The organism is Enterobacter sp. fkY84-1 (genome assembly GCF_052974705.1).
Genome location: NZ_CP169393.1, coordinates 2,166,362 through 2,222,525 on the forward strand (window position 1 = coordinate 2,166,362; position 56,164 = coordinate 2,222,525).

General features: G+C 57.4%; 53 protein-coding genes and 2 pseudogenes (2 of these 55 cut by a window edge). 30 read left to right on the forward strand and 25 right to left on the reverse strand.

Annotation, left to right across the window (positions count from 1 at the left end):
* Positions 1-649: the 3' portion of a DUF1963 domain-containing protein gene (locus ACEPLT_RS10375; protein WP_032674717.1), read on the forward strand. 29 nt of this gene lie to the left of the window's left edge; only the last 649 of its 678 coding nucleotides appear in the window; its start codon lies off the left edge, out of view; the stop codon is at positions 647-649.
* Between the two features lie 140 nt (positions 650-789).
* Positions 790-1,266 (forward strand): WbuC family cupin fold metalloprotein, encoded by a 477-nt coding sequence (locus ACEPLT_RS10380; RefSeq protein WP_032663581.1) that lies wholly within the window; start codon positions 790-792, stop codon positions 1,264-1,266.
* A 65-nt stretch (positions 1,267-1,331) separates the two neighbouring features.
* On the opposite strand, the gene ACEPLT_RS10385 is transcribed toward ACEPLT_RS10380, so the two are convergent.
* The gene (locus ACEPLT_RS10385) at positions 1,332-1,874 is read right to left on the reverse strand and encodes a cysteine hydrolase family protein (protein ID WP_023327389.1); all 543 of its coding nucleotides are present in this window, start codon (positions 1,872-1,874) and stop codon (positions 1,332-1,334) included.
* A 400-nt stretch (positions 1,875-2,274) separates the two neighbouring features.
* Between ACEPLT_RS10385 and ACEPLT_RS10390 the strand changes: the two genes are divergently transcribed.
* Positions 2,275-2,577 (forward strand): hypothetical protein, encoded by a 303-nt coding sequence (locus tag ACEPLT_RS10390; RefSeq protein ID WP_032674718.1) that lies wholly within the window; start codon positions 2,275-2,277, stop codon positions 2,575-2,577.
* A gap of 114 nt (positions 2,578-2,691) precedes the next feature.
* On the opposite strand, the gene ACEPLT_RS10395 is transcribed toward ACEPLT_RS10390, so the two are convergent.
* From ACEPLT_RS10395 to ACEPLT_RS10420, 6 genes are all read right to left on the reverse strand, one after another.
* A complete protein-coding gene (locus ACEPLT_RS10395; protein ID WP_023292508.1) occupies positions 2,692-3,291 on the reverse strand; it encodes an NAD(P)H-dependent oxidoreductase in 600 nt (199 codons plus the stop codon).
* A gap of 74 nt (positions 3,292-3,365) precedes the next feature.
* Positions 3,366-3,959 carry a TetR/AcrR family transcriptional regulator gene (locus ACEPLT_RS10400; RefSeq protein WP_059364583.1) on the reverse strand — a complete coding sequence of 198 codons (594 nt, stop codon included), beginning with the start codon at positions 3,957-3,959 and terminating at the stop codon, positions 3,366-3,368.
* A 34-nt stretch (positions 3,960-3,993) separates the two neighbouring features.
* On the reverse strand, positions 3,994-7,083 hold the full coding sequence (locus tag ACEPLT_RS10405; RefSeq protein ID WP_232928919.1) for an efflux RND transporter permease subunit: 3,090 nt from the start codon (positions 7,081-7,083) through the stop codon (positions 3,994-3,996).
* On the reverse strand, positions 7,080-8,189 hold the full coding sequence (locus ACEPLT_RS10410; protein WP_232928922.1) for an efflux RND transporter periplasmic adaptor subunit: 1,110 nt from the start codon (positions 8,187-8,189) through the stop codon (positions 7,080-7,082). The genes ACEPLT_RS10405 and ACEPLT_RS10410 overlap by 4 nt, the downstream gene beginning before the upstream one ends.
* A gap of 74 nt (positions 8,190-8,263) precedes the next feature.
* On the reverse strand, positions 8,264-8,878 hold the full coding sequence (locus ACEPLT_RS10415) for a TetR/AcrR family transcriptional regulator (protein WP_025911302.1): 615 nt from the start codon (positions 8,876-8,878) through the stop codon (positions 8,264-8,266).
* Positions 8,879-9,011: 133 nt separating this feature from the next.
* Positions 9,012-9,923: a LysR family transcriptional regulator gene (locus tag ACEPLT_RS10420; RefSeq protein WP_025911300.1), complete on the reverse strand. Its 912-nt coding sequence runs from the start codon at positions 9,921-9,923 to the stop codon at positions 9,012-9,014.
* Between the two features lie 99 nt (positions 9,924-10,022).
* Between ACEPLT_RS10420 and ACEPLT_RS10425 the strand changes: the two genes are divergently transcribed.
* The 3 genes from ACEPLT_RS10425 to ACEPLT_RS10435 all read left to right on the forward strand — a co-directional run bounded on the left by ACEPLT_RS10425 (position 10,023) and on the right by ACEPLT_RS10435 (position 12,459).
* Entirely contained in the window at positions 10,023-11,138 is a 1,116-nt protein-coding gene (locus ACEPLT_RS10425) for an alkene reductase (protein WP_032674721.1), read from the forward strand.
* Positions 11,135-11,854: an SDR family oxidoreductase gene (locus ACEPLT_RS10430; RefSeq protein ID WP_032674722.1), complete on the forward strand. Its 720-nt coding sequence runs from the start codon at positions 11,135-11,137 to the stop codon at positions 11,852-11,854. The genes ACEPLT_RS10425 and ACEPLT_RS10430 overlap by 4 nt, the downstream gene beginning before the upstream one ends.
* Before the next feature lie 65 nt (positions 11,855-11,919).
* Positions 11,920-12,459: an ester cyclase gene (locus tag ACEPLT_RS10435; protein ID WP_032674723.1), complete on the forward strand. Its 540-nt coding sequence runs from the start codon at positions 11,920-11,922 to the stop codon at positions 12,457-12,459.
* A gap of 39 nt (positions 12,460-12,498) precedes the next feature.
* On the opposite strand, the gene ACEPLT_RS10440 is transcribed toward ACEPLT_RS10435, so the two are convergent.
* The gene (locus tag ACEPLT_RS10440) at positions 12,499-12,966 is read right to left on the reverse strand and encodes a nuclear transport factor 2 family protein (RefSeq protein ID WP_032674724.1); all 468 of its coding nucleotides are present in this window, start codon (positions 12,964-12,966) and stop codon (positions 12,499-12,501) included.
* 104 nt (positions 12,967-13,070) lie between these two features.
* Here ACEPLT_RS10440 and ACEPLT_RS10445 point away from each other — a divergent pair, with 104 nt between their 5' ends.
* Complete coding sequence (locus ACEPLT_RS10445; RefSeq protein WP_032674725.1) at positions 13,071-13,649, forward strand: TetR/AcrR family transcriptional regulator; 579 nt, start codon at positions 13,071-13,073, stop codon at positions 13,647-13,649.
* A 115-nt stretch (positions 13,650-13,764) separates the two neighbouring features.
* Here ACEPLT_RS10445 and ACEPLT_RS10450 read toward each other — a convergent pair whose 3' ends face one another.
* Positions 13,765-14,322 (reverse strand): histidine phosphatase family protein, encoded by a 558-nt coding sequence (locus ACEPLT_RS10450; protein WP_032674726.1) that lies wholly within the window; start codon positions 14,320-14,322, stop codon positions 13,765-13,767.
* Positions 14,323-14,494: 172 nt separating this feature from the next.
* Between ACEPLT_RS10450 and ACEPLT_RS10455 the strand changes: the two genes are divergently transcribed.
* The 4 genes from ACEPLT_RS10455 to ACEPLT_RS10470 are packed head-to-tail and all read left to right on the forward strand — an operon-like array spanning position 14,495 to position 16,485.
* Entirely contained in the window at positions 14,495-14,890 is a 396-nt protein-coding gene (locus ACEPLT_RS10455; RefSeq protein ID WP_023292497.1) for a DoxX family protein, read from the forward strand.
* On the forward strand, positions 14,887-15,519 hold the full coding sequence (locus ACEPLT_RS10460; RefSeq protein ID WP_032674727.1) for a TetR/AcrR family transcriptional regulator: 633 nt from the start codon (positions 14,887-14,889) through the stop codon (positions 15,517-15,519). Before ACEPLT_RS10455 ends, ACEPLT_RS10460 begins: the two co-directional genes overlap by 4 nt.
* Before the next feature lie 30 nt (positions 15,520-15,549).
* A complete protein-coding gene (locus ACEPLT_RS10465) occupies positions 15,550-15,954 on the forward strand; it encodes a VOC family protein (RefSeq protein WP_032674728.1) in 405 nt (134 codons plus the stop codon).
* An 18-nt stretch (positions 15,955-15,972) separates the two neighbouring features.
* Positions 15,973-16,485: a GNAT family N-acetyltransferase gene (locus tag ACEPLT_RS10470; protein WP_032674729.1), complete on the forward strand. Its 513-nt coding sequence runs from the start codon at positions 15,973-15,975 to the stop codon at positions 16,483-16,485.
* On the opposite strand, the gene ACEPLT_RS10475 is transcribed toward ACEPLT_RS10470, so the two are convergent.
* Together ACEPLT_RS10475 and ACEPLT_RS10480 are read right to left on the reverse strand one after the other, a co-directional pair.
* Entirely contained in the window at positions 16,466-17,254 is a 789-nt protein-coding gene (locus tag ACEPLT_RS10475) for a hypothetical protein (RefSeq protein ID WP_232928926.1), read from the reverse strand. The two genes, ACEPLT_RS10470 and ACEPLT_RS10475, sit on opposite strands and share 20 nt — an antisense overlap.
* A 1-nt stretch (position 17,255) precedes the next feature.
* Complete coding sequence (locus ACEPLT_RS10480; protein WP_008502331.1) at positions 17,256-17,453, reverse strand: hypothetical protein; 198 nt, start codon at positions 17,451-17,453, stop codon at positions 17,256-17,258.
* A gap of 256 nt (positions 17,454-17,709) precedes the next feature.
* Here ACEPLT_RS10480 and ACEPLT_RS10485 point away from each other — a divergent pair, with 256 nt between their 5' ends.
* From ACEPLT_RS10485 to ACEPLT_RS10520, 8 genes are read left to right on the forward strand one after another with little or no spacing between them, the layout of a single operon-like run.
* Positions 17,710-18,144 (forward strand): nuclear transport factor 2 family protein, encoded by a 435-nt coding sequence (locus ACEPLT_RS10485; RefSeq protein ID WP_008502330.1) that lies wholly within the window; start codon positions 17,710-17,712, stop codon positions 18,142-18,144.
* Complete coding sequence (locus ACEPLT_RS10490) at positions 18,141-18,860, forward strand: SDR family NAD(P)-dependent oxidoreductase (protein ID WP_023292494.1); 720 nt, start codon at positions 18,141-18,143, stop codon at positions 18,858-18,860. The genes ACEPLT_RS10485 and ACEPLT_RS10490 overlap by 4 nt, the downstream gene beginning before the upstream one ends.
* Positions 18,857-20,116 (forward strand): NAD(P)/FAD-dependent oxidoreductase, encoded by a 1,260-nt coding sequence (locus tag ACEPLT_RS10495; RefSeq protein WP_032674731.1) that lies wholly within the window; start codon positions 18,857-18,859, stop codon positions 20,114-20,116. The genes ACEPLT_RS10490 and ACEPLT_RS10495 overlap by 4 nt, the downstream gene beginning before the upstream one ends.
* A 1-nt stretch (position 20,117) precedes the next feature.
* Entirely contained in the window at positions 20,118-20,840 is a 723-nt protein-coding gene (locus ACEPLT_RS10500; RefSeq protein ID WP_032674733.1) for a DUF1365 domain-containing protein, read from the forward strand.
* Positions 20,837-22,057 carry an SAM-dependent methyltransferase gene (locus ACEPLT_RS10505; RefSeq protein WP_025911280.1) on the forward strand — a complete coding sequence of 407 codons (1,221 nt, stop codon included), beginning with the start codon at positions 20,837-20,839 and terminating at the stop codon, positions 22,055-22,057. The genes ACEPLT_RS10500 and ACEPLT_RS10505 overlap by 4 nt, the downstream gene beginning before the upstream one ends.
* The gene (locus ACEPLT_RS10510; protein ID WP_032674734.1) at positions 22,054-22,539 is read left to right on the forward strand and encodes a DUF2878 domain-containing protein; all 486 of its coding nucleotides are present in this window, start codon (positions 22,054-22,056) and stop codon (positions 22,537-22,539) included. Before ACEPLT_RS10505 ends, ACEPLT_RS10510 begins: the two co-directional genes overlap by 4 nt.
* Positions 22,536-23,060 (forward strand): hypothetical protein, encoded by a 525-nt coding sequence (locus ACEPLT_RS10515; protein WP_032674735.1) that lies wholly within the window; start codon positions 22,536-22,538, stop codon positions 23,058-23,060. The genes ACEPLT_RS10510 and ACEPLT_RS10515 overlap by 4 nt, the downstream gene beginning before the upstream one ends.
* Positions 23,057-23,590, forward strand: a complete 534-nt coding sequence (locus ACEPLT_RS10520; RefSeq protein ID WP_032651763.1) for a DUF3833 domain-containing protein — start codon at positions 23,057-23,059, stop codon at positions 23,588-23,590. The genes ACEPLT_RS10515 and ACEPLT_RS10520 overlap by 4 nt, the downstream gene beginning before the upstream one ends.
* On the opposite strand, the gene ACEPLT_RS10525 is transcribed toward ACEPLT_RS10520, so the two are convergent.
* On the reverse strand, positions 23,587-24,045 hold the full coding sequence (locus ACEPLT_RS10525; RefSeq protein WP_023292487.1) for a DMT family transporter: 459 nt from the start codon (positions 24,043-24,045) through the stop codon (positions 23,587-23,589). The genes ACEPLT_RS10520 and ACEPLT_RS10525 overlap by 4 nt on opposite strands.
* Positions 24,046-24,049: 4 nt before the next feature.
* Complete coding sequence (locus ACEPLT_RS10530) at positions 24,050-24,484, reverse strand: DMT family transporter (protein WP_447088376.1); 435 nt, start codon at positions 24,482-24,484, stop codon at positions 24,050-24,052.
* Positions 24,485-24,579: 95 nt separating this feature from the next.
* Here ACEPLT_RS10530 and ACEPLT_RS10535 point away from each other — a divergent pair, with 95 nt between their 5' ends.
* Complete coding sequence (locus ACEPLT_RS10535) at positions 24,580-25,542, forward strand: LysR family transcriptional regulator (RefSeq protein ID WP_023292485.1); 963 nt, start codon at positions 24,580-24,582, stop codon at positions 25,540-25,542.
* On the opposite strand, the gene ACEPLT_RS10540 is transcribed toward ACEPLT_RS10535, so the two are convergent.
* Positions 25,517-26,545, reverse strand: a complete 1,029-nt coding sequence (locus tag ACEPLT_RS10540; RefSeq protein ID WP_023327410.1) for a methionine synthase — start codon at positions 26,543-26,545, stop codon at positions 25,517-25,519. The two genes, ACEPLT_RS10535 and ACEPLT_RS10540, sit on opposite strands and share 26 nt — an antisense overlap.
* A 23-nt stretch (positions 26,546-26,568) precedes the next feature.
* Positions 26,569-27,543, reverse strand: a complete 975-nt coding sequence (locus ACEPLT_RS10545) for a DUF1852 domain-containing protein (RefSeq protein WP_025911259.1) — start codon at positions 27,541-27,543, stop codon at positions 26,569-26,571.
* A 443-nt stretch (positions 27,544-27,986) separates the two neighbouring features.
* Here ACEPLT_RS10545 and ACEPLT_RS10550 point away from each other — a divergent pair, with 443 nt between their 5' ends.
* From ACEPLT_RS10550 to ACEPLT_RS10565, 4 genes are all read left to right on the forward strand, one after another.
* Positions 27,987-28,550 (forward strand): type IV secretion protein Rhs, encoded by a 564-nt coding sequence (locus tag ACEPLT_RS10550; protein WP_084832081.1) that lies wholly within the window; start codon positions 27,987-27,989, stop codon positions 28,548-28,550.
* 14 nt (positions 28,551-28,564) lie between these two features.
* On the forward strand, positions 28,565-28,903 hold the full coding sequence (locus ACEPLT_RS10555; RefSeq protein WP_331282856.1) for a lipoprotein: 339 nt from the start codon (positions 28,565-28,567) through the stop codon (positions 28,901-28,903).
* A gap of 1 nt (position 28,904) precedes the next feature.
* Positions 28,905-29,396 carry an Hcp family type VI secretion system effector gene (locus ACEPLT_RS10560; protein ID WP_159125116.1) on the forward strand — a complete coding sequence of 164 codons (492 nt, stop codon included), beginning with the start codon at positions 28,905-28,907 and terminating at the stop codon, positions 29,394-29,396.
* Positions 29,397-29,550: 154 nt separating this feature from the next.
* Entirely contained in the window at positions 29,551-30,090 is a 540-nt protein-coding gene (locus ACEPLT_RS10565; protein WP_044596388.1) for a DUF2058 domain-containing protein, read from the forward strand.
* A 7-nt stretch (positions 30,091-30,097) separates the two neighbouring features.
* Here the strand turns inward: ACEPLT_RS10565 and ACEPLT_RS10570 are convergent, their stop codons facing one another.
* Both ACEPLT_RS10570 and azoR read right to left on the reverse strand, forming a co-directional pair.
* Entirely contained in the window at positions 30,098-30,784 is a 687-nt protein-coding gene (locus tag ACEPLT_RS10570; protein ID WP_232928928.1) for an RluA family pseudouridine synthase, read from the reverse strand.
* Between the two features lie 90 nt (positions 30,785-30,874).
* Positions 30,875-31,480 (reverse strand): FMN-dependent NADH-azoreductase, encoded by a 606-nt coding sequence (gene azoR, locus ACEPLT_RS10575; protein ID WP_008502313.1) that lies wholly within the window; start codon positions 31,478-31,480, stop codon positions 30,875-30,877.
* Between the two features lie 205 nt (positions 31,481-31,685).
* Here azoR and hrpA point away from each other — a divergent pair, with 205 nt between their 5' ends.
* The gene (gene hrpA / locus ACEPLT_RS10580; RefSeq protein WP_045416041.1) at positions 31,686-35,588 is read left to right on the forward strand and encodes an ATP-dependent RNA helicase HrpA; all 3,903 of its coding nucleotides are present in this window, start codon (positions 31,686-31,688) and stop codon (positions 35,586-35,588) included.
* A gap of 81 nt (positions 35,589-35,669) precedes the next feature.
* Here hrpA and ACEPLT_RS10585 read toward each other — a convergent pair whose 3' ends face one another.
* From ACEPLT_RS10585 to ACEPLT_RS10605, 5 genes and pseudogenes are all read right to left on the reverse strand, one after another.
* Entirely contained in the window at positions 35,670-36,329 is a 660-nt protein-coding gene (locus tag ACEPLT_RS10585; RefSeq protein WP_008502311.1) for an O-methyltransferase, read from the reverse strand.
* A gap of 84 nt (positions 36,330-36,413) precedes the next feature.
* Complete coding sequence (locus ACEPLT_RS10590; RefSeq protein WP_232928932.1) at positions 36,414-37,793, reverse strand: efflux transporter outer membrane subunit; 1,380 nt, start codon at positions 37,791-37,793, stop codon at positions 36,414-36,416.
* On the reverse strand, positions 37,790-38,872 hold the full coding sequence (locus tag ACEPLT_RS10595) for an HlyD family secretion protein (RefSeq protein ID WP_094945201.1): 1,083 nt from the start codon (positions 38,870-38,872) through the stop codon (positions 37,790-37,792). The genes ACEPLT_RS10590 and ACEPLT_RS10595 overlap by 4 nt, the downstream gene beginning before the upstream one ends.
* Before the next feature lie 22 nt (positions 38,873-38,894).
* Positions 38,895-40,547, reverse strand: coding sequence for an MFS transporter (locus ACEPLT_RS10600; protein WP_008502308.1), 1,653 nt, complete (start codon positions 40,545-40,547; stop codon positions 38,895-38,897).
* 158 nt (positions 40,548-40,705) lie between these two features.
* A pseudogene (locus ACEPLT_RS10605) lies at positions 40,706-42,024 on the reverse strand (MFS transporter).
* A gap of 327 nt (positions 42,025-42,351) precedes the next feature.
* On the opposite strand from ACEPLT_RS10605, the gene ACEPLT_RS10610 reads away from it, so the two are divergent.
* Complete coding sequence (locus ACEPLT_RS10610; protein WP_232928936.1) at positions 42,352-43,146, forward strand: YdcF family protein; 795 nt, start codon at positions 42,352-42,354, stop codon at positions 43,144-43,146.
* Between the two features lie 54 nt (positions 43,147-43,200).
* On the opposite strand, the gene gap is transcribed toward ACEPLT_RS10610, so the two are convergent.
* The gene (gap, locus tag ACEPLT_RS10615) at positions 43,201-44,202 is read right to left on the reverse strand and encodes a type I glyceraldehyde-3-phosphate dehydrogenase (RefSeq protein WP_023327422.1); all 1,002 of its coding nucleotides are present in this window, start codon (positions 44,200-44,202) and stop codon (positions 43,201-43,203) included.
* Positions 44,203-44,391: 189 nt separating this feature from the next.
* Here gap and cybB point away from each other — a divergent pair, with 189 nt between their 5' ends.
* A complete protein-coding gene (cybB, locus tag ACEPLT_RS10620; RefSeq protein WP_021242559.1) occupies positions 44,392-44,922 on the forward strand; it encodes a cytochrome b561 in 531 nt (176 codons plus the stop codon).
* Positions 44,923-45,020: 98 nt separating this feature from the next.
* Here cybB and ACEPLT_RS10625 read toward each other — a convergent pair whose 3' ends face one another.
* Positions 45,021-46,088, reverse strand: coding sequence for an oxidoreductase (locus ACEPLT_RS10625; RefSeq protein WP_032674747.1), 1,068 nt, complete (start codon positions 46,086-46,088; stop codon positions 45,021-45,023).
* 13 nt (positions 46,089-46,101) lie between these two features.
* The gene (locus ACEPLT_RS10630) at positions 46,102-46,845 is read right to left on the reverse strand and encodes a DeoR/GlpR family DNA-binding transcription regulator (protein ID WP_232928938.1); all 744 of its coding nucleotides are present in this window, start codon (positions 46,843-46,845) and stop codon (positions 46,102-46,104) included.
* Between the two features lie 738 nt (positions 46,846-47,583).
* Between ACEPLT_RS10630 and ACEPLT_RS10635 the strand changes: the two genes are divergently transcribed.
* The 3 genes and pseudogenes from ACEPLT_RS10635 to ACEPLT_RS10645 all read left to right on the forward strand — a co-directional run.
* On the forward strand, positions 47,584-48,921 hold the full coding sequence (locus ACEPLT_RS10635; RefSeq protein WP_031275257.1) for a TolC family outer membrane protein: 1,338 nt from the start codon (positions 47,584-47,586) through the stop codon (positions 48,919-48,921).
* Positions 48,922-49,042: 121 nt separating this feature from the next.
* Positions 49,043-51,553 (forward strand): annotated as a pseudogene (locus ACEPLT_RS10640) (Ig-like domain-containing protein); the annotation flags it as partial.
* 18 nt (positions 51,554-51,571) lie between these two features.
* A protein-coding gene (locus ACEPLT_RS10645) for an Ig-like domain-containing protein (RefSeq protein ID WP_447088379.1) crosses the window boundary here: on the forward strand, positions 51,572-56,164 show its 5' end (the start). The gene runs 10,884 nt beyond the window's last position; only the first 4,593 of its 15,477 coding nucleotides appear in the window; it begins with the start codon at positions 51,572-51,574; its stop codon lies beyond the right edge, outside the window.

The window sequence follows — 56,164 nt, forward strand, 5'->3', positions numbered from 1 at the left end:
AGAACTCCGGACCAGGCTAAGACCCGCATCGGTCGCGCAGGTCGGTGGGTTCCGGCCGCCTGAAGATCCCATTACGTCATGGTTTCTGAAGGGCGTTTCTCGCGCAGATGAAGGATTACCCACCTGGAAGGGCAAATCCATGTTTCCACTTCTTCAGATCAGGGTCGACGAGCTTCCTGTTATTCCTGACCAGTTGAAGGGCATAGCCCTTCTGGTGTTGTTTCACAATGTGGAACAACATCCCTTTGACGAACCGCACGGTGAAGGATGGTTAATTCGCGAGTATGCCAGCCTCGAAAGGCTTCAGCCATTGCCTGAATTGGACACGCCGTATCGGCCGTTTCCAGTTCAATGGCTGAGTGTCATTGACGATGCTCCAGGATGGGAAGATGCCTGGGATATTATTGATCTCTCTTGCGTAAATGATGATGAGCAGGCCAGTGATAGTTTTTTTGAAGATTTCAATCGCTACAGGGGAACCAAGGTAGGGGGATTTCCGACTGAGATACAACACGGTGTGGGAATCGAAGAGTTTGTTTTTCAGGTTGGGTCAGAAGAAAAAGTAAACTGGATGTGGGCGGATAACGGTATAGGTTACTTTCACCGGTCATCAGAAGGGGAATGGCGGTTTTCATGTCAGTTCTACTGATGAGCTTCCTGCCGGGGGATTGACCACTCGCCCGGCAGTGATTTGTTTCACAAATCCCATCGCGCCTCGCCCGTTCAGGATGGTATAACGTCCTGCGGCAACCGGGTTGCCGCAGACAGCCCACATACCTAAAGGTGTATATGAAACAGATTACTTTCAGTGACCTGCAGCAGCAAAGCGAGCAGGCCGCACATTCTCCTCGCTTACGCGCGCACCGTAATTTACACCCTGACCTGAGCGACCCGGTGCAGCGCCTGGCCATTGCAATGGAACCCGGTACCTATGTCCGGCCCCATCGCCATCCGCACACGTTTGAACTGCTGACGGCGCTGAGCGGTCGCTTTCTGGTGCTGAATTTTGACGACAGCGGCAACGTGACCCGGCGCGTGGTGTTAGGCGAAGAGTGTAAAGTCCTGGAGATGGATGCCGGAACCTGGCATGCCGTGCTGTCGCTGGATAGAGGCGGCGTCATTTTTGAGGTTAAACACGGGGGGTATCAGCCCGTGCCCGAGCATGATACCGCCCCATGGTCACCGGCAGAAAACGAGCCCGGCACCGAGAAGCTGATGCAATGGTACGCTCAGGCACAGGTGGGTGACGGTGGTTTTACCCTGTAATTATTCTCTTATGTGCCCGGCGCGCGGAAAGGCGAGCCGGGTAAAGAGATAAGCGCTCACCTGAGTCAACTCACCGTACTAAAAAGCCAGTCACGAGCAGTCGACAGCGTCACAAACGGGCCTGCCAGCGTGTTGTTGTGATGGGCAATAATGTCGCTGGCGGATAAACAGTCATTATCCATTGTGGTATGCGCATCTGAAATTAATACCGTCCTGAAACCCAGCTCCGGTGCGGCCCGGCAGGTCGTATCGACGCAAAACTCTGTTTTCATCCCGGCAATGACCAGCTGTTTGATGCCTCTCTGATTAAGTTCACGCAGCAATTTGGTATCCCGAAAACAGCTGGGATAGCGCTTGGTGAAAACAACGTCCTGCTCCTTCACGTCCAGTTCAGGTATCAGCTGTGTTAACGGCCCCTTTTCTGAGAAGGGGGAGTCGTCCGGCCCAATATGGCGGGCAAAAAAGACGGGCACCTGCGCGTCTCGGGCGTTGGCGATTAACAAGCGGATATTGGCCAGAACGGCATCGGCGGAGCGAGGGGAAACCGGGCCCCGAAAGAGGCCCTGCTGCATGTCGATAATCAAGAGAGCATTGTCAGATGAAACCATTTTCTTTCTCCATTCAGAGGGTGGTGAACGGAGAGAGATTTCCCCGTCCATGTCGGCGGGGATTGAGGTTCTGTTTGTCAGTCGTTCACTACAGACACGCTCGCACCGCCGAAGGGTCCGGTGGTGGTGAGGGGGGTTGTTGGCTGAACTGACGTAAACATGTTATGACCTTCGCTGATATATCTTTTAAATCATATCCGGACGAGCCGTTAAACTTTAAAAATTTGCTGCCGATAATTCTTTTCAATACCATCAATATGCATGTAAAGATGAACAAAATCATATCAGCATATTTGGTAGTTGCGTATTTGTCGGCTCGACTTATTGCACAATCCAATAGTGCGAGAGACTGGATAAAAACCGTTGTGTTTCGATAAAAAATCACAAAAAGGATGTGCGTATGTTGAAAAGATTAGTCGCGGGGCAGATGAGCTTACCGATGACTTTCTGGGGATGGGGAATTTGCGGTAATTTTCTACTGGGTCTCATTGGGCTTGCTGGAGTACAGACCGGTCACCCGGCCATGGTGCCGCTTTCCTATATACTTAAAGCCATTCTGTTCAGTTCTGTACTTTCCGGCATAACTTTCATTCTGCGTCGAAAAATCACGGTATTGGGTGGGATCGCTTTTTTTATTATTTTGATTCAGGTGATTATGAGTGTAGTGATGACGATAGGCCTTTTCTCGTTATTTTTTGAATAATCACAAGAAAGAGCGTTCCGGTTTGCCAGCAGGATCCCTGACGGTTAGTAACATCGAGAACTCGTGCCTCCTTATGGCGAAGGAGGCACGCCGTTGCTGGCTGGATAGCCGATATTATTTTAGGTTGCCGATCTCGCTCAGGAATTCGTCAACCTGCTCGGGCGTCGCCGTGTCTGCCTGGTAAAGGATATCGAGCTTAACGTTCTTCAACCCGCAGAAGCCAAATACCCCTTCGATTATCTGTGTCTGAATCGCCGTCGAATAGCCGTGTTTATCAAATCCGGTGAGATCGCTACCGCCAGTGGCAATCAGGCGGACGGGAACATCCCGTAAGTTGCCCACAATCCGGCCGTCGTCGGCCACCTTATACGCCCAGTTCAGGGTTAACACGCGATCGAACCAGCCTTTCAACAGCGCGGGAACCGACCACCAGTACACCGGGAAGACGAATACCAGCATATCCGCGCGCTCGACGCGCTGCTGCTCGCGCAGAATATCGTCGGGGAGGGCGCTCGGATCGCCGTGATACAAATCGAGATCGGCGCGGGTCATCGACGGATTAAACCCTTCAGCATGCAGATCGGCGATCTCAACCTGCGTACCTTCCTCGCGTAATTTCCCGGCAATGCGGGCTGCCAGCGTATGGGATAACGAATTGTCGATCGGGTGTGCCGTCACGATCAGCGCGTTTTTAATGGCATGTGTTGCAGACATAGCGACCTCCAGATGGGGGAGAAGTGATGCCTATATTACTATTGGTAACTTAGGTGTCAATCCGCCCCCGGCGATCATTTTGTGCTATTCGCGTAGGTCTCCAGCACCCCGGTCATGGCGCCGCAGAGCATATCTTCTGCCACATTTCGGGCGAGCACGCCGTTGCCCGCCGCGGTGCTGAGCGCCTCCGCCGCGCCAATGATGGCCGTCAGTACCGCTTCTCCCTGAACGCCTTTTAAGACGATAAAAGGAGACAGCGCGGTGCGCAGGCAGTCGGCACATTCGGCCACGCACGCTTCCCGAAACGTCTGCAGCGTGCGAGAACCGGACAGCGCCGCGGCGATTGGCCCGGTTTCAGGTCCGGCGGCAATCGCACAGTCGATATAGGCCGCGCTGAAAAAGCGGATCGTCTTCTCCAGCGTTTTGCTGTCCACCGCCAGCGTCTCGCGGAATTTTGCCAGCTGCCGATCGCTATAGTCCTGGTACAGCGCCATCAATAGCCCTTCACGATCGCCAAAGTGGTCGTAGGGGATAGGCTTGGTCACGTTAGCCCGTTCTGCCAGATAGCCAAGGGTCAACGCCTCCGTGCCTTGCTGACGCACGATTCCTCGCGCAACCTCCAGCAGCTGCACGCGGCGGTCCTCTTTTCTTAAGCGCTTAACAACCATGCTTGCCTCAGGTCAGTTATCTACTGATGGTAGTTTACACGCTTTCCGTGGCAGGCTGCACGCGTTGTTCAACCTGGCGGATCCGGAACCAGATCGCATACATCGCGGGCAGGAAGACGAGCGTTATGATCGTCCCGCCCAGCGTTCCGCCGATCAGCGTCCAGGCCAGCGTGCCCCAGAACACCGAATGCGTCAGGGGAATGAACGCCAGCACGGCCGCCATGGCGGTGAGTAAGACCGGCCTCGCTCGCTGGACCGTCGCCTCGACCACCGCCTGGAACGGATCGAGGCCGTCCTTCTGGTTATGATCGATTTGGCCGATCAGGATCAGCGTATTGCGCATCAGAATGCCGGAGAGGGCGATCAGGCCGACCAGCGCGTTGATGCCAAACGGCTGATTAAATATCAGCAGGGTCGGCACGACGCCAATCAACCCCAGCGGCGCGGTTAAGAACACCATGACCATTGCGGAGAGTGAGCGCACCTGCAAAATGATGATCAGCAGCGTCAGGGCAATCATGATCGGGAACAGCGGTAACATGGCCTGCGTGGCTTTGCCCGACTCCTCAATCGACCCCGCCATGTCAATGCGGTAGCCAACCGGCAGCGAATCAACGATCGGCTGGAGCTGCTTCATGATGGCGACCGACACGTCCGGCGGCTGAAGATTGTCGGCGATATCGCCCCGTACGGTAATTGTGGGGGTGCGATCGCGGCGGCGCAGGACCGGGTCTTCCATGCCGACCTCTATCTTGCCAATTTGAGACAGCGGCACGCGCTGTCCCGCATTGCCGACCAGGGTAAAGCCTTCGATTTTTGCCGGGTCAAGGCGGATATCACCCGCCGCGCGGGCAACGACCGCTACCGATCGAATATCTTCCCGCACGGAGGTGACAGGCACGCCTGAGAGCAGGAACTGAAGCTGCCCGGCAACGGCGCTGGAGGTTAAGCCGGTCGCCTGCAGGCGGTTCTGATCGAGAGTGAAATGGAGCACCGGAACGCGCGAGCCCCAGTCGGTGTTAACGGTTCGCATCATCGGGCTTGCCTGAAGCACGGCTTTCACCCGTTCAGCGATGTCCTGCACCTGTTTGACGTCCGGCCCCGACACGCGCCAGGCAACCGGGAAAGGCGAGTAGGGGCCAAACACCAGCTGCGTCACCCGCACGCGGGCTTCGGGCGCAAGGCCGCTGGCAACGGCCTCCCTGAGCCTGAACTTGAGCGCCTCGCGTGACGTCTCGCTGTCCGTCAGGATCACGATTTTCGCAAAAGAGGGATCGGGCAGCTCGGGGGCCATTGCCAGATAGAAACGGGGCGAGCCCTGACCAATATAGGCCGTGACGATTTTGGCTTCCGGCTGCTTGCCCAGCCACGCTTCTATTTTTGCGGTAGCGGCGCTGGTTTGTGCAATCGAGGTGCCATAAGGCATCTGCACTTCAACCAGCACTTCCGGGCGATCGGAGGTCGGGAAGAACTGTTTTTTTACCAGCCCCATACCGAGCACGGCCAGAATGAAAATGGCGACCACGGACCCGGCCACGCGCCACTTTCTGGCGATAACGCGGCCAAGCAGCTGGCGAAAGCGGTTATAGCGAGGCGTGTTATAGATGGCGGCATGGCCGCCTTCCACTTTGGGGATCGCCGGCAGGATCTTCACCCCCAGATACGGCGTGAACACCACCGCCACAAACCATGAGGCAATCAGGGCGAGGCCGACAATCCAGAACATATTGCTGGTGTATTCCCCGGCGGTCGACTGGGCAAACCCATTCGGCATAAAGCCAATCGCCGTCACCAGGGTACCGGCCAGCATCGGCGCGGCGGTGTGGCTCCAGGCGTAGGCCGAGGCTTTGATTCTGTCGTAACCTTCCTCCATCTTCACCACCATCATTTCGATGGCGATAATGGCATCGTCAACCAGCAGGCCGAGGGCGAGGATCAGGGAGCCCAGCGTGACGCGGTCAAAGTTTATTCCCGCAGCCTCCATCACCACGAAAACGACCGCCAGCGTCAGTGGCACCGCTGCCGCAACCACCACCCCCACGCGCCAGCCCATGCTGACAAAACAGACCACCATGACCACAAGCAGGGCGACGAAGAATTTGATCATAAACTCATCGACCGAGGAGCGGATATTCACGGACTGGTCGGTGACTTTGGTCAGGGTCATGCCAAGCGGCAGGCTATCATTGATTTTCGCCGTCTCCGCATCCAGCGCTTTACCCAGCGCCAGGCCGTTCCAGCCCTCACGCATGACAACGCCCAGCAGCAGGGCGGGTTCATGCTGATTGCGTATCAGCATCGTCGGGGGATCTTCGTAGCCTCGTTCAACTGTTGCCACATCAGACAGCGTGAGCGTTTTGCCCTGGGCGACTAATGGCGTATCGCGGATTTTCTGCAGTTCATCGAACGCGCCGTCCAGGCGGATAAAAATCTGCGCGCCCCGGGTCTCAATGGCGCCCGCCGCGGCCAGGGCGTTCTGGCTATTGAGGGCATTGAAAATATCCTGCGGTGAGAGGCCCATCGTCGCCAGACGATCATGGGAGAAGGCGATATAAATCCGCTCGGCCTGTTCGCCGATAATGTTCACTTTTTTCACCCCGGGAACGTGCAGAAGCTGCTGGCGCAGGCCTTCGGCATCGCGTACCAGCTGCCGCTGTGGTTCGCCTTTTGCTTTCAGGGCAAAGAGGGCAAAGGTGACATCCGAGAATTCATCATTGATCATCGGGCCAATGACGCCCGCCGGAAGACGCAGGGATTCATCACCAAGCTTCTTACGCGCCTGATAGAACTCCTCCTGCACTTCAGAAGGCGGGGTTTTGTCCTGCAGTGACAAGGTGATATACGCCATGCCGGGACGGGTATAGGTTTCGGTACGGTCATACCATTTGAGTTCCTGCAGGCGCTTTTCCAGCGGCTCCGCGACCTGATCCTGGATCTCCTGCGCGGTCGCACCCGGCCAGACGGCAATCGCCGTCATCTGCTTCACGGTGAAGGGCGGATCTTCCGCGCGTCCCAGTCCAAAAAAGGCGTAAATACCGGCAATCGTCACCAGAACGATCAGAAACAGCGTGACGGAACGCTCGCGGACGGCCAGCGCTGACAGGTTGAAGCGGCTTTGGCTCATGGCGCGTTCTCCGCCGGAGCGGCATGGCGCTGTTCTGCCAGCCTGACAACTTCACCTTCGTGCAGAAGATGGGCACCTAACGCAACGATCTTCTCCCCGGGCTTCACGCCGCCCGCGATCTGGACCGCATCTTCGCCCACGCTCAGCACCGTAACCGGCGTCCATGTGACCTTTGCCGGCTGGGCGGAAATGCGCCAGACGCCGGGCCCTTTACCCGCATCGTAGAGTGAGGCCAGCGGGACTTGCATGGCCTGACCTTCCGCTTTCGGGTCTTCAAGGCTGAGCGTGACGGTCGCCCCCAGCGGCGCGTTCGCCAGCTGGCCAGCCAGCACGTAGCGTGCTTCATACGTACGGGTTGTGGCATCCGCGGAGTCAGACAGCAGGCGCAACGTGGCGGTGACCGGGTGTTGTTCACGGCCATAAAGCGTGGCCCGTGCTTCGCTGCCGACGGCAGGGCGCAGCGTCTCCGGAAGCTGCACGAGCGCTTCGCGCTGTCCCGCTCTGGCAAGGCGGATCGCCACCTGTCCGGCGCTGACCACCTGACCGGGTTCGGCAAGCGTCTCCATCACTACGCCGTCTGAATCCGCCAGCAGGACGGCATAGCCCGTGGCGTTTTGCGCCACGTTGGCCTGCGCCCGGGCGGCGCTGAGATCCGCCCTGGCCGTATCGGCCGCCGCTTTAATCTGATCGTACTCCGCGGCGGACACCGCGCCGGACGCCACCAGACCGCGATAACGCGCCTCATCGCTGGTGGCTTTTCTCGCCCGCGCCTGGGCAGCATCCACCGCGCGCTGCTGCGCCTGAGCCTGTAATTTCAGGTCAACCGGATCCAGACGCAGTAAGGGCTGGCCCTGTTTGACGGTCTGCCCCGTATCCACCAGGCGTTCGAGGATTTTACCCTGAACCCTGAAGCCCAGGTCGCTTTGCGTTCTTGCCACCACCACGCCCGTAAAGGTGCGAGCGGCTGGATTCGCCCTCTCGACGGAGGCGGATCTGACAAGCGGTGGCCTGGTGCGCGGATCGTCACTCGCGGAAATATCGCCGCATGCCGCGAGGGCAAACGGCAGAAGACATATGGCAAGGCGGGCTGAAGTGAGCCTGAGCATGGGAAACCCTTTTGAAGTAACAGGACAGTTTCCGCATTCTGTGATTAGTGACCAATAAAGTCAATGGTCACCAATCAGGGGGCCAGGCTTCTTAAAATCAGTGAGGAGAGAAGTACCGCCGCCGTTGGGGCAGTTTCAAGGTTGTACTGCAGCTGAACGGGGTTAATGTAAGGGCACATCACCATGTAAACGGCAAAGGTGACCTCGTCCAGCGGCGTCTTCCTTTCGAACTCTCCAGCCTGTCTGCCTTCGATAATGATGGTCTCAATCAGCTTCAGGAGGCTTTCGGTATACCTTTCCGTCGAAGGCCACTTCTCCCGTGACGCGACGGCGGCGATGTCGTAGAGCTTGCGATCGTGGAAAAACAGCTCGCTGCCGGCCTCGGTGAGCGACTTAAAAAGACGGCGGAGTTTTTCGCTGGCTGACGGCGCATCCTCAATGGCGGAAAGCACGGCCGCCATGATCAGCTCCAGGCGGTTAGCGCAGATCACTTCGCCGATAGCCTGCTTGGAATCGAAGAACTTATAAATGTAGGATTTTGAAAAACCGATAGATTTCGCCAGCTCGGCGACGGTGGTTTTTTCATAGCCGTAATGACCGAAGTGCTCAAAGGCCGCTTCGACGATTTGCTCTCTGACAGAATGGTCAAGTGGACCACGTATTGATGGGGCGTTCATAGTTTTAGTCATTATGTAAGCTTAGCGTGACGGGCCAGGGTTGGCAACGAGTGACCGTTTTGTACTTTGGTTACTGTTATGCTGTCTTACGTCGTGAAGACGGGACAATCGGCCAAGTGTAGTAAGTGTATCACTGTTTTTTACGTTAATGTTTTTTAAGCCAGTCGAGAAAAAACTGGCTGAACGCCGTAACCTGAAGCGGCTGCAGCTTGCGCTGCGGGTAAACAAACTGCAGCCCGACATCTTTGCGATCGTAGCGGCTAAAGCCGGTGAAGCTGTCGGCAAACAGCACCGTGAGTCTTCCGGCGTCAACGTCGTCTTTGACGTCCCACCACGATTTCCCGGCGATGCCCGCTCCGCCCAGGGCCCACTGACGAAGCAATGCCCCGTCGTCGCACACCATGGCGGGCTCGACGCGAACAACGCTTTCCTCTCCCTCATGTTCAAAGCGCCATTCGTTCATCACCACGCCCTGAGACTCCAGCGCCAGGCACCGGTGCCGGGCTAGATCGGCAAACGTGGCGGGGATACCGTGGTCGTTAAGATACGCCCCGGAGGCAACCAGCACCCGACGGTTCGGGCGGATGTTTCTGACGACAAGGCTGCTGTCCGGCAAATTGCCGAAGCGCACGCTCATATCCAGCCGGTTAGCGACCAGATCCTCAACGTGTTCTTTTAGCGAGATGTAAAATTTGACGGCAGGATGGTGACGCGAAAATTCAATGACGGCGGGGCTGAGATACTGTCTGCCAAAGTCCGAGGGCGCGGAAAGGCGAATATTGCCGCTGAGCACGCCCTCTTTTTGCGTCAGCAGCGACTCGGCGTGATGCACCTCTTCCAGCACGCGCAGCGCGGCGTGGTAAAACTCTTCCCCTGCGCGGGTCAGGGTGAGGGATCGCGTTGAGCGATGAAACAGGCGCGCCTGGTAACGCTCCTCAATCGCCTTCAGCCTGGCGGTCATCGTGGCAGGAGAAAGCGACAGGCGACGTCCGGCGGCGGAAAGACTCCCGGCCTCGGCAACTGCCACCAGTAAGGCCATGTCTTCGAGTTTACCCATTATTCATCTTTTCCGAAAAGTGCATCTATTTTTAGCGTAATTATCAAAATCAGATGCCGACTGTAAAGTGATTTCATCCAAACCATAAGGGATGAAAACATGAAACCTGCTTCACTCTTTGAACGCTACAGGCTGGGTTCGCTGGACCTGAAAAATCGTATCGTCATGGCGCCGATGACCCGCGCGCGCTCCCTTCAGCCGGGCAACATTCCCTCTGCGCTGATGGCGGAGTATTACCGGCAGCGGGCCAGCGCGGGGTTAATCATCACCGAAGCCACGCAAATCTCGCCTCAGGGTCAGGGATACTCCTGGACGCCCGGCATCCATTCGCCGGAGCAGGTTTCAGGATGGCAGCTCACGACGGGGGCCGTACATCAGGCGGGCGGGGTCATTTTTTCTCAGCTCTGGCACGTTGGGCGAATGTCGCACGCCAGTTTTCACCAGGACGGTCAGCCCGTCGCCCCGTCAGCGCTGGCCCCGGACGCGCAGGTGTGGGTGGTGAATGAGCGTGGAGAAGGCCAGATGGTTGACTGCCCGCAGCCGAGAACGCTCTCACGCAAGGACATTCAGAACATCGTCGCGGACTATCGCCAGGCCGCTTTGAATGCCGTTCAGGCCGGGTTTGATGGCGTGGAGGTCCACGGCGGAAACGGCTATCTGATCGACCAGTTCCTGCGCCAAACCTCCAACAAACGCACGGACGAGTACGGCGGTACGGTGGCTAACCGGATCCGCTTCGCCCAGGACGTGTTAAGCGCGATTGCCGGGGCGATTGGTCACGAACGTACGGGCATTCGTCTTTCGCCGTTTATTACCCAGCGCGGGATGAACGACCCGCAGGTCTCTGAAGCCATACTCGCGCTTGCGGCCTGGTGCGAACAAAAAGGGATTGCGTTTATCCACCTGGCGGAAGCCGACTGGGACGACGCGCCGCAGATTCCTGCGCATTTCCGTCAATCGCTTCGCGAGACCTTCAGCGGCACCCTGATCGTCGCGGGCAACTATGACCTTGCCAAAGCCGAAGAAATTCTGGCGGCGGGCTATGCCGATTTGATTGCCTTCGGACGACCGTTTATTGCCAACCCGGATTTGCCTCACCGGCTGGCGCACCGCTTGCCGCTGGCCCAGGTGCGCGACCCCGCCACGCTGTTTGGCGGCACCGCTACGGGCTATACCGATTACTCAACGTACACCCAGCAGGAGGAAATATTATGACCCGTAAAACCTTAATTATCGGCGGTGCTTCCGGCATTGGTTTCGCCGTGGGCACCCTGCTTGCCGGGCGCGGCGAGGAGATTATGCTTGCGGGACGCGATAGCGCGAAACTGGACGCTGCACGGCAACGACTGGGCGCTCATGCCGCGTCTGTTAGCACTCTCGTGCTCGATATCAGCCGTGAGGAAGAGCTTTTTGCGCTCAGTGAAACGCTGGGCGAGGTCAATAATATTGTCGTCACGGCGGGTTCACAGGCGCCGGGCGGGCTGCTTTCCGGACTGGATCTCCGTGCGGCAAGACAGGCCTTTGATACAAAATTCTGGGGAAGCCTCAATGTCGCCCGCTATCTCAGCGGGAACATCGCCCCCCGCGGTACGCTGACCTTCACCAGCGGCTTTGTGGCGCGCCGCACCGTGGCGGGCGCCATCGTAAAAACCACGATGAATGCCGCCATTGAGGCCGCGACAAAAGTGCTGGCGAAGGAGCTTTCCCCGCTGCGCGTCAACGTCGTGAGTCCGGGGCTGACCGACACGGAAGCGTATGCGGGGATGGACGCCGCCGCGCGGGAAAAAATGCTCGCCGGCGCGGCGGCAACCCTGCCAGCCAAGGCTTGGGGAAGGGCGGAGGACATCGCGCAAGGGTATCTTTTCGCCATGGACAATCCCTTTGTCACGGGGTCGGTCATTGATATTGAGGGCGGGGCGTTAATTAACTGAATCCCCACCGGTTTGAACCGCAGGAAATCGTCTGCGGGTAACGTAATACTCTGTTGAGAGACATCATGAAATATACGACGTGTTTTCGTCCAGCTGTGGCGATGCTTATTCTTGCCGGTTTGTCCGGCACCACATTTTCGGCGCAGCGGGAATGGCTTCAGCCGAAACAGCTTATTGTTGATAAGAGCTTGTCCCAGGCGCAATTAAGGGCGAATGAAGCCGTTGCCAGAGAATATGCAACGTTCTGGAATACGGGAGAAGAATCCCTGGCGCGTGATGCGCTGGCGGTGAATTTCAGCGATAAAACGCCCCCGGAAGGTCGTAAGCAGGGGCCTGAAGGCGCTATTTTAGCCTCCCGGGCGTTTCGTGCCGCCGTGCCGGACTTACGCTGTGACGTTGAGCAGATGATTATTTCAGGCACTCGCGTGGTTTCGCATTTGCATTTTTACGGCACATTCACCGGGACATTCGGCAAGCTGAAAGGAAAAGGGCAGAAAATAGATTTCATCGCTACGGATATTTATGAAGTCCGCGACGGTAAAATTGCGGCAAACTGGCATATTGAGGACAACCTGACGCTGATGAAACAGCTGGGCGCACTCTAAACCCATCACTCCGGGGCGCCCCGGAGTGATGTAAAAATCCTATAAGCCCAGATCGCTCAGCGACGGATGATCGTCCGGGCGTCTGCCCAGCGGCCAGTGGAACAGTCGCTCGGATTCTTTTATCGGCATATCGTTTACGCAGGCAAAACGGCGCTTCATCAAGCCGTCTGGGGCGAATTCCCAGTTTTCGTTGCCGTACGAGCGGAACCAGTTGCCTGAATCATCGTGCCATTCATAGGCATAGCGGACCGCGATGCGGTTATCCGTAAAGGCCCACAGCTCTTTAATCAGACGATAATCCAGCTCTTTTTTCCATTTCCGCTCCAGAAACGCCCGGGCCTCTTCACGGTTGGTGGCGAACTCTGCACGGTTGCGCCATTGGGTATCCAGCGTATAGGCCAGCGCGACTTTCGCCGGGTCGCGACTGTTCCAGCCATCTTCTGCCAGCCTGACTTTTTCGATGGCGCTTTCACGGGTGAAGGGCGGTAAAGGAGGACGTGTGTTCATGGCGGTTACCTCAGTGTGATTTTAGGTAGACAGATCTGTCTACTTGGGGTAATCTATGCCTGAAAAATAACGCTGTCAACACCCTTTTTGAGACTGTCGAAAAAATGAAAACTGAACACGCAGGCAACGAAACAAAAATTAGCGTCCGGGATAAAATATTACTCACGGCGCACGATCTGTTTTATTCCACGGGCTTCAGGGCGACGGGGGTGGATACGCTGATTAAAGAGGCGAAAGTGACGAAGGTGACGTTTTATCGCCATTTCCCGAGCAAAAGTTTACTTATTCTCGCCTATTTGCACTATCGGCATGAAATATGGATTAACTGGTTTGAATCCACGCTGCGCCGACATCTCGATGAAGGCGAAATACCTGCTGATGCGATTTCTGCAACGCTCTATGAATGGTTTGTTTCGCCGGAGTTCCACGGCTGTGCGTTTATTAATGCCAGCGCCGAAGCCAAATCCGAAGATATTGAAAGCGAAATAAAAGCGATATGCCGCGATCATAAAATCGAAACAAAGAATATTATTGCGTCGCTGACGACCATCGCGGATGAGCGCGTCGTCAATGAAATCATGTTGCTCATTGACGGTGCCATTATTCATGCGCAGATGGGCATGGAGACGGATGAGGTCATCACGTCGTTGAAGAGGGCGCTGGCAGAATTAATCAAGGGCTAGCGAGGATCCCCCCTTAGTCCTCCAGACGATGGCTGACAGGTGCATTCAACATTTGCGAATAACAGTCGGCTGGCGTGCGCCGAGGATGAACAATCCTCGGCCTCAGCATGTGCCGCTATACAATGCTGTAAACCCCCGCTCCCCAGTACCCCTTACCCGGACGAGTCTGTTCTTTCCAGCCTGATGCGATCAGTTCTTTTGCAATGAACCGGTTGATGACCCCGTGCCCCATGAGCAAGACGGGGCCGTCAGAGTCCTTCGCTACATTCACCAGGATTTCTGCCGCCTTAACGGCACGTTCTTTTGCGGCGCTTACGCGCTCTGACTCGCCAGACAGGCCGCAGAGCCAAAGAACGCGAAACAGCGCTGCCCAGTAAAAAGGCGATAGCCGTAACCCCGGAATACGGAACACCGGCAGCTCTGCTTCCCGGAAAACCTCATCAATTAAGCCCGGTTCACACCCCAGCGATTTCAATGATGAAAGGGCTCGCGGGAGAGGGCTGCTGAGAAACGTCAGCGCGCGGCACGCGAGGATTTGAGCCATCTCCGAAGGTCTGTCGCGGCCCGTTGAAGAGCGGTTATAGCTGTCGATCCATCCCACCATTTCCCTGTACGACACCTTTCCCGCGCCCCTGTATTCGGGTTCGCCGTGGCGCATCAAAATAATTTCCATATGTCTTCATCGCTCACCATCCATTCACCAGAGGCAGACTAGCGCGTTCTCACACTGATTTTCACCCACCCGTTTTGGAGTGTCAGGGCGGTGATCGCACTTATCAGACTTGTCGGTCTGTTAATTAATAAGTAGACTAGCCAGTCTTTTAAATGATCAAAGAGATAATTCAGTGTCAAAAATCACGTCATCTATCACAACACTCTGTCTTTCAAGAATTTTATTGACCTTTTTCTTCTGGATGGCAGGCTTTTATGGGTTGTTCAACTTTGGAGAGATTGTGCTGGAAATGGTGGATGTGGGTCTCCCCTGGCCCGTCTTATTCGCGACAGGCACCATTCTCTGTCAGCTTGTAGGCTCTGCTCTGGTGATTTCGAATTTTGCCGGCTACGGATGGATTGGATCGGCAATGCTGATTGTGTTTACATTACTCACCATTCCGGTGGGGCATCCATTCTGGAAATTTAGCGAGCCCCAGCGCACCCAGGAGTTTCATATCGCGCTTGAACACATAACCGTTATCGGGGGGCTCATGATGAGCATGCTTTTGTCAGGTCGTAAACGATGAGAGAAAAGGTTCGGCAGAAAGGCCGCCCAAAAGATCCGTCAAAGGAGCAGGCGATACTGCAGGCCGCAAGAAGCCTGTTTCTCGAGAAAGGCCTCGATGTCACGACGGAAGAAATTGCCCGCGTTGCCGGGGTGGCAAAAGCCACGCTTTATGCCAATTTCGCGGATAAAGATCTGCTTGTTGAGGCCGTACTCCGTAAGGAATCGGATCTGACCATCAGTGACAGTGATTTTTCCGAGCGGCATCATCTGTCGTTGACCGAGGTCTTAACCGCGTTTGGCAACCGTTTTGTCCGCTTCATCAACCAGCGCGAGCTGAGGGGCTGGGACCGCTTAATTGCCTCCGCCGCTATTCGTCATCCGGAGTTACCCGCGCGTTTTTATGCGGCAGGTCCCGGCAGGGCGCAGCAGATGCTGGAGACAATTATCGGTGAAGCCGTTGAAAAGGGCTTACTGATCGCGTGCTCCCCGCGCGAAGCGGCTGACGACCTGGCCGGGTTGTGGCTCGGGATGACAAGCCTTGAGATAAAGCTTGGCGCCAGAAAAAGCTTATCTGATGAAGAAATTGCTCGTCGGGTTACGCATGCGATCGCTGTTTTTATGTGCGCGTATTCAGTGGAAAAGCGCTGAGCATAACCATTTAGAGTAAAGGTAACGGAAATGAGAACACAGAAACGATGCCTCGGCTGCGTGGCTATTGTGGTTGATGACTACGATCGTGCCATTGAGTACTACACAGACAGGCTGGGGTTTACCCTCGTAGAGGATACGCCGCAACCGGGTAAACGCTGGGTGGTCGTCTCGCCCAATCCGGAAAGCGACTGCAACATTTTGCTGGCTCGTGCGTCTAACGAGCGACAGGAAGGTTTTATCGGTAATCAATGCGGCGGCAGAGTGTTCCTGTTCCTTCAGACGGATGATTTTTGGCGCGATTACCATGCCATGAAGGCAAAAGGCGTTCATTTCTGCGAAGAACCGCGTGAGGAAGAGTACGGTACGGTGGTGGTGTTTGAAGATATGTACGGCAACCGCTGGGATCTCTATCAACATGCCCAACGCGGGTGATTACGCGGGATACCTTCCATGACGCTTCGAATTCGACAGGCCACCGGGGCCGATTCAACGCTATTAAGCGAGTTGGGATATCGTATCTATCCCGCGCATTTTCAGCATTTGTGGGTATCAGATGCGGAGATGAAGGCTTTTCTGGACGCCGAGTATGCCCCTTCCGTCATTGAGCAGAGCCTGACCGAGAGCCATGTTTCCTGGTTTGTGGCAGAAACCGATCGGCCAGTGGGATTCATGAAAGTGACCTGGGACGCCATGCTTCCGGAAACGGACAAGAGGGGCGTTCTCCTCAACAAGCTCTACCTCGATCCTGCCGAGACCGGCAAGCACTATGGTCAGGACATGTTCAATAAAATTATCGACATGGCCCGGAGCAGGGGAAAGGACTCTCTCTGGCTGGAAGTGCTTGAGCAGAACGCGGGAGCGTACCGGTTCTACCAGAAGCAGGGCATGCTCTGCATCAAGAACGTCCTTTTTGAAACTGCCTCACAGCAGAGCATACTCAAAATTATGGGGATGTCTCTTTAGAACGCGCATGCATGTCCCGCTGTGCCAGCGACAGCGCGCTGGCGCTGGCGGGATCGAACAGCGAGATGCTCTCAATCTGGTTGAGTAAAATCACCTTGCGGAATGACATGGCGCTGCGGGGTTCCGAGTCGAGCGTAATGTCATGCTCCGCATACCACCGGCTGTAATTATCCTCGATGCGCAGGTTCATCGTCTTCGCATCCCGGTACCCGCTCAACATTGGGATCAGCACGATATTGGCCGTTTTTTCATATTCCAGCGTCGCGGTGTGGATCATACCCACGTATATCCGCCTCGAGCGGAGCGTGACCTGCGCCAGCTCGCCTTGCTCCATACACTGATAGAGCAGTTGCTCGATCCCGCTCGCCTGCGCAAGCCGTTTGTAGAGCTTTTTCCGGCTCTCGCCGTCCAGCCTGGCGCTGCCTGCCCAGTTAGAGCGGTAGAGACAAAACAGGATGGCAAACGCCAGCATCACCACCACCGGCGCCTGAATGCCTAAAAAACTCCAGTTCATAAAGTCGATTTGCCAGTCGGTGTATTTCGGTGAGGCAAAGTGGAAAGCGTTGTTGGCGGCAGAAAGGGTGAGCAGCAGCAGCCAGAGCAGCCCCGTAGCAATCACCCCCTGCAGAACGAAAATACAGCCGTAAAGCGCAACGAGAAAATAGACGTCCCAGCCAAAGGAACGCTTGATTTTAAAGCGGGTCGACAGGTCGCGGCTGGTGTACCAGTACCCGCAGACCATCAGCACCATAAATATCGCCGTTCCCATATCAGGCCCTCTTCAGCGCGTTAACGTGACGCAGAAAGTCCTGCCGCACCTCGTTGCTCTTGTAGTTCACCGAGGCGTTCCCGTCCTGGTCGATAATGATGCGGTCGCCATCTTCCACGGCTTCAATAATTTCCTGCTGACTCATCACCTGCAGTAAGGATTCCGGGCTTGAGAAGAGGGAGAGAAAGAAACGTTTCATGTCAGGCATCCTTATGAATAAAAAGGATAAGCCTGGAAGATGACCGCTGAATTTGCCTTAAGGATAACCTGAAAGTGAAAGCCGGGTGGCGGCTAAGCCTTACCCGGCCTAAAAACCGACAAAAGATTGAGTTATCAAGTTGTTGATATTTATGGTTAATAAAAAATAAATTTGCACAAACTTGGACAAATAACGTTAATTGTGTAAGTTTTAAGTATGCGATTACGCCACGTTGTTTACAGCCAGGATGTGACCCATGAGCACTTTGCCCTCTGTCGTGAGTCGGTTTGTCGAGTACTACGCCGCACTGGATAGCCAGCCGCCGTCCGCGCTGGTCGGGCTTTACCATTCAAATGCCACGCTTGTCGATCCGTTCGGCGAGCACGACGGTATCTTTGCGCTTCAGCGCTATTTCACCCATCTGCTGGCCAACGTCGAGAACTGCCGTTTTTCTATCGACCCGCCGCTCTGCAGCGGGAACCGGTTTGTTGTCACCTGGGTGATGCACTGGTCGCATCCGCGCATTGCCGGAGGCGAACCGCTCGATCTGCCGGGGTGCTCGGTGGTGGAGACGGAAAACGATCTCATCACCCACCAGCGCGACTACTACGATGCGGGAGAGATGATCTACGAACATCTTCCTCTGCTGGGCTGGGCGGTACGCGGCGTGAAGCGGAGGGTCAAATCATGAAGACGGTACTGATTACCGGTGCTAGTTCGGGCATTGGCGCCGGGCTGGCGAAATCCTTCTCCGCTGACGGCTATCATGTGATTGCCTGCGGGCGCGATCCGGCGCGTCTGGAAGCGCTGCATCAGACCTGCCCCAATCTCACCGTTCGCCTGTTCGATATGACGGACCGGGAGGCCTGCCGACAGGCGCTGACCGGCAGCTACGCCGATCTGATTATTCTCTGCGCCGGTACCTGCGAATACCTCGACGGTGGCGTGGTGGATGCAGCGCTGGTGGAGCGGGTCATGAACACCAATTTCCTCGGGCCGGTGAACTGCCTTGAGGCGCTGCAGCCGCAGCTGGTTCGCGGCAACCGCGTGGTGCTGGTGAGCTCGATGGCCCACTGGCTGCCTTTCCCTCGCGCAGAGGCCTACGGTGCGTCCAAAGCGGCGCTGAGCTGGTTTGCCGAAAGCCTGCGCCTGGACTGGGAGCCAAAAGGGATTACCGTCACGGTTGTCTCTCCGGGCTTCGTCGATACGCCCCTGACGCGGAAAAACGATTTTGCCATGCCGGGTCGGGTGACCGTCGATGAGGCGGTGAAGGCGATCCGTATCGGGCTGGCGGCCGGGAAAATGCACATCGCGTTTCCTGCCGGATTTGGCTTCATTTTGCGGCTGCTCTCAGGGCTGCCTGCTTTTCTTCAGCGCACGCTGCTGCGCAGGATGGTGCGTTCATGAACATTGCAATTATCGGCAGCGGCATTGCCGGGCTGACGTGCGCCTGGCGACTGGCCGGGCACCATCAGGTGACCCTGTTTGAAGCGGGATCCACACCGGGCGGCCATACCGCAACGGTTGACGTGACGACGCCACAAGGCACATACGCGATCGATACCGGGTTTATCGTCTACAACGACCGCACCTATCCGCGCTTTATGGGCCTGCTCAGCGAGCTGGGTATCAGCGGGCAAAAAACCCAGATGAGCTTTTCAGTACACAACCCGGAGACGGGGCTGGAATACAACGGCCACACCCTGACGTCGCTGTTTGCCCAGCGCCGAAATCTCGTCAATCCGACATTCTGGCGGCTGCTCGGTGAAATCGCCCGCTTCAATCGTCTGGCAAAACAGGCGCTGGACGGGGAAGTGGACCCGAACGCCACGCTGCAGACGTTTCTGGACCAGCACGGCTTTACGCCCTTTTTTGCGCGCCACTATATTCTGCCGATGGGGGCCGCCATCTGGTCATCCTCGCTGCAGGAGATGAAGCGTTTCCCGCTGCCGCTTTTTTTACGTTTCTTCCAAAACCACGGTCTGCTGGATATCACCCATCGCCCGCAGTGGTACGTGGTGCCGGGCGGCTCGCGAGAGTATATCCGCGCGATGCTGGACAAACTGGGCGATCGGCTGACGCTGCATCTCAATTCACCGGTGCAGCGGGTGAGCCGCCACGAGGACGGGGTCTCGCTCCAGCTTGAAAACGGCAGCCATACCTTCGACCAGGTGATATTTGCCTGCCACTCCGGCAGTGCTCTGGCGATGCTTGACGACCCGACCTCCGCAGAGCGCGAGGTGCTGGGCGATATCGGCTGGCAGCGCAACGAGGTGGTGTTGCACAGCGACCCACGCTGGCTGCCGGTGCGGCCGCGCGCCTGGGCGAGCTGGAATTACCGGCTGAGCGCGCAGGCGCAGGCCAGCGCCTGTGTGACCTACAACATGAACATTCTGCAGGGGCTGCCTGCGGGCAGTCCGCTGTTCTGCGTCACCCTGAACCCGGACGCGGCGGTGGATGAGCGCTTCGTTCTGCAACGCTTCGTTTATGAACATCCGCTGTTTAACCCGCAAAGCTGGCGGGCGCAGGCGCGGCGCGGCGAGATCAACGGTCACCGGCGGAGCTGGTTCTGCGGAGCCTACTGGTACAACGGTTTTCATGAGGACGGGGTGCGCAGCGCGCTGGACGTGGTCAATGCGATAGCGGCCGGGGAGGAGAACTGAGATGAACAGCTGCCTCTATCACGGCGTATTGCGCCACCGCCGCCTTAAGCCGAAAACCCATGAATTTCGCTACAGCGTCTTTATGGCCTGGCTGGATCTTGATGAGCTGCCGCTGCTGGCGTCCGTCGGCGTGCGCCGCAATCGCTTTGCCGCCGCCGCGTTCCACGACGCGGACTATCCGCTCGGCACGCCGCTCAAAGAGAACGTGCTCAGCAGGCTGGAGAGCCTGACCGGGGAACGGCCGGACGGGCGGGTCATGCTTCTGACGCAGTTGCGGTATTTCGGGTTTCATTTTAACCCGGTCAACTTTTACTACTGCTATGACGGGAAGGGGACTCTGCGCTGGGTACTGGCGGAGGTTCGCAACACGCCGTGGAACGAGCGTCATTATTACGCGGTCGACGGGCAACATGCCCGGCCCACGGAAAAAGCGTTTCACGTTTCCCCCTTCAACCCGATGGACATGATCTACCACTGGCGCTTCAACGATCCGGATAACACGCTGCATATGCACATTGAAAATCATCAGGAAGCGAAGGTGTTCGACGCCACGCTCGCCCTGCGCCGGGAGCCGCTGACCCGTCCGGCACTGCGCGCGCTGCTGCTGCGCATCCCGCTTATGACCCTGAAAACCGTTTTCGCCATTTACTGGCAGGCGCTGAGGCTGTGGCTCAAGCGCGTGCCGCTGTATAACCATCCCGTCAGCAGGAGTGAACGCTCATGACCGATCCCGTCTTTGCGTTAGAACCCGATATCCCGCGCAATGTCCGCCTCGCGCGATGGCTGCTGTTTCGTCTGTTAAGCGGCATCCGCGGTGGTTCGCTCACCCTGCGTGAAGGGGCGCAGACCTTCCATTTTGGCGAGCCATCCTCCACGCTGCACGCCGACGTGCAGATTCTCACGCCCGCCGTCTACTGGCGCGTCTTAACGGGCGGGAGCCTTGCCGCCGCTGAAGCCTGGATGGACGGCGAATGGGAAACCGCGCAGCTCACGCCGCTTCTGCAAATCCTGGCCCTCAACGGCGAGGTGCTTGGCCGTCTTGAGAAAGGGTTCCGGCTGCTTGGCCGACCGTTGGAGCGTTTTCGCCACTGGACGCGGCGTAACTCCCGCGCGCAGGCGCGTGAAAATATTGCCGCCCACTACGACCTGGGCAACACCTTCTATGCCCATTTTCTGGACAGGGAACTGCTTTACTCCAGCGCGCTCTTTACCGCAGACGAGCAGGATCTCACGACGGCTCAGCAGGCCAAAATGGCGCGCCTGTGCGACCAGCTGGCGCTTAGCGAGGCCGACCACCTGCTGGAAATCGGCACCGGCTGGGGGGCGATGGCGGAATACGCGGCCCGTCATTATGGCTGTCGGGTGACTACCACCACGCTGTCGCAGGAGCAATACGTCTGGGCAACCGAGCGGATCGCCCGCGCCGGGTTGCAGGATCGTGTTGAGGTGCTGCTCTGCGACTATCGCGACCTCACCGGGCAGTACGATAAGCTGGTCTCAATAGAGATGATTGAAGCCGTCGGGCAACGCTATCTGCCTACATTCTTCCGGACCTGTCAGGCGCGGCTGCGCCCGGGGGGACGAATGGCGATTCAGGCCATCACCATTCAGGACCAGCGCTATCGCGACTACAGCAAAAGCGTCGATTTTATTCAGCGCTACATTTTCCCCGGCGGCTTCCTGCCGAGCATCACCGCCATGAACGAGCTGATGACGCGCCACACCGATTTCGTGGTGCGCAATCTCTTCGACATGGGGCCGGACTACGCCCGCACGCTGGCGCACTGGCGGCAGCGCTTTGTCCACGCCTGGCAGGAGATTGAAAAGCTCGGCTTTGATGAGCGGTTCCGCCGCATGTGGCTTTATTACTTTGGCTACTGTGAAGCCGGGTTTAACGCCCGCACCATCAGCGTGGTGCAGCTGACCGCAGAGCGCGTATGAGACGATATCTTCAGGTCTTCCTGCTGGCCGTCGCGTTCGATCTCTACTGGGCGCTGGTGGTGCTCTTTCGCGAACAGGGCCTGATTATCTGGCTCGGGCTGGCGATCCTGGCGTGCCTGCTCTTGCCGTCTGTATATCGTTTTTACGCTATTGGGCTGGCCGCGGCGGGCAGTTTGCTGGATACGCTCTGGGCGCTGACGGGGCTGATCGCCTTCACGGGTGATGCCCTGATGCCGCTATGGATGGTGGCATTATGGCTGATGTTCGCCGCCGTCTGGACGCAGCTTACGCGCACCACCACGTTACCCGGCTGGCTGCTCACCCTGCTGGCCGCCGTGGGAGGGCCGGTGGCGTACCTGATTGGCGAGCGGCTGGGTGCCATCACGTTTCTGGAGCCGACCTTTATCGTCATCAGCTGGATGGCGCCGGGCTGGCTGGTGTTGATGCTGTTTTTCCACCTGCTGATGGGGAGACAAAAATGAGAGCTGCGGTTTTGTTGCTTTGTCTGACGCTGGTTGTTCCTGTTGCCCAGGCCGCCGACTGGCTGGCGTGGCGGAAGGTGGGTGACGCCACGCTCACCTGGGGGCCGTTCACCGTCTATACCTCCCAGCTGCGTACGCCGGACGGGCGTTACGGTCGGGAGAACCAGGATCAGGCGCTGATTATTACCTATGCGCGCGATATCGATCGCGATGAGCTGGTCGAGGCGACCCGCGACCAGTGGCTGGCGCAGGGGATCCTGCAACGGGAACCCCGAAGCGAAGCCTGGTTACAGATGCTCCGCTCTCTGTGGCCGGATGTCCGGCCGGGCGCACAGCTGGCGTTTGTGCTCGACGACGGGCAGGGGCAGTTCTGGTATCGCGCGTCAGCGGCGCAAAAAGCCTTTATTCCACTCGGACCGCGTCAGTCAGAAGCGTTCAGCACCCGCTTCCTGGCCATCTGGCTCGATCCTCGCACGCAATACCCTGAGCTGCGTCAGCAGTTAATCGGAGGCCAAAAATGAAACGTATCCTGATGATGGCGCTGGCATTGACGATGCTGCTGGCAGGCTGTAGCACGGAGGTGACCGAGTATCGCCAGCAGCAGCCGCGGCTGGATATCTTCCACTACTTCCAGGGCAAAACCGAAGCGTGGGGGATGGTGCAGGATCGCAGCGGCAAGCAGATCCGCCGCTTTCACGTTGAGATTGCCGGGGACGTTATCGGCGATACGCTGACGCTGAACGAGCACTTCGTTTACGACGATGGCGAGAAGCAGCAGCGGGTCTGGCATATCCGCCGCGTGGGGAGCGATCGCTACGAAGGCACGGCGGGGGACATTGAAGGGGTAGCAACGGGGCAGGCCGCCGGCAACGCGTTCAACTGGCATTACAGCATGAACGTGAAGGCCAACGGCAGCACCTGGCTACTGAACTTTGACGACTGGATGTACCTGCAGGATGAGAACCATCTGTTTAATAAAACCGAGATGAAGAAACTGGGCGTCACCGTCGCCACGGTGACGCTGTTCTTTACCCGTAAGACCTCAGCTTAGTCGCGGACGCTGCCGGTTTTGCTGCTGGAGTAGATGAAGTACAGGGCAATCCCCAGGCATACCACCGCGCTCAGACGGCTCGGTGAAAACGAAATGGCGGGATTGCCCAGCCAGCCAAAGTTATCAATCAGCATACTCATGGCGAGCTGGCCGAATATCACCGCCACCGTGGCGACGGCGGTGCCGATGCGCTGCACCGCCACGACCATAATCACGATATAGGGCACGCCAAACATCGCCCCGAGGAGCTGCCATTTCGGCACGTCCAGCAGCGTGACCGCCTGCTTAGGCTCAAAGAAGAAAATGAGCAGGGCGGTCACCAGCGCGCCGACGGAAAACGTTAGAAACGCGCTCTTGAAAACGCCCACGCTGCTGCCGAGCTGCCCATTAATTGCGGCCTGTATGCTCAGCGTCGCGCCGCCGCAGATGGCCAGAATTATCATCATCAGTGTCATGTGTTTACCCCTTTGCGACCAGTACCAGTGCGGCAATAATAAAAACCAGCGCCACGATGCGTCTTGCGTTTATCTTCCTGTGCGGCGTACCCAGCAGGCCAAAGTGGTCAATGATCAGGCTTTTAAAAACCTGACCTGCCAGAATGCCAATCATCGTCAGCGCGATGCCGATAGTCGGCGTGGCGAGCGTCAGTATGACGACGTAGATCGGACCCAGCACCCCGCCGAGGAGCTGCCAGCCGGGCTGTGCGAAAAACGACGGGCTGTTGCGCGGGCTGAAAAACAGCATCAGCAAAAACGTCAGCGCGGCGCCGACGCCAAAAATGCTGAACGTCGCCCATAAATCCCCGACTTTTCCCCCCAGGGGGCCCAGCAGTCCCGCCTCGACGGAGAGGCCCATCCCGCCAGCGATCACCAGTAAAATCAAAAACAACTGCATTCTTCTTCCTCCGTTTTCAGGCGAAGAAGATTACGTGGGTTGTGCAATGAGAAAAATGCCATAATGGTGTAAAAACCTTTGCAGGATATGCATTAATGGTTGACGCCAGCAACATCAACATCCGCGCGCTGCTGATCTTTATCGACGTGTATGAAGCGCAGAACTTCTCCGTCGTGGCGCGGCGGCAGGGGATATCGGCCTCGCAGATATCGCGCGTGATCCACCAGCTCGAGGATGCGCTCGGGCAGCAGCTTTTCTATCGCAATACGCGGGCCGTCATTCCCACGGAAAGCGGTCATCTGTTTATTCGCTACGCCCGGTCGATGGCGGAGAATCTTGAAGAGGCGCGCCGGGAGCTGGACGCACGTGCGGTGGAGCCGTCCGGTGCGATCCGCATTAACGGACCGGTGTTTTTCGGCCAGAAGCACATAGCCCCAGGACTTCCCGGCCTGTCGGCACGCTATCCTCGCCTGAGCGTAGAGCTGACGCTGACCGATGATTTTATCGACCCCCACCGGGATGCGGCAGACCTTATCTTCCGCATTGGCGTGCTGACGGACTCGTCGTTTCGCGCGCGGGTGTTTGGGCAGCAGGTGTACCATCTGGCCGCGTCGCCAGACTACGTGCGTAAACACGGTGCGCCAGAAGTGCCGGACGATCTGAACCGCCATCATTGCCTGGTGTATCGCGGATCGTCAGGGCCTAACCGCTGGCTGTTGCGCAGGGCGGGCGAGGCGTGGACACACTATCCCGTGACGCCATTGATGACCTCGAATAATGCGGAAGCGTTGCTGGCTGCGGCGCTTGGCGGGATGGGGATTGTGCTGTTTCCGGACTGGCTGGTGAGCGAGCCGCTCCAGCGCGGTGAGCTGATTCCGCTCCTGCCCGCGCTGGAGTGCGCCATCACTACGGAACAACAGGCTATCGCGGCGATCTACCCTGATGCCCGACATCCGCCCCTGAACGTCAGGGCGGTGATTGATTATTACGTCGAGCGCTTTGGTACGCCGCTGTACTGGCAGCGTAAGGGGATTACGCGCCAAGCTCCCGGCGGATAATTTCTGCGCCAGCGCTGAGAGCTTTAAGCTTGCCGTTGGCAACCTGACGGGAGAGGGGCGCCATGCCGCAGTTGGTTGACGGATAGAGCTTATCGGCGTCGACAAACTGCAGCGCTTTTCGCAGCGTATCGGCCACTTCCTCCGGCGTTTCAACCGTGTTGGTTGCCACGTCGATCGCCCCAACCATCACTTTTTTACCGCGGATCAGCTCCAGCAGATCCATCGGCACGCGGGAGTTGTGGCACTCCAGGGAGATGATGTCGATGTTAGAGGTCTGCAGCTTAGGGAAGGCCTCTTCGTACTGGCGCCACTCCGAGCCGAGCGTCTTTTTCCAGTCGGTATTGGCCTTGATGCCGTAGCCGTAGCAGATGTGGACCGCGGTTTCGCACTTCAGCCCTTCAATGGCGCGCTCCAGCGCGGCGATGCCCCAGTCGTTGACCTCATCAAAAAAGACGTTAAACGCCGGTTCATCGAACTGGATAATATCCACGCCTGCGGCCTCTAACTCTCGCGCTTCCTGGTTAAGGATTTTGGCAAATTCCCAGGCCAGCTTTTCGCGGCTTTTATAGTGCGCGTCATACAGGGTGTCGATCATGGTCATCGGCCCCGGCAGGGCCCATTTGATCGGCTTGTCCGTGAGCTGGCGCAGGTACTTTGCATCGTCGACGAAGACCGGTTTCTGACGCGCAACCGCGGAAACCACGGTCGGCACGCTGGCGTCATAGCGGTTACGAATGCGCACCGTCTGGCGGTTCTCAAAATCGACGCCGCTCAAGTGTTCAATAAAGGTGGTGACGAAGTGCTGGCGGGTCTGTTCCCCGTCGCTGACGATATCGATTCCCGCGCGGATCTGCTCATCCAGAGACAGGCGCAGCGCATCCTGCTTGCCTGCCAGCAGTTCCTGATCCTGTAACTTCCACGGTGACCAGAGCGTCTCAGGTTGCGCAAGCCAGGTCGGCTTTGGCAGGCTGCCAGCCGTTGAAGTCGGGAGCAATGTTTTCATAATAAAAGACCTTTTTTAATGTATTAAAGCGTGTAGTTATCAGACCACTGCTCAAGAATGTGTTTGTAAGGCTTAATAAAGTACTCTTCGGTAAACCGACCCTGTTCAATCGCCAGGCGGCTTCGCTCTTCCCGGTCATACACAATTTTGGTTAAGGAGTGATCCTGCTGGTTCAGATCCGGTCGGTAGCACAGCCCCGCCGCCGAGTTGGCGTTATAAATTTCCGGGCGATAGATTTTCTGGAACGTCTCCATCGTGCTGATGGTGGCGATCAGTTCGAGGTCGGTGTAATCACTCAGCAAATCCCCGGTAAAGAAGAACGCGAACGGCGCCACGCTGTGTTCCGGCATGAAGTAGCGCACGCTCAGGCCCATCTTCGCGAAGTACTGCTCCGTAAGCGATTCGCCATCCGGCTGGTACTCAACGCCCAGCACGGGGTGCTGGTTACCGGTGCGGCGATAGGTATCTTTGCTGGAGACGCTCAGGCAAATCACCGGTCCTTTTGTGAAGTTCTCTTTGTATTCCGGTGAATTCACAAAATGGCGGAAGATATTGCCGTGCAGTTCGCCAAATTTTTCCGGAATGCTGAAGTGCTGCTGGTTCTTGTTGTGCTCCAGCAACAGCACGCTGAAATCATAATCCCGCACGTAAGACGAGAAGTTATTCCCGACGATGCCAGGGATACGCTGGTTGTTTTTCTTGTCGACAATGGTGGTTTGCAGTATCTCAATGGCCGGGAACGGCTTTTCCGCGCCAATATTCAAATCGACAGAGATGATTTCAAGTTCAACCGCATAGCGATCGGCGTTTGGGTTATCCCAGCGCGCTAAGGCATTAAAGCGGTTGTTGATCATCACCAGCGTATTGCGCAGGTTTTCCTGACGCTTTTCTCCGCGCGCCAGGTTGGCGAAGTTGGTGGTCGTACGCGTATTTTCTGACGGATTGTAATTCTCATCGAAGCAACTGCGCTTAAGGGTATATGTGAAAGCTTTGCTCATTGTGGTTATGCATCCTAAGTTCATGTTGCTAAGAAGTTACCAATGCATAATTTATGCCTGAGCCCGTGGCGCAGGGGAAGTGACTTAATTTCAATGCAACATGAGGCATTTTCATGTTTAGATACGAAAAGAAGAGTAGCGCGGGTGGCGACTGTTTAAAAAGTTTTACGCATTGCTGTAAAGGCTAATACGGAAAATATGGTGTATTACACCGTAATTATGCGTCTGAAAGAAAGCAATCTATTAACCCCGCAGTTACGATTAATTGATGTTGCTTATTTAATTTTATAGAAATATTTTTGGTGTGAATTTTATATGTATTGTCAGCAATGTTGAGTTATTTGTGGTTTTATTTATTTTGCGATCTTAAACATGATTTCTTGCTATCTCATAATTATTTAAGCGTGTAGCATTTACCCGACGAGTAAAATTCTGAGGATACTATTGTGTACTATCCAAACTCCATAAGTTGGCCAGTGATTCGCGAAGGGGGACTTCGACGCCTCAGGCTTGGAGAAATAAATTTAGCGAGCTCGCTCTTTGGGTATAGTATTTACTATCATAAAGTATGGATTCACCTTGAAAGTTATCTGCCTTTTAATCTTCAAAACCCCGGCCAGGCAATGAGTCCTGATGGAGAAATGTGGTTCAGGTCTGAAAAATATGAACATGACTTTTCTATGCCTGTTAGCCACCCAGTGACTGATGCCCAACATCTTTTTATGCATGAAATGATGCATGTCTGGCAGCATCAACGTGGTATGTGGGTGCGTATGCGTGGTGCTTTCTCCTGGGCTGCTGATTATACGTACAGTCTTGATAAGACTAACTTACTGGAGTACGGACTAGAGCAACAAGCTTCGATTGTCAGTGATTACTGGTTATTAAAAAGCTATGGTTTTTGGGGTAACAGTCATCTCTTTGATTATAGAAACTATGATCCTGCTGAACCAGTAACGATATTGATTAAAAAGTATGAACGTATTTTAGAGGGGTTTCCCGGTTGAGATATATATCACTGTTGCTGTCTGCCATTTTTCTGACGGGGTGTCCGGGTAAAGGAAAAGAAGGCGCTGCGTCTGGGGAAAGACAATCTATCTACGTTTATGATGGTCTGGTATGCTTTACAGTCGATAAAAAAGATATCCTTAGTCGTTATGTACTGGCATCAAACGGCAAAGATTATTCTGAGTTATTAAAGGGAGACTTTTTAGCATTATCATATCCGAACACATGTTTTAACGTGAACTTAACTAAAGGTACTGTCTATGGGGCACATTATACGTTAAATAAAAAGAATTTTTATTATACTTTTATAATCGATAACCAAGGCAATATACTCGACTTAGGGAGAAAGTAGCATGTCATTACCCGCATACCTGTTTCTTTATGATGAAAACGGAATGCAGTTAAAAGGAGAATGTCTCGCGTTAGGTCGAGAGGGTGCGGTTGAAGTCATGAGCAGCAGCTACGGCATTAGCCAGCCAGTCGATCCTCATACCGGTAGAATGGGGGGTACCAGACAACACGAACCTTTTATCATACACAAACAGCTGGATAAACTTTCACCCCTGTTCGCAGTGTATGTTTGCGACGGGAGACGTCTGCAAAAAGCGGTCATTCGCTACTATGAGACAAACGATGCAGGGATTGAACGTGAAGTTTATCGGATATCCATGGAGAGTGTTGTCATCATGTCAGTGAATGCCAATCACACATATATACCTGGTTCAAATCATCATAACATGGTCGAGACCCTGAAGTTACGCTTCAACAGTATTGAATGGCACTACCTGGATGGCATGATTAAGTATGGTGATGCGTGGTCAAAACCAGCATCACAAAAACCGTAGTGTCACGATTTTACTGCTAATCTTTATCAATCAGGATCCTGGATGCGATATATGGCGCCCAGCCAGGATGTGTAACGTTTCATCTGCTAATGTCGCACTCTTTCCTCAATTCCCGCTATAATCCCCAAAATTTCCAACCGGTTTAGAAATAATCATGACAAAACTCACCTTACAAGAGCAGATGCTGAAAGCGGGCCTCGTCAGCAGCAAGAAAGCGGCGAAAGTGCAGCGCACGGCAAAGAAATCACGCGTTCAGGCGCGTGAGGCTCGGGAAGCGGTAGAAGAGAACAAGAAGGCGCAGATCGAGCGTGACAAGCTGCTGAGCGAGCAGCAGAAGCAGGCCGTGCTGGCGAAAGAGTTTAAGGCGCAGGTGAAGCAGCTGATCGAGATGAACCGCATCACCGTCTCAAGGGGCAACATCACCTTTAACTTCACCGACGGCAATGTGATCAAGAAAATCGAGGTCGACAAGCAAACCCAGGCTCAGCTGATCAACGGCCGCCTTGCGATTGCCCGCTTGGTCATCAACGCCAGCGGTGACTGCGAATACGCGATTATCCCGGCGGTAGTGGCCGATAAAATTGCCCAGCGCGATGCCGACAGCATCGTGTTAAACAGCGCGCTCAGTCAGGAAGAGCAGGACGAAGACGATCCGTACGCGGACTTCAAAATCCCTGACGATTTGATGTGGTAAACCACATTCAGAACGGGGCGGCGTGGCGGGCGTTAACCGGCTCGCCGCTCGCGGGATGAATAAAATTCAGCTCGCTGGCATGCAGCATCAGCCGGGGCGCGTCTTCAGCGCCCGGCACGTCAAGACCGCCATACAGATCGCAACCCAGAATCGGATGCCCCAGCTGCTGGCAGTGAATACGCAGCTGATGGGTTCGCCCGGTCTCCGGGATCAGTTTCACCCGCGTTAACGGTAATCCCGCCCCCTGATAAAACCGTTCCACGACCTGGTAGCGGGAGCGGGCGGGTTTACCGGTGGTGGTGCAGATCGACATCAGCGGGAACAGCGCCGGGTCTTTGGCAATCGGGGCGTCAATGACCCCTTCATCATTTTCCACGTGGCCGCAAAGCAGGGCGATGTAGACTTTCTCCACGCTGCGCTGGCTAAACTGCTGGCACAGTGCCGCGTTAATGGCCTTACTGCGCGCAACCACCATCAGCCCGGACGTGCCAAAATCCAGACGGTGCACCAGCGTGCAGCCCGGGAACGCCTGAACCAGACGATAGTGGACGGAATCGAGGTTTTGCGGATTTTTGCCTGAGAGGCTGAGCAGGCCGGAAGGCTTGTCGATCAGCAGCAGATGTTCATCCTGCCAGAGGATCTGAATGTCATCGTGACACGGTGGGGCAATAAAAGAATCAATGATCGCAGACATCAGGCCGCCCGGCTGGAGAGTGGGAGCGGATGATAACGAAATGCGGGAGAAAAGAAAAACCCTCCCACCGGGCGGTGGGAGGGTGAAGTCTTACGCGGCTACCAGGCTGTCGATGGCGGCTTTCGCGTCGGTCTGCGCTTTGGTCGCCACTTCCGGACCGTAAGCGATACCTTCCGCGAACACGAAGTTCACGTCAGTGATACCGATGAAGCCCAGGAACAGGCTCAGGTACGGCGCAACCAGGTCGGTTGGGGTATCTTTGTGGATACCGCCGCGGCTGGTCAGCACGATAGCGCGTTTGCCTTTTACCAGACCTTCAGGGCCGTTCTCGGTGTAACGGAAGGTTACGCCAGCACGCGCCACCAGGTCGAAGTAGTTCTTCAGCTGGGTTGGGATGTTGAAGTTGTACATTGGGGCGTTGATGACGATGACGTCATGCGCCTGCAGCTCAGCAATCAGCTCGTCGGACAGGGCCAGCGCTTCCTGCTGACGCGGGCTCAGCGGTGCATCGCTTGGGCGCAGCGCGCCAACCAGCTCGCCATCAAGCACAGGAATGGGGTTTGCAGCCAGGTCACGCACGGTGATTTCGTCAGCAGAATGCTGTTCACGCCACTGTTCAACGAAGTAATCAGACAGCTGACCAGACTGAGAGTACCCTGCCAGAATGCTGGATTTCAAAACTAATACTTTGCTCATGGGTGATTCCTGTTGTTGCATTTGATTGAAGGGGGTTGCCCCGTTGCTTGTTGACACTCTATTCACAATCCTGCCACAGAGATAGCGCAATATATCGAAGCCTATGTTCGAATTTTTTGAATAAGGCACGAAAGGCGTCAGTGTGGTACTCTATAGCAATCATTAAAAAGAGAGTTTATCAGGGCGTGTACTGCCCTTTAACGCTATGACAGAACAACAAAAATTCACCTTCCCGATGCTCCTGCAACAGCTCGATTCTCTGACGCTGCGTGATAAACAGCGCTTCGCCCGCCGTCTGCACGGCGTCAAGAAGGTTAAAAATCCTGATGCTCAACAGGCCATTTACCAGGAGATGGCGAAAGAGATTGAACAGGCGGCAGGGAAGGTTGTGCTGCGCGAAGCTGCGCGCCCGGCAATTACCTACCCGGAAAACCTGCCCGTCAGCCAGAAGAAACAGGACATTCTTGAGGCCGTACGCGACCACCAGGTGGTGATTGTCGCGGGTGAAACCGGTTCGGGGAAAACCACCCAGCTGCCGAAAATCTGTATGGAGCTGGGCCGCGGGATAAAAGGCCTGATTGGCCACACCCAGCCGCGTCGACTGGCGGCGCGTACCGTCGCGAACCGTATTGCCGAAGAGCTGCAGACGGAGCCGGGCGGCTGCATCGGCTACAAGGTGCGGTTCAGCGACCACGTGAGCGACAACACCATGGTCAAGCTGATGACGGACGGTATTCTGCTGGCGGAAATTCAGCAGGATCGCCTGCTGATGCAGTACGACACCATCATCATCGATGAAGCGCACGAGCGCAGCCTGAACATCGACTTCCTGCTCGGCTACCTGAAAGAGCTGCTGCCGCGTCGCCCGGATCTGAAAGTGATCATCACCTCCGCGACCATCGACCCGGAACGCTTCTCGAAGCACTTCAACAATGCGCCGATTATTGAGGTGTCTGGGCGGACGTATCCGGTTGAAGTGCGCTATCGCCCGATTGTGGAAGAGGCGGATGATACCGAGCGCGACCAGCTGCAGGCCATCTTCGACGCCGTTGACGAGCTGGGTAACGAAAGCGCGGGCGACATCCTGATCTTCATGAGCGGCGAACGCGAAATCCGCGATACCGCCGATGCGCTCAGCAAGCGCGACCTGCGCCACACCGAGATCCTGCCGCTGTATGCCCGCCTGTCCAACAGCGAACAGAACCGCGTCTTCCAGCCGCACAGCGGACGCCGCATCGTCCTGGCGACCAACGTGGCGGAAACCTCGCTGACCGTGCCGGGCATCAAATACGTGATCGACCCGGGTACGGCGCGCATCAGCCGCTACAGCTACCGCACCAAGGTCCAGCGGCTGCCGATTGAGCCGGTCTCTCAGGCATCGGCCAACCAGCGTAAGGGCCGCTGCGGCCGCGTGTCGGAAGGGATCTGCATTCGCCTCTATTCCGAAGACGATTTCCTGTCGCGCCCGGAGTTTACCGACCCGGAAATTCTGCGCACCAACCTGGCGTCCGTCATCCTGCAGATGACCGCCCTGGGGCTGGGCGACATCGCGGCGTTTCCCTTCGTCGAAGCGCCGGACAAACGCAACATTCAGGACGGCGTACGTCTCCTGGAAGAGCTCGGGGCGATTACCACCGACGAGCAGGCGACGGTTTATAAGCTGACGCCGCTGGGCCGCCAGCTCAGCCAGCTCCCGGTCGACCCGCGCCTGGCGCGTATGGTGCTGGAAGCGCAAAAGCACGGCTGCGTGCGCGAGGCGATGATCATTACCTCGGCGCTCTCCATTCAGGATCCGCGCGAGCGTCCGATGGACAAACAGCAGGCCTCGGACGAAAAGCACCGCCGCTTCCACGACAAAGAGTCCGATTTCCTCGCCTTCGTGAACCTGTGGAACTACCTCGGCGAGCAGCAGAAGGCGCTCTCTTCGAACCAGTTCCGCCGCCAGTGCCGGGTGGATTTCCTCAACTACCTGCGCGTGCGCGAGTGGCAGGATATCTATACCCAGCTTCGCCAGGTGGTGAAAGAGCTGGGCATTCCGGTGAACAGCGAACCGGCGGAGTACCGAGAAATCCATATCGCGCTGCTGACCGGCCTGCTGTCCCACATTGGGATGAAGGACGCCGAGAAGCAGGAGTATACCGGCGCGCGCAACGCCCGTTTCGCCATCTTCCCGGGTTCTGGCCTGTTCAAGAAGCCGCCGAAGTGGACCATGGTCGCGGAACTGGTGGAAACCAGCCGCCTGTGGGGACGTATTGCCGCCCGTATCGATCCGGAATGGGTGGAGCCGGTGGCGCAACATCTGCTTAAGCGCTCGTACAGTGAACCGCACTGGGAGCGCGCGCAGGGCGCGGTGATGGCGACCGAAAAAGTGACCGTTTACGGCCTGCCGGTGGTCGCCGCGCGCAAGGTCAACTACAGCCAGATCGATCCGGCGCTCAGCCGCGAGCTGTTTATCCGTCACGCGCTGGTGGAGGGAGACTGGCAGACGCGCCACGCCTTCTTCCGCGAAAACCTGAAGCTGCGCGCGGAAGTGGAGGAACTTGAGCACAAGTCCCGCCGCCGCGACATTCTGGTGGACGACGAGGCGCTGTTCGAGTTTTACGACCAGCGCATCAGCCACGATGTGATTTCCGCCCGCCACTTCGACAGCTGGTGGAAGAAGGCCAGCAAAGAGACGCCGGACCTGCTCAACTTCGAAAAGAGCATGCTGATAAAAGAGGGCGCCGAGTCGGTCAGCAAGCTCGACTACCCGAACTTCTGGCATCAGGGCAACCTCAAGCTGCGGCTGACCTATCAGTTCGAGCCGGGGGCAGACGCGGACGGCGTGACCGTCCACATTCCGCTGCCGCTGTTAAACCAGGTCGACGAGAGCGGGTTCGAGTGGCAAATCCCCGGCCTGCGCCGCGAGCTGGTGATTGCGCTGATCAAATCCCTGCCGAAACCGGTGCGCCGTAACTTTGTGCCTGCGCCAAACTACGCGGAAGCGTTTCTGGGCCGCGTCACGCCGCTGGAGCTGCCGCTGCTGGACGCGCTGGAGCGTGAATTCCGCCGCATGACCGGGACGACCATCGACCGCGACGACTGGAACTGGGATCAGGTGCCCGATCACCTGAAAATCACCTTCCGCGTGGTGGACGATAAAAATAAAAAGCTGCTGGAAGGGCGTTCCCTGAGCGAGCTGAAAGAGGCGCTGAAAGGCAAAGTCCAGGAGACGCTCTCTGCGGTGGCCGACGACGGCATCGAGCAGAGCGGGCTGCACATCTGGAGCTTTGGCCAGCTTCCGGAAAGCTACGAGCAGAAGCGCGGCAACTATAAGGTAAAAGCCTGGCCTGCGCTGGTGGACGAGCGCGACAGCGTGGCGATCAAGCTGTTTGATAACCCGCAGGAACAGCAGCAGATGATGTGGCGCGGGCTGCGTCGCCTGCTGCTGCTCAACATCCCGTCGCCGATCAAGTATCTGCACGAGAAGCTGCCGAACAAGGCCAAGCTGGGGCTCTACTTTAACCCGTACGGCAAAGTGCTGGATCTGATTGACGACTGCATCTCCTGCGGCGTGGACAAACTCATTCACGAGGCGGGCGGCCCGGTCTGGACGGAAGAGGGCTTTGCTCAGCTGCATGAAAAGGTGCGCGCGGAGCTGAACGACACCGTGGTGGAGATTGCCAAACAGGTCGAGCAGATCCTCACCACCGTGTTCAATATCAACAAGCGTCTGAAAGGGCGCGTGGATATGACCATGGCGCTGGGTCTGTCGGACGTGAAGGCGCAGATGGCGGGGCTGGTTTACCGCGGCTTTGTCACCGGCAACGGCTTCAACCGTCTCGGCGATACGCTGCGCTATTTGCAGGCGATTGAAAAACGGCTGGAGAAAATGGCTATCGACCCGCACCGCGACCGTGCGCAGATGCTGAAAGTGGAGAGCGTGCAGCAGGCGTGGCAGCAGTGGCTGAACAAGCTGCCGCCAGCGCGCCGCGACGATGAAGACGTGCAGGCGATCCGCTGGATGATCGAGGAGCTGCGCGTCAGCTTCTTTGCCCAGCAGCTCGGTACGCCGTATCCGATTTCGGATAAGCGTATCCTTCAGGCGATGGAGCAGATTTCCGGTTAAACCCTTGCCCGGTGGCGCTGCGCTTACCGGGCCTACGGGAGAACTGGTAGGCCGGGTAAGGCGTAGCCGCCACCCGGCTGGTTATCGTTCTACAATCGCCAGCGTAAACCCATCCCATCCCTTAATCCCCACCGTTTGCAGCGCGGTGGCGGTTAAGCGCGGGTTATCGCCCATCATCTCAATAAAACGCCGCACGCCCAGCACGCGCGCGTCGTCGCTTTGGCCGTTAATGACTTCGCCATCACGGACCACGTTATCGCCGATAATTACCGTACCGGGGCGGGAGTAGTGCAGCGCCCATTCCAGATAGCCGGGATTGTTCGGCTTATCGGCATCAATAAAGATCAGGTCGAACGGCGGAACCTCACCGAAATTCTCCAGCGAGCTCAGCGCCGGGCCTTCAATTAATTCAATGCGTTCGTTTAACCCCGCAAGCTGAATATTCTCGCGCGCAACGCGGGCATGCGTGGGATCGGCCTCAAGCGTAATCAGCTTACCGTCCGGCGGCAGCGCGCGCGCCATCCAGATTGAGCTGTAGGCGCCCAGCGTCCCGATCTCAAGAATGCGTCTTGCCTGCGTCATGCGCACGAACAGCGCCAGCAGCTGCCCCTGATTGGCCGCGACATCATGTTCAGGCAGCCCGGCGCGTTTGTTGTTTTCCAGCACCTGATTCAGTACGTCATCGTCAGGAATAAGTGACGAAATCATGAAATTATCAACTGCAGACCACTGTTGTTGCATAGATTGTCTCCTGAGGGGGAATCGCCGGGCGGCGGCTGCGCCTTACCCGGCCTACGTCACGAAATCCAGGCCCGTTAAGCGCCTTCAGACATTGGCCCAGCCGCCGCCCAGCGCTTTATACAAATCAATCTGCGCCAGCAGCAGGTTATTTTTCACCTGCACGACGCTGGTCTGGACCGAGAACAGCGTGCGCTGCGCGTCCAGCACGTCCAGATAGGAGGAGTAGCCGTTGCGATAGCGATTCTGCGCAATGCGCAGCGTCTCCTGGGCCACATCCTGCTGGGCAAGCAGCTCCGTCAGCTGTTCCTGATAGCGACTTATCGCATCAAGGCTGTTGTTCACTTCGGCAAATGCGTTACGCACGGTTTTTTCATAGGCGTACAGCGCCTGGTTACGCTGGGACTGAGAAATATCCACCTGCGCATTCAGCGCCTGGCGGTTCAGCAGCGGGGCGAGAATACTGCCTCCGACGCTCCAGAGCTGAAGCGGGTTGTCCAGCAGGCCGGAAAGGGTGCGATCCTGAACCGATCCTGTCGCGGTCAGGTTGATCGACGGCAGCAGGCTGGCGCGCGACGCCGCGAGCGAGGCATCCGCCGCCACCAGCTGGCGTTCGGCCTGAACGATATCCGGGCGGCGGTTCAGCAGCGTAGAAGGCAGCTGCGACGGCAGCGTTAGCGGCGTCAGTGCTGCAAAGGTTTCGCTACGCGCCACGTCGCCCGGGTTGCTTCCCAGCAGCAGGCTGAGGGCATTCTCCTGCTGTGCAATCTGGTGCTGCAGCACGGGCACCTGCGCCCGCGTTGAGCGAAGTTCGGAATCCGACTGCATCAGCTCCAGGCGCGAGCTGTAGCCCGTCTCAAACTGACGCTTCGCAAGGTTAAACGCCTCTTCGCGCGATTTCAGCGTGGACTCGGTCACCCGCAGCTGCTCGTCAAGCGAGAGCAGGGTGACATACCCGGATGCCACAGACGAGGCGACGGTCAAATCCGCGGCCGCGGCGGCGGCTTTTTGCGCCGCCAGCGAGGCTTCGGCAGCGCGCGAGGTGCTGCGGTTGACGCCCCAGATATCCACGTCATAGCTCGCCGTCAGGCTCCCTCTGTACAGCGTGCCGTAAACCGGCAGCCCGGTCGCCGCGGATTGTGAACGGGCGCGCGTCCCGGTTAAGCCCGCGTCGAGGGAGGGAAACAGGCTGCCGTCGGCCGCATAGACCCGCGCCTGATACTCGTTTATCCGTTCGCGGGCGATCAGCACGTCGCTGTTATGCTGTAGCGCCTGATCCACATAGCGGTTCAGGTGGTTGTCATGGAAATTACGCCACCAGAGCTGCTCCGCCGGGCTGGCAGGGCCGGAGACGGTGCGCCACTGGGTGGGGATGTGCAGCGTCGGCTGCGCCGGTTTGACGTCAACGGACTGGCATCCGGCCAGCATGACCGCCGCCACCAGCGCGGCTATCGGGCGAAGGATCATTGCTTCGCCTCCCGCGTATCAATGGTTACCTGCACCGACATACCCGGACGCAGCAGCGCGGCGTCCTCTGGCTTACCGAGCACCTCAATACGCACCGGAATACGCTGGGCAATTTTGACAAAGTTCCCGGTGGCGTTATCCGGCGTGATGGCGCTGAACTCCACGCCGGTCGCCGGGGAGATGCTCTCCACGCGGCCCTGATACGCCTTGTTGTTCAGGGCATCAACGGTGAACTTCACCGGCTGGCCGACGCGCAGCTCCGCGAGCTGGGTCTCTTTAATGTTGGCGATGACCCAGTGCTGCGGCGGCACCAGGGTGGTGAGATGGGTTCCGGCGGTCACGTAGGCCCCGAGACGCACGGCGATCTGGCCGAGCTGGCCGTCACGCGGCGCCACAATGCGGGTGTTTTGCAGGTCAATCTGCGCCAGCTCCAGCGCTGCTTTGGCGTTTTCAACATCCGCTTCCAGCGCACCGCGATTGACAATCACCGTCTGCAGATCCTGACGCGACATCTCAAGGGCGGCTTTCGCCTGGTCGATGTCGGCGCTGCCCTGGGCGGCACTGGCCAGCGCGGCGTCGCGCTCGCGAATGGAAAGCGAGCCGTCCGCCGTCAGCTCTTTCACCCGTTTTAAATCCGCCTGGCTTTTCAGGTTCTGGGCGCGGGCATTTTTCAGCGCGGCGTCATTTTTGGCGATCGTTGCTTCGGCGCTTTTACGCTGCTGCAGGTTGTTATTCAGGGCGGCAATTTTCATCGCCAGCTGCGCCTCTGCCTGATGCACCCGCTGACGATAGATACGGTCATCGATCTGCAGCAGCAGGTCACCTTTTTTGACCTGCACAAAGTCCTGAACCTTCACCTCGGTGATATAGCCGTTCACCTGCGGGCTGATAAACGTCGTCTGGCCGCGCACGTAGGCGTTATCGGTAAACTGCGCGTGACGGGTGAATGGCGGCAGTTGCCACGCATAAAGGATCACCAGCACGCCGACAATACCGATGGCGGCGGCGGTGAAAACGGAAACAATGCGCACATTTTTGCGGGTGTTGGCCTGCTCTTTGGCGGCATCCTGCTGACTCATAAACTCTCCAGAACTCTTTCAATTATTTGTTGCCGGTGGCGTTCTTCAGCGCCAGACGGGCAGTGATGCGCAGGCGCAGCAAGCGCCATAAAATCCAGACCAGCGTGGCGGCAGCGATGCTCGCCGTCAGCAGATAAGTATCGTTATAAGCCAGTATATTCGCCTCCAGCGCGGTGACCGTTTGCAGCTGCGTTATCGCCTGTGTTCCCAGCAGCGCGCTGTCGCCAATCAGGCTTTTGTACATTTGGGTATAAAGCTGAATTCGCTCGTTGACCAGCGGGTTGAGCGTGGTGAGCTGGTCCGCCAGCAGGCTGGAGTGGTATTTCTCGCGCCAGGTCTGGAAGGTGCCGAGGATCGCGGAGCCCAGCAGGCCGCCGAGGTTCTGGCTCATGCCAAACATCACCGAGAAGCTGACCAGGTTACGCGGGTCGGCGATCACCCCGCCAATGGCGGCCAGCATAGCGGGTGCCAGGAAGAAGGCGCTGCCGAAGCCCAGCAGGAACTGGCTTACCATCAGCTGATCCGGACGGGTCAGGTTGTTGGACTGGCTGTCCAGCAGCGAGGCAACAATCATCAGCGCCAGAGACGTGATGATTGGCCACGCCAGTTTCGTCGGCTTGATGGTGAGACAGCTGGTGACAATCCCGCAGACGATCCCGGCGAAAATGGACCACGCAAGGTGCGTCATCTGCTCGTTCTGTAAGCCCACGTACTGCAGCCAGCCGATGACGCCGGTGTTTTGCTCTGCCAGCACGATACGGATCAGCAGCATAATCAGCCCCAGGCGGACGATGCTGCCGCTCGACAGCCAGCGGGTGTTCAGCAGCGGGTTGCTGCGGTTATGTTCAAAGACGATGGCTGCGACAATCAGCACCAGCGATAGCGCCAGCGACCAGCCGATCCACGGCGCTTCGAACCACCAGTCAAGGCGGCCCAGAGAGAGGACGGCACAGAGCAGGGCCATCCCGGGAGCCAGTAAAAAGAAGGTGATAAAGTCTTTTTTCTCAAAGACCTTGCGCCGGTCGCCCGGCGGTAATTTTAAGGCGATGACGCAGGCCAGGGAGATCAGCGCCAGTCCCAGCTCGAAGAAATAAAGCCCGCGCCACTCGTCCAGCTGCAGCAGCTCGGTTGAAAACAGGCGCGCCAGCGGGATGGCGAGTGATGAACCGGTGATGCCGATGGTCAGCGCCTTCAGGCGGTGCTTCGCAGGCCAGGCCTGGATCTGATAGTAAATCCCCAGCGAGCTAAGCGCGGCGGCCACCATGCCGTGCGCGGCGCGCACCATCAGCGCCGAGCTGAGATCGTTTACGAACAGATGGAAGAAGGTGACCAGCACGTACAGCACCAGAAAGCCTTCCGTAAAGGCGCGCAGGCCGTACTGCTGGCGGAATTTAACCAGCAGCAGGTTGATGGAGATGTTGGTCATCACATAAACCGCGGGCAGCCAGGCGATTTCGGTTGACCAGGCGCCGAAGGTCCCCTGCAAATTTTGCAGGTTGGCGGTCACCACCGCATTCCCCAGCGCTCCCGTCAGGCAGACCAGCAGGCCCACGACGCCATAGGCAATGCGTTTTGGCGTACTGTGTTCGGGCGTGGAGGGCGAACCCAGCAGGGCGGGTTTCTCATGTGGCTGCCACTCGCGAGGAGCATAAGGGTCGCGTTCGGGCAGGCGCATAACGTCGTTTACCTTAGAAATGATTGAATAATTAGCGGGCTAGCGATTCTACGACTCCCGCAAATGATAATTCAAGTGAATATGATTTACGCATGTTAATCAAATGGTGAAGGGAAATTTAAAGAAAAAGAGCGGCCCGCAGGACGGGCCGGGAAGGGTCAGAGACGTTCGGGCTGCGCCTGGATGAGAGTGGCGCGCTTAACGCGGCTGGCGCAGAAAATCGCGATTAAAGAAATGGTCACCGTGACGGCAAGATACCAGGCCACCGGCACCCAGTCGCCGTCGTATTTTGCCAGCAGGCCGGTGGCAATCAGCGGCGCGGTACCGCCAGCCAGCGCGGCACCCAGCTGATAGCCGAGCGTAATGCCGGTGTAGCGCACGTTTGCGCTAAAGATTTCAGAGCACAGCGTGCCGAGTACCGCCGTGACAGGGGCCCACAACACGCCAAAGGCGATGACCGTCGCGAGCACGATACCCCATGTGGTGCCGGTATTGAGCAGCATAAACCACGGTACGATAAACAGGCCCAGCACGAAGACGCTGATTGTGTACATGCGCTGACGGCCTACCTTATCGGAGAGTAGCCCCATTAGCGGGATCATAATGGTCGCCACCAGGGCTCCCAGCGTCACGGCTTCCAGCGCCTGCGATTTCTGATACATCAGCGTGCTGGTGGCATAGCTCACCACGAAGGTCGAGAAAATATAGAACGGCGCGGTTTCAACCACCTTCAGACCGGCGGCAATCAGCACTTCACGCCAGTGATGTTTCAGCGTATCGCGCAGCGGGGCCTTCGCTACCTGACCGGACGCTTTCACTTTCTGAAAATCGGGCGTTTCGTCAATATCTTTGCGGATCCACAGGCCGAGCAACACCAGCACCGAGCTCAGCAGGAACGGGATGCGCCAGCCCCAGGAGAGAAAATCCGCCTCGCTGAACAGGGTCATCAGCGACACGATAAAGGTTGCCATCAGCATGCCGATGGTGACGCCCGCCTGCGGAATACTGCCGAAGAAGCCTTTACGTTTTTCTGGCGCGTATTCATAGGCCAGCAGCAGCGCGCCGCCCCATTCACCGCCGATGCCCATCCCCTGAATGATGCGCATCAGGATCAGCAGCGCAGGCGCCCAGAGGCCAATCATCTCATACGTGGGCAGCAGGCCAATCATAACGGTTGCACCTCCCATCAAAGAGAGGGTCAGCACGAGGGTTTTTTACGTCCGATGCGGTCGCCGATGTGGGCGAAAAGTACCCCGCCGATGGGGCGAATAAAGAAGGTTAATGAGAAAGAGAGATAAGAGAGGATGAGTCCGATCACCGGATCGACCATCGGGAAAAAGATCTTATTGAAGACCAGCGCGGCCGCCGTACCGTAGAGAAAATAGTCAAACCATTCAATGGCGCTCCCGGTAAGGCTGGCGATTAACACCTTTTTATTTTTACGTAACACCGTCGTCGTACTTTCATGTTCTGTCATGACCTGAAACCCCGCCACGTTGATGATGAGAGAGGTGTCACCTGGCGCGCTTCAGGTGCAACCTGTGATAATAAAAAAGGTTGTGAAATTGTTAAGTAACTTAGGGTTGGATGTTGTCTTTGGCAAGCGCAGGGGGGATAAAACTGGTCAGATCACGGCGAAATAAGCAGCGTTGGGTGCTTTTTCATGACGCCTGCACAATACAATGTTTTGTAGGGCTGGAAATCAAAAGCATAATAGGCAGGTGCAACCCGATGATTTTTGGATGTTTCTGGTTATTTCAGAAAAATGATAAATTCGGCGCTTCAACAACGTGAGGAGATCACCATGGTTCAGCCCCATTTTCCCGTTCTGGCGGATGCCACGCTGGCGGCCTTCAATACTGTCGGTGAATGGCTGGCGCAGGACGACCTGAGCGCGACGAGTCCGCTCCCGGAAGTCGATGCGGTGATTCTGGCCGGAAACGCGGTGATCCCCACCATTGACGCGGCCTGCCGTATTGCCGCCCAGAGAGATGTACCGCTTCTGATCAGCGGCGGCATCGGCCATTCGACCCCCTTTTTATATACCGCCATTGGCAATCATCCGCGTTACCACACCGTACCGGTCACCGGGCGGGCCGAAGCGAGCATTCTTGCCGACATTGCGCGGGCGTTCTGGCAGATCCCCGAGGCGCGTCTGTGGGTTGAGGATCGCTCCACCAACTGCGGTGAAAACGCGCGCTTTAGCTGGAACATGCTGAAACAGCATCATCGAACGACCGGGCGGGTGCTGGTGGTGCAGGATCCGACGATGCAGCGCCGCACGATGGCGACGTTTGCCCGCGTGTGTCGTGATGAGCCCGATTCACCGCAGTGGGTCAGCCATCCGGGGTTTACGCCGACGCTGCAAAACGGTAACGAGGGCGTGGAATTCAGCGAGGGCCACACCGGACTGTGGCCCGTTGACCGTTACCTTTCACTGGTTATGGGGGAGCTGCCGCGCCTGTATGATGACGCCAACGGCTATGGCCCGGCCGGGCGGGATTATATTGCTCACGTTGAATTCCCTGAGGCCGTCACCGCCGCGTGGAAACAGCTACAGCAGGATCCTGTCCTGAAGGGCGCACGTAAAATAATTTAGGCACGGAACAATCCCCTCGCCCCATTGGGGAGAGGGTGAGGGGGGTGGGAAAAATCACAGCGCCGCAAACTTATCCAGTGTCCGCACCAGCTGCGTCACAAACCCATACTCGTTGTCATACCAGGCAACGGCTTTCACCAGCTGAAGGTCTCCCGCTTCTGACACCTCCGTCTGCGTGGCGTCAAACACCGAACCATAATGCGAGCCAATCACATCTGACGACACGATCTCTTCATCGGTATACCCGAAGGATTTATTGCCCTGAGTGGCCTTTTTCAGCGCGGCGTTAATCTCCTCAACGGTCACTTTCTTGCCCAGAATGGCCACCAGTTCGGTCACGGAGCCCGTTTTAACCGGCACACGCTGGGCGTGGCCTTTCAGTTTGCCGCTGAGCGCAGGGATCACCAGACCAATGGCTTTGGCGGCGCCGGTGGTGTGCGGAATGATATTCTCTGCCGCCGCCCGGGAGGCGCGAAGATCTTTCCCGCGCGGGCCATCCACCAGCGCCTGGGTACCGGTATAGGCATGAATGGTGGTCATGGTGCCCACCTTAATTTCAAACGCGTCGTTCAGGGCTTTTGCCAGCGGGGCGAGGCAGTTGGTGGTGCAGGAGGCGACGGAAATAATGGTATCACTGGCGTCAATGGTCTCGTCGTTCACGCTGTAGACGATGGTTTTCATGTCCCCCGCGGGCGCAGAGATCAGCACCTTCTTCGCGCCCGCGTCCAGGTGCGCCCGTGATTTCTCTTCAGACGTATAAAAGCCGGTGCACTCCACGACGATATCCACGCCCGCGGCTTTCCACGGAATGTGCTTTGCCTCTTTTTCGGCATAGACCGCGATGGTTTTACCGTCAACGATCAGCGCATCCTCGGTGAAATCCACGCTCCACGGGAAGCCACCGTAGTTGGAATCGTGCCTGAGCAGGTAGGCCAGCACTTTGGGAGAGGTGAGGTCGTTGATGGCGACGACGGTATTACTGTCCTGGGTTTCAAGAAGGCGGCGCAGAACAAGACGTCCGATGCGTCCAAATCCGTTAATGCCAATTTTACTCATGGTGTTCTCCTGTAAACGTGTCGATGTGACAGTTTGAACTCATCCAGGCTTAGACCATCACGGGCAGGGCGGCAATTGAAGATGCTTCATGCGGGAGGATGTATTTGAAAAACCATACAGAAAAGTTAATGAATTTTTAAGGAAAGGAGATTATGTTGGCGCGGTAACTGTTTTTAATCGAGAAATCACATGCGCACTAAATATACAAGCCTGCAAATCGGCATCCACTGGCTGGTGTTTCTATTAATCATCGTCGCCTACTGCGCCATGGAGTTCAGAGGTTTCTTCCCGCGCACCGCGCGCCCGACGATCAACATGATCCACGTCTCATGCGGGATCAGTATCCTGGTGCTGATGGTGACGCGTCTGCTGGTTCGCCTGAAATTCCGTGCACCACCGATTCAACCGAAGCCAAAAGCGATGGTGACGGGGATGTCTCATCTGGGGCATCTGGTGGTGTATCTGCTGTTTATTGCGCTGCCGCTGATTGGCATTGTGATGATGTATAACCGGGGCAGCGACTGGTTTGCTTTTGGACTGGCGATGCCGCATGCGGCGGAGTCCAATTTTGACCTGGTAGATATGCTGAAAGAGTGGCACGAGACGCTGGCAAATCTGGGCTATTTTGTGATTGGCCTGCACGCCGCGGCGGCGCTGATGCATCACTATTTCTGGAAAGATAATACCCTTCTGCGCATGATGCCGAAAAAGCGTTCGTAGTCTTTAACGCTTGCCGGGTGGCGGCTATGCCTTCCCCGGCCTACGATGCAATTCCAGAATCGTAGGCCGGGAGCGCTACGCGTCACCCGGCTTGTTTTTTAACCCAACAGAGCACGCTCTTCAGCCGTTAACGCCAGCGTCTGCGTTGACCCCGTTTCCGACGACGTCACTGCCGCTTCCAGCACGGCCATGACTGCCAGTGCCTCAACAGGGTGGACAGGATTGGCGATTTCCCCGCGTAGCGCATCACGCACGTTGATGTAGTACTGACGCTGATCGCCTTTCGGGGTAGGGATCGTCTGCGATGCGCCGTCAGCGCCAAAGAACACCATGCTGTCGCTGTCTTCGCCCCAGGCCTCACTGCCGGGGATCACCCCGGAGAGCAGCTGTGCTTCCTGCTGATCGATTCTGGCCTTCACCACGCTGCCCTTGTCCCCGTGGACGGCAAAGCGCGCCGTACCGCCCGCCACCAGCATGCTGGCGTGCAGAATCACCTTATGCTCCGGGTAGTTTAAGACCACGTGCGCCCAGTCGTTAATTTCTGCACCGTCGCGCAGCGTCGCGATATTCCCCTGAACCGACTGCGGCAGGCCAAAGAGCTGCAGCGTCTGGTCGATAAGATGAGGACCCAGGTCAAACCATAAGCCACTTCCGGGGACGTTCTGCTCGCGCCAGCGCACGCGCACTTCCGGGCGGAAGCGGTCAATATGTGACTCCAGATGTTTAATCTTGCCGAGCGTGCCCTGCTCAATAATCTGCTTAATGCCGAGGAAATCGCTGTCCCAGCGGCGGTTGTGGAAGACGGAGAGCAGACGCTGCTTTTCCTCCGCCAGCGCAATCAGGTCGCGGGCTTCCTGCAAGTCGAGGGTGAAAGGCTTATCCACCACGACATGCTTGCCGGCGTTCAGAGCCAGCGTCGCCAGCGGGGCGTGCGTGGCGTTGGGGGAGGCAATCACCACCAGGTCAACATCAGGATGCTGAATAGCCTCTTCAGGGGTGGCGACCACCTCTACGTCCGGCAGATCGCGTTTAACCTTCTCTTCATCACGAGAAGAGACCACGGCCAGCTTAAGCCCGTCCACAGACTGGATTAACGGGGCATGGAAGGTTTTGCCCACAAATCCATACCCGATCAGCGCAATGTTAATTGTTCGAACTGTACTCATGAACTTCTCCACGTTAATTCGCGCACACCGTGACCTGCAATGCGCCAGGGTCCCCAAGCTCAGGCCAGGGACGATCTAAAAAGAGTTGTTGAATGTTGGATAACCCGGAAACCAGATACGGCTCGCAGCGGTTGACTTTCAGGTGGTCGGCAACAATCCAGTGCGCATGGCTTGCGTCAAGCATCGCGCGCTTAACCTCGGCATCCGCTTCTTTACCGGCGCTCAAACCGAGTTCGGCATGAATGGCGCACGCCCCGAGGATGGCGATATCTGCCCGATAACGGGACAGCAACGACAACGTGGCGCTTCCGGCAAACAGGCGCTGCTGGTGGTCCCATTTCCCCCCGAGCAGGATCAGTTCAACGTCTTCCCGGTCGCTAAAATGCTGGGCGATATCCAGCGACGTGGTTATGACGGTGAGCGGCCCGCGAAGAAAGGAGGCGACAGCCATTACCGTGCTGCCCGCATCCAGAAACAGGGTAGAACCCGCAGGGACCTGCTGGGCGACCTGTTTTCCGAGGCGCTGTTTGGTTTCCGGCAGCAGCGTATTGCGGCCCTGACGGTTCATGGCGGAAAGATTCAGCGCGATGGCTCCGCCGTGGTTCTTCTGCGCCAGACCCTGGTTCTCCAGGTCGGTCAGATCCCGACGGATGGTATCGGCTGAAACCTGCAGCTTTTCTGCCAGTTTGGTGATGCTGGCCTGGCCTTGCTCGCTCAGGATATCCAGAACGTGGCGCTGTCGTGCAGTTTTGTGCATCGGTTACATTCCTGCAAAATATCGCAATAGTTTGCATAATACAGCATTTTAACGCAGAGAGAAGGGCAACGTGGTTTTGATGTCGCGGAGTGAGGTGATGATTCAGATGCGTGATTATTAAAATTTTATTAAACAGGTATAAGCAAGCCGTTTTGAATGTTAATCATAATGTTATTGTTATGTTTTATTTAACGGTTTGGATTATGTAACCAGTGCAACACCATTGTCTGGAGTTAAGTTTCGACAAAATAGATATTTATAGATATTAATTGCTTTAATTAGTTTTTAAATAGCGATAAATCCCAATTCATCCTGTTTGGCTACTTAAATTGACACTTCTTTGAAAATCTTTGTGTCTGACCCGCGCGGAAATTAACGCAAAAATGTGCAGGGAGCAAATTAAGAATTTTCCTTAAATAACAGACGGTTTATATGTTTCATCTGAAAGGTCATTTTAAGAGTTTTGTCCAGAAACCCCATCTTTTTTCTTAATTGTAACACCACATTAACATTGTGGGTGTAGTGGCCTATAACACATTTTGTTATGCTGCTAACCACTTTAGGAAATAAGTAAATTCTTAATTAAATAAGACGCAGGCAGATCTCATCTCCAGGGGGAAATGGGTATGGGGAGTTTTACCTAAAATTCGGCAAGGATGCTAAAAAAGATATTTGTCTAATTATCTATACCTCTTTTTGGGTAATTGCTTCAGTGTCACTCAGAGTCAGGGAGATAAAATGACGATATTACGAAAGCCAATGTTACGCCGATTTACAGCAGCGCTGGCATTCATTTCATTAGCCATAAATACGGCGTACGCCAATAGTAGTCAGGTGGGTATTGCCCCGGTTGCCAGGACAACCTTAAAAGAAAGTATTCTTTTTGCTATCGATCGCGATCCGTCTATTAGTCAGCAGGCCGCGCAGCTCGGTATTGGTCAGGCACAAATAGATGAAGCGCGCAGCGGCTGGATGCCGCAAATATCGCTGAACGGGAGCACGGGCCATAGCCAGACCACCGATTCCAGCGGGTCGCTGAAGAATTCAGCCGCCTGGGGACTGAGCCTGACGCAGCTGATCTATGATTTTGGCAAGACCAATAACAGCATCAGCCAGTCTTCCGCCCAGCGCGATAGCTATCGCTACCAGCTGATGAGCACGCTCTCTGACGTGGCGGAAAAAACGGCGCTGAGCTATGTCGAGGTCAAACGCTATGCCGATCTGCTGCAGGCAGCAAAGGAGAACGTTCAGGCCCTGAAAAATGTTGAGCAGCTGGCAAAGCTGCGCGCCGACGCGGGCGTGAGCTCGACCTCCGATGAGCTCCAGACCCGCACGCGTATTGCCGGTATGCAGGCAACGGTCGCGCAGTATCAGGCCGCCTTAAACAGCGCCCGCGCAAGGCTTGCGGTATTAACCGGCATGCAGGCAGAAAACTATTCGCCTGTACCCGCAAACCTCGCGGTTGAACCTGATTCGCTCAACCGCATTGATTATTCGCTGATACCGGCGGTCATGGCCGCGCAAAACATGGAGCGCTCTGCCCAGTATGGCGTGGAGACGGCGAAGTCCCAGCACTGGCCGACCCTCAGCCTGAAGGGCGGACGTACCCGTTACGAGTCTGACAACCGTTCGTACTGGGACGACCAGATCCAACTCAACATTGACGCACCGCTTTATCAGGGCGGTGCGGTCTCTGCACGCGTGCGGCAGGCTGAAGGCGCGCGGGCGATGGCCTCCTCTCAGGTCGATCAGGCGCGTTTCGACGTCCTGCAAAAAGCCTCCGTCGCGCAGGCGGACTGGACCGGCGCGCGGGGAAGAATGGAGGCCGGGAAACAGCAGCTGGAAAATGCGCTGCGCGCCCGTGATGTCTATAAAAATGAGTACACCCTGAGCAAGCGGAGCATTAACGATCTGCTCAGCGTTGAGCAGGATGTCTGGCAGGCCACCTCGGCGAAAATAATCGCTGAGTATGATGGCTGGAGTTCGGCAATTAATTATGCTTCCGCGGTTGATAATTTAATGCCGCTTATTGGAATAGAGAAAAGCGCTGCCGCAAAACTACCCGATTTGAGTTAAAAAAAGACGCGTATTGTCGCGCAAAATAAGTCTGAAAATAATGGGTGTTTTTTCCCAGGGATAGCTACATCCGTCTGGTGGACATATCCACAGGAATCCGCACACCTGCAAGGAGAGAAATATGAGTAACATAAAGGTTGTTGATGTCATCATTCGCAAAACGGCGGAGAAAACGAAATTAACCGGCGAAGGAAATTTGTCGGTCTCTATTTCCTCCCCGAGCGTGATTGAAATCCAGGGTTCTGCTCAGGATGTGGTGCGATATGTCCGCCAGGGTAAAGATCTCCTCATTTATATGAAAGATGGCAGCGTGATTCGCTGCAATAACTATTTTGTTGAAGATCCTGAGACGCACAACCAGTCAGAGCTGGTGTTCAACGATCGTCAGGAACTGACGCATATTTCTTTTGCCGATACCGGGGAAGCGTCAGGCGTTGCGGTGACCGAGCTAACCGCGCAGGCCACACCGATTAGCAGCATTCAACCTTTCCTGGAGCAGGGAAGCGTCTTAAGCGACGCCCCGTGGGGCTGGATTGCGGGAGCTGCATTAGGCGGCGGTGCCATCGGGGCGCTGCTGGCAAACGGCGGCGACGGCGAGACTAAAACAAAAGTTATTGATAATACGAAAGAGGTGGAAAGTGCCACGCCAACCTTCCTGCTGTCGGATAAAGCGGGCGACAAGCAGGGCGTGCTGACTGCAAACGCGATCACGGACGACAACACGCCAACCTTTAGCGGTACCGGCCAGCCGGGCGCGACCATCCAGATCAAAGACAGCAGCGGCAGCACCATCGCCAGCGCCATGGTCGGTAAAGAGGGCACCTGGACGGTAAAATTACCGACCCAGACGGACGGGGAACACACCTGGTCGGTGGTGCAGATCGACGGCAGTAAAACCACCGATGCGGGCAACATTACCGTAACGGTCTCGACCGCCGAGGCCGCCATTACGCTGGCTACCACGGCGGGCGACAACGTGCTTAACGCCAGCGAGCAATCCGCGGGCTTTACGCTCTCCGGTGCCAGCAAGAATCTGGCGCAGGGTACCGCACTCACCGTGACGCTGAACGGTAAAACCTATACGACGGAAGTGGGGGCTGACGGGACGTGGAGTGTTAACGTGCCCGCGGCTGACGCGCAGGCGCTGGGCGATGGCACCTGGACGGTCAACGTCAGCGGCAAAGACGCGGCGGGTAACACCGTGAGCGGCAGCCAGACAATCGGCGTGGATAGCGTCGCGCCAACCCTCTCTGTCGATACCCTCGCGCAGGACAACATCATTAATGCCGCCGAGCACAGCCAGCCGCTGACGCTGACCGGCAAAACGACTGCGGAAGCCGGTCAGATCGTCACGGTCACGCTGAACGGTAAAAACTACAACGCCACGGTGGGCAGCGACGGTACCTGGTCCGTCACGCTTGCTGCGGACGACGTGCAGGCGCTCAACGAGGGTAATCACACCCTGACGGTGAACGTCAGCGACAAAGCGGGCAACGGTTCGTCTGTCACCGCAGATTTCACGGTGGATACCACCGCGCCGGTGGTCACCATCGATACCGTGGCAGGCGACGACATACTGAACACCAGCGAACAGGGCCAGGCGCAGATTATTTCCGGGCAGACGAGCGGCGCGTCGGCAGGCGATGTGGTCACCGTGACCGTTGGCGGCCAGTCCTTCACCGGCGTGGTGCTGGCGGACGGCAGCTGGAGCGTGGGCGTTCCGGCACCCGTGCTGGGCGCGCTGGGTGAAGGCAACCACACGATTTCAGTATCCGTGACCGACGCGGCGGGCAACACCGGCAGCGCCACGCACGGCATTACGCTGAGCGGCAACCCGCCAGAATTTACGATTGACGCCATTAGCCAGGACAACGTGCTGAATGCCCAGGAGGCGATGCAGCCGCTGAGCCTGACCGGTACCAGCAACCTGCCTGACGGCAGCGCCATTACCGTGACGCTGAACAACGTCAGCTATCAGGCCACCGTTGAAAACGGCATCTGGGCGGTCCAGGTGCCGGTTTCCGACGTGCTGAATCTGGCGAACACCCTCTACACCGTCAGCGTCAGCGGCACTGACAGCGTGGGTAACAGCGGCTCTGCCGGGGCGACGCTGCTGGTGGATACCGTGCTGCCGCAGGTGATCATCAACACCTTTGCGGGCGACAACCTGGTCAATAACGCCGAAGCGGGTGTCGATCAAACCCTCAGCGGTCGCGTTACCGGCGCGGCGGCGGGCGATACCGTTTCTGTCACCGTGGGCGGCAAGAGCTACACCGCCACGGTGGGCAGCGATCTGACCTGGAGCGTGAAAATCCCGTCAGCGGATCTTAAGGCGTTCGGCGACGGCGATTTAACCTTCACCGCGTCGGTGACCAATTCGCACGGCAATACCGGTACCGGCGAGCGCGATATCAACATCAACGCACAGCTGCCGGGCCTGCGTGTGAACACCATTTCCGGCGATGACGTGATCAACGCCATCGAACAGCAGCAGGATCTGACCGTCACCGGCGCCAGCACCCACCTGGCCGCGGGCACGCCGATCGTCGTCACCATTAACAACGTCGAATATAACGCCGTGGTTACCGCCAGCGGCGGCTGGAGCATTGGCGTTCCTGCTGCGGACCTGCAGGCCTGGACCGCGGGAGAGGTGACGGTTAGCGTCAGCGCAAAAGATGCCTGGGGCAATACCGTTGCGGCTGAACACCCGATTGAACTCGATCTCAACGCCGTGGCGGTCACCATTGATACCGTCTCCGGCGATGACCTGCTGAATGCGGCAGAAAAAGGTGCCGATTTAACTCTCTCCGGAAAGACGCAGGGCGTGGAGGCGGGGCAGACCGTGGTGGTGAAATTCGCCGACCAGACCTTTACCGCCCAGGTGCAGCAGGATGGCTCCTGGAGCCTGACCGTGCCCGCCAGCGCCATGGAAACCCTGATCGACGGGCGGGCGCAGGTGAGCGTCAGCGTCACGAACGTCAACGGTAACAGTGCCGACGCGTCGCGCGTGGTCACGGTGGATACGCTGCCGCCGGCGATTACCCTCGATAACCTCACCAGCGATAACATCATCAATGCGGCAGAGGCGCAGCAGGATTTAGCCTTAAGCGGCACCAGTACTGCGGAACCGGGCCAGACGGTCACCGTGACGCTGAACGGCAAAACGTATCAGACCACGGTCCAGACGGACGGAACCTGGCAGCTGATCGTACCGGCGGCTGACGTCGGTGCCCTCAACGATGGCATCGTGACCGTGACGGCCACCGTAAGCGACGTGGCGGGCAACAGCAGCAGCGCCGACCGCGTTGGGCTGGTGGACGCCACCGTGCCGCAGGTGACCATCAACCACTTCGTCACCGACACCAATACCGTTAACCAGCTCGCCCATGCACAGGCTCAGATCCTGAGCGGCTCCGTCACCGGGGCGGCAGCGGGCGATCGGGTGACTATCACTATTAACAGCGTCGATTACACCACCGTGGTGGATGCGGCGGGCAACTGGAGCCTTGGCCTGCCGGCGTCTGTCGTACAGGGGCTGACGGACGGCACCTGGACCATCGACGTCTCCGTGACCGACCGATCCGGCAATACCGGAAGCAGTTCACTGGATGTGGTGGTGAATACCGTGACGCCTGTCATCGGTATCAACACGCTGGCGGCGGACGACGTGATCAACGCGGCAGAGAAAGGCGAAGCTCTGCAGATTTCCGGCACCAGCAACCAGCCGGAAGGCACGACCATTACGGTGACCCTGAACGGCATTCACTACACGGCTACCGCTGACGCGAGCGGAAACTGGAGCGTAACCGTTCCGGCGGCAAACGTCTCGGCGCTGGGCGAAGCGAATTACACCGTGACGGCGAACGTCACCGATAGCGTCGGCAACAGCGCTTCAACCTCGCACGACGTGCTGGTGGACAGCTCGCTGCCGGTGGTAACGATTGACACGCTGGCGGGCGACAATATCGTTAACGCGGCGGAAGTGTCGGCAGGGCAAACCCTGACCGGTAAGGTGACAAATGCGGCGCCAGGTGACACTGTCACGATTACCCTGGGCGGCCAGACCTTTACTGCCACCGTACAGGACGATCTCACCTGGAGCCTGCCGTTAACCCAGAGCCAGTTGACCGCGCTGGGCAACGGCGATCTGACCGTATCGGCCAGCGTCACCAACGCGCACGGCAATACCGGTTCTTCTTCGCTCGACTTCACCATCGACGCCCAGCTTCCGGGGCTGCGTATTGATACGGTCGCAGGCGACGACGTGATTAACGTGATTGAACACGCGCAGAACCTGATTGTGTCCGGCACCAGCACCGATCTGGCGGCGGGCAGCGCCGTCACCGTGACCATCAACGGAAAAGCGTATTCCGCAACGGTGCTGGCGGACGGCTCCTGGCAGGCGGCGGTACCGGCGGCGGACGTGTCCCAGTGGGCAGATGGCTCGCTGGATATCAAGGCAAGCGCGCAGGATGCCTCCGGCAACCCGGTGGCTATCGGGACCGTCGTGGACGTCGATCTCGCGCCTGTCGCCATCACCATCAGCAGCGTGACCGACGACAACGTCCTTAACGCGGCGGAAAAAGGCCAGGATCTGGTGCTGTCCGGCACGTCATCTAACGTTGAAGCGGGCCAGACCGTCACCATTATCTTCGCAGGAAAAACGTACACCACGACGGTGGATGCCAACGGCGACTGGACCTGGACCGTTCCGGCTGCCGATCTGAGCGGCCTGAAAGACGGCGACGCCAGCGTGCAGGTCAGCGTCACCAACGTGAACGGCAACGCCGCGTCTTCGGCGCAGGCATTCAGCGTCGACACCACCGCGCCGACGGTGGCCATCAACACCATCAGCGGCGATAACATGCTGAATGCGGCAGAGGCAGCGCAGGATCTGACCCTGAGCGGCACTTCTACTGCCGAAGCGGGCCAGACGGTCACCGTGACCTTCAACGGCAATCAGTACACTGCGCAGGTGCAGGCGGACGGCAGCTGGACGCTCGACGTGCCTGCGGCGGATCTGGCAGGCATCACCGACGGCAACGCGGCGGTCACGGCGACCGTGTCCGATAAAGCAGGTAACCCGGCCAGCGCGGGCTCATCGGTGCTGGTGGACACCACCGTACCGCAGATTAGCTTCAACATCGTCGCGGGCGACGACATCGTGAATATTGCCGAGCACGGCCAGGCGCTGATCGTCTCCGGTAAGGTGACGGGCGCGCAGGCGGGCGACGTGATTACCGTGACCCTGAACGGTAAAGACTACACCGCCATGCTGGACGCGTCCGGCAGCTGGAGCGTGGGCGTTCCGGCGGCGGACGTGGGCGCGCTGGTCAACGGCGACCAGACGATCTCCGCGACCCTCACCGACAAAGCCGGTAACAGCGCCACTGCGACGCACGAATTTGACGTCTACCTGACCGCGCCGGTGGTCGCCATCAATACCCTGGCGGCTGACGACGTGATCAATGCGGCCGAGAAAGGTCAGGATCTGCAGGTGTCCGGCACCAGCAACCAGCCGGAAGGAACCGCCATTACGGTGACCCTGAACGGGATTAACTATACGGCCACCACCGACGCGAGCGGGAACTGGAGCGTGACCGTTCCGGCGGCACACGTCTCGGCGCTGGGCGAAGCGAGCTACGCCGTGACGGCGAGCGTAACTGACGCCGCGGGCAACAGCGCGAGCACCGGCCACAGCGTGCTGGTTGACAGCGCGCTGCCGCAGGTCACCATCAATCCGGTCGCGACGGACGACATTATTAACGCGGCGGAAGTGGCTGCCGGACAGACCCTGAGCGGGAAAGTGAGCGGTGCGGCGAGCGGTGACACTGTCACTATTACCCTCGGCGGCAATACGTATACGGCGACGGTTCAGGACGATCTGAGCTGGTCGGTCAACGTGCCGTCCTCGGTCTTAACCGCCATCGGCAACGGCGATCTGACGGTGTCAGCCAGCGTCACTAACGGCCACGGCAACACCGGCACCGGCGAGCGCGACATCACCATTGATGCCAACCTGCCGGGCCTGCGCGTCGATACCGTGGCGGGCGACGATGTGATCAATAGCATCGAACACGCTCAAAACCTGATAATCACCGGTTCCAGCGACGGTCTGGCAACGGGCGCGGCGCTGACCGTCACCGTCAACGGCAAAACCTACGCGGCCACCGTACTGGCGGACGGCACCTGGACGGCGGCCATTCCGGCGGCCGACGTCAGCGCGCTCGGCGCGGGCACGGTTACCGTGAAGGTTGAAGGTCATAGCGCGGCGGGCAACCCGGTTTCCATCAGCCATGACGTGAAGGTGGATCTGGCGACAGTCGCCATCAGCATTAACCCGATTGCCTCTGACGACGTGATTAACGCGGCGGAGAAAGGCGCGGACCTGGTGCTGTCCGGCTCCACCACCAACGTGGAAGAAAACCAGACCGTTACCATCACCTTCGGCGGCAAATCGTACACCGCGACGGTCGATGCCGACGGCAACTGGACGGCCACCGTGCCGTCTGCCGATTTGGGCAGCCTGAAGGACGGCGATGCCAGCGTGCAGGTGAGCGTCACCAACGTGAACGGCAACAGCGCGTCGGCAGGCCGCGAGTACAGCGTGGACGCCACCGCGCCGACGGTGTCTATCGAGATCGTCAGCGACAATAACATCATCAATGCGGCCGAGGCGCAGCAGGATCTGGTCGTTAATGGTGTAACCAACGCCGAAGCGGGCCAGACCGTCACCGTGACCCTGAACGGCGTGGACTACACCACCACCGTTGAGGCTAACGGCAGCTGGAGCGTGACCGTGCCGTCCGCGGATCTGAGCGGTATTTCCGACGGGAACTACACCGTCAGCGCCGCCGTATCGGACAAGGCGGGCAACCCCGCCTCCGCGGATCGCGACGTGCTGGTCGATACCACCGTCCCGCAGCTGACCATTCACACCGTGTCCGACGACGACGTGATCAACAGCGCCGAGCACGTGCAGGCACTGATTGTCACCGGTTCCGTGACCGGCGCGGCGGCGGGCGACGTGGTCACCGTCACCCTCAACGGCAAATCGTACACCGCCACCCTGGACGCCTCCGGCAACTGGAGCGTGGGCGTACCTGCGGCAGACGTTACCGCGCTGGCCGCCGGGGATTACACCATCACCGCGGCGCTGACCGATAAGGCGGGCAACAGCAACAGCGCCACGCACGGTGTGGCGGTGAACCTGACCGCGCCGGGGCTGACCATTGACACCGTT

What these genes read in the sequence shown, in the direction of transcription:
- ACEPLT_RS10380 (WP_032663581.1), top strand. Translation starts at nt 790, where the DNA reads ATGAAACAGATTACTTTCAGTGACCTGCAGCAGCAAAGCGAGCAGGCC.
- ACEPLT_RS10385 (WP_023327389.1), bottom strand. Translation starts at nt 1,874, where the DNA reads ATGGTTTCATCTGACAATGCTCTCTTGATTATCGACATGCAGCAGGGC.
- ACEPLT_RS10390 (WP_032674718.1), top strand. Translation starts at nt 2,275, where the DNA reads ATGTTGAAAAGATTAGTCGCGGGGCAGATGAGCTTACCGATGACTTTC.
- ACEPLT_RS10395 (WP_023292508.1), bottom strand. Translation starts at nt 3,291, where the DNA reads ATGTCTGCAACACATGCCATTAAAAACGCGCTGATCGTGACGGCACAC.
- ACEPLT_RS10400 (WP_059364583.1), bottom strand. Translation starts at nt 3,959, where the DNA reads ATGGTTGTTAAGCGCTTAAGAAAAGAGGACCGCCGCGTGCAGCTGCTG.
- ACEPLT_RS10405 (WP_232928919.1), bottom strand. Translation starts at nt 7,083, where the DNA reads ATGAGCCAAAGCCGCTTCAACCTGTCAGCGCTGGCCGTCCGCGAGCGT.
- ACEPLT_RS10410 (WP_232928922.1), bottom strand. Translation starts at nt 8,189, where the DNA reads ATGCTCAGGCTCACTTCAGCCCGCCTTGCCATATGTCTTCTGCCGTTT.
- ACEPLT_RS10415 (WP_025911302.1), bottom strand. Translation starts at nt 8,878, where the DNA reads ATGACTAAAACTATGAACGCCCCATCAATACGTGGTCCACTTGACCAT.
- ACEPLT_RS10420 (WP_025911300.1), bottom strand. Translation starts at nt 9,923, where the DNA reads ATGGGTAAACTCGAAGACATGGCCTTACTGGTGGCAGTTGCCGAGGCC.
- ACEPLT_RS10425 (WP_032674721.1), top strand. Translation starts at nt 10,023, where the DNA reads ATGAAACCTGCTTCACTCTTTGAACGCTACAGGCTGGGTTCGCTGGAC.
- ACEPLT_RS10430 (WP_032674722.1), top strand. Translation starts at nt 11,135, where the DNA reads ATGACCCGTAAAACCTTAATTATCGGCGGTGCTTCCGGCATTGGTTTC.
- ACEPLT_RS10435 (WP_032674723.1), top strand. Translation starts at nt 11,920, where the DNA reads ATGAAATATACGACGTGTTTTCGTCCAGCTGTGGCGATGCTTATTCTT.
- ACEPLT_RS10440 (WP_032674724.1), bottom strand. Translation starts at nt 12,966, where the DNA reads ATGAACACACGTCCTCCTTTACCGCCCTTCACCCGTGAAAGCGCCATC.
- ACEPLT_RS10445 (WP_032674725.1), top strand. Translation starts at nt 13,071, where the DNA reads ATGAAAACTGAACACGCAGGCAACGAAACAAAAATTAGCGTCCGGGAT.
- ACEPLT_RS10450 (WP_032674726.1), bottom strand. Translation starts at nt 14,322, where the DNA reads ATGGAAATTATTTTGATGCGCCACGGCGAACCCGAATACAGGGGCGCG.
- ACEPLT_RS10460 (WP_032674727.1), top strand. Translation starts at nt 14,887, where the DNA reads ATGAGAGAAAAGGTTCGGCAGAAAGGCCGCCCAAAAGATCCGTCAAAG.
- ACEPLT_RS10465 (WP_032674728.1), top strand. Translation starts at nt 15,550, where the DNA reads ATGAGAACACAGAAACGATGCCTCGGCTGCGTGGCTATTGTGGTTGAT.
- ACEPLT_RS10470 (WP_032674729.1), top strand. Translation starts at nt 15,973, where the DNA reads ATGACGCTTCGAATTCGACAGGCCACCGGGGCCGATTCAACGCTATTA.
- ACEPLT_RS10475 (WP_232928926.1), bottom strand. Translation starts at nt 17,254, where the DNA reads ATGGGAACGGCGATATTTATGGTGCTGATGGTCTGCGGGTACTGGTAC.
- ACEPLT_RS10480 (WP_008502331.1), bottom strand. Translation starts at nt 17,453, where the DNA reads ATGAAACGTTTCTTTCTCTCCCTCTTCTCAAGCCCGGAATCCTTACTG.
- ACEPLT_RS10485 (WP_008502330.1), top strand. Translation starts at nt 17,710, where the DNA reads ATGAGCACTTTGCCCTCTGTCGTGAGTCGGTTTGTCGAGTACTACGCC.
- ACEPLT_RS10490 (WP_023292494.1), top strand. Translation starts at nt 18,141, where the DNA reads ATGAAGACGGTACTGATTACCGGTGCTAGTTCGGGCATTGGCGCCGGG.
- ACEPLT_RS10495 (WP_032674731.1), top strand. Translation starts at nt 18,857, where the DNA reads ATGAACATTGCAATTATCGGCAGCGGCATTGCCGGGCTGACGTGCGCC.
- ACEPLT_RS10500 (WP_032674733.1), top strand. Translation starts at nt 20,118, where the DNA reads ATGAACAGCTGCCTCTATCACGGCGTATTGCGCCACCGCCGCCTTAAG.
- ACEPLT_RS10505 (WP_025911280.1), top strand. Translation starts at nt 20,837, where the DNA reads ATGACCGATCCCGTCTTTGCGTTAGAACCCGATATCCCGCGCAATGTC.
- ACEPLT_RS10510 (WP_032674734.1), top strand. Translation starts at nt 22,054, where the DNA reads ATGAGACGATATCTTCAGGTCTTCCTGCTGGCCGTCGCGTTCGATCTC.
- ACEPLT_RS10515 (WP_032674735.1), top strand. Translation starts at nt 22,536, where the DNA reads ATGAGAGCTGCGGTTTTGTTGCTTTGTCTGACGCTGGTTGTTCCTGTT.
- ACEPLT_RS10520 (WP_032651763.1), top strand. Translation starts at nt 23,057, where the DNA reads ATGAAACGTATCCTGATGATGGCGCTGGCATTGACGATGCTGCTGGCA.
- ACEPLT_RS10525 (WP_023292487.1), bottom strand. Translation starts at nt 24,045, where the DNA reads ATGACACTGATGATGATAATTCTGGCCATCTGCGGCGGCGCGACGCTG.
- ACEPLT_RS10530 (WP_447088376.1), bottom strand. Translation starts at nt 24,484, where the DNA reads ATGCAGTTGTTTTTGATTTTACTGGTGATCGCTGGCGGGATGGGCCTC.
- ACEPLT_RS10535 (WP_023292485.1), top strand. Translation starts at nt 24,580, where the DNA reads ATGGTTGACGCCAGCAACATCAACATCCGCGCGCTGCTGATCTTTATC.
- ACEPLT_RS10540 (WP_023327410.1), bottom strand. Translation starts at nt 26,545, where the DNA reads ATGAAAACATTGCTCCCGACTTCAACGGCTGGCAGCCTGCCAAAGCCG.
- ACEPLT_RS10545 (WP_025911259.1), bottom strand. Translation starts at nt 27,543, where the DNA reads ATGAGCAAAGCTTTCACATATACCCTTAAGCGCAGTTGCTTCGATGAG.
- ACEPLT_RS10560 (WP_159125116.1), top strand. Translation starts at nt 28,905, where the DNA reads ATGTCATTACCCGCATACCTGTTTCTTTATGATGAAAACGGAATGCAG.
- ACEPLT_RS10565 (WP_044596388.1), top strand. Translation starts at nt 29,551, where the DNA reads ATGACAAAACTCACCTTACAAGAGCAGATGCTGAAAGCGGGCCTCGTC.
- ACEPLT_RS10570 (WP_232928928.1), bottom strand. Translation starts at nt 30,784, where the DNA reads ATGTCTGCGATCATTGATTCTTTTATTGCCCCACCGTGTCACGATGAC.
- azoR (WP_008502313.1), bottom strand. Translation starts at nt 31,480, where the DNA reads ATGAGCAAAGTATTAGTTTTGAAATCCAGCATTCTGGCAGGGTACTCT.
- hrpA (WP_045416041.1), top strand. Translation starts at nt 31,686, where the DNA reads ATGACAGAACAACAAAAATTCACCTTCCCGATGCTCCTGCAACAGCTC.
- ACEPLT_RS10585 (WP_008502311.1), bottom strand. Translation starts at nt 36,329, where the DNA reads ATGCAACAACAGTGGTCTGCAGTTGATAATTTCATGATTTCGTCACTT.
- ACEPLT_RS10590 (WP_232928932.1), bottom strand. Translation starts at nt 37,793, where the DNA reads ATGATCCTTCGCCCGATAGCCGCGCTGGTGGCGGCGGTCATGCTGGCC.
- ACEPLT_RS10595 (WP_094945201.1), bottom strand. Translation starts at nt 38,872, where the DNA reads ATGAGTCAGCAGGATGCCGCCAAAGAGCAGGCCAACACCCGCAAAAAT.
- ACEPLT_RS10600 (WP_008502308.1), bottom strand. Translation starts at nt 40,547, where the DNA reads ATGCGCCTGCCCGAACGCGACCCTTATGCTCCTCGCGAGTGGCAGCCA.
- ACEPLT_RS10610 (WP_232928936.1), top strand. Translation starts at nt 42,352, where the DNA reads ATGGTTCAGCCCCATTTTCCCGTTCTGGCGGATGCCACGCTGGCGGCC.
- gap (WP_023327422.1), bottom strand. Translation starts at nt 44,202, where the DNA reads ATGAGTAAAATTGGCATTAACGGATTTGGACGCATCGGACGTCTTGTT.
- cybB (WP_021242559.1), top strand. Translation starts at nt 44,392, where the DNA reads ATGCGCACTAAATATACAAGCCTGCAAATCGGCATCCACTGGCTGGTG.
- ACEPLT_RS10625 (WP_032674747.1), bottom strand. Translation starts at nt 46,088, where the DNA reads ATGAGTACAGTTCGAACAATTAACATTGCGCTGATCGGGTATGGATTT.
- ACEPLT_RS10630 (WP_232928938.1), bottom strand. Translation starts at nt 46,845, where the DNA reads ATGCACAAAACTGCACGACAGCGCCACGTTCTGGATATCCTGAGCGAG.
- ACEPLT_RS10635 (WP_031275257.1), top strand. Translation starts at nt 47,584, where the DNA reads ATGACGATATTACGAAAGCCAATGTTACGCCGATTTACAGCAGCGCTG.